This window comes from Flavobacterium ajazii, assembly GCF_010614725.1.
GTDB classification, from domain to species: Bacteria; Bacteroidota; Bacteroidia; order Flavobacteriales; family Flavobacteriaceae; genus Flavobacterium; species Flavobacterium ajazii.
Genome location: NZ_JAAEHL010000007.1, coordinates 115344 through 173014, shown reverse-complemented (window position 1 = coordinate 173014; position 57671 = coordinate 115344). Strand labels below are relative to the sequence as shown.

General features: G+C 33.8%; 49 protein-coding genes and 1 pseudogene (2 of these 50 cut by a window edge). 38 read left to right on the top strand and 12 right to left on the bottom strand.

Translation table 11 applies throughout. From position 1 onward, the window contains the following. Window positions 1-895, top strand: partial view of a dipeptide epimerase gene (locus GWR14_RS14210; RefSeq protein ID WP_163409744.1) — the 3' portion only. The gene continues 116 nt to the left of window position 1, outside the view; 895 of the gene's 1011 nt are visible here — the last part of the coding sequence; its start codon lies off the left edge, out of view; its stop codon occupies window positions 893-895. 94 nt (window positions 896-989) lie between these two features. Continuing rightward, window positions 990-1457, top strand: a complete 468-nt coding sequence (locus GWR14_RS14205; protein ID WP_163409743.1) for a DUF1456 family protein — start codon at window positions 990-992, stop codon at window positions 1455-1457. Window positions 1458-1678: 221 nt separating this feature from the next. On the opposite strand, the gene sucC is transcribed toward GWR14_RS14205, so the two are convergent. Then, entirely contained in the window at window positions 1679-2872 is a 1194-nt protein-coding gene (gene sucC / locus GWR14_RS14200; protein WP_163409742.1) for an ADP-forming succinate--CoA ligase subunit beta, read from the bottom strand. A gap of 417 nt (window positions 2873-3289) precedes the next feature. Between sucC and gltB the strand changes: the two genes are divergently transcribed. The 4 genes from gltB to GWR14_RS14180 all read left to right on the top strand — a co-directional run bounded on the left by gltB (window position 3290) and on the right by GWR14_RS14180 (window position 12015). Next, on the top strand, window positions 3290-7804 hold the full coding sequence (gene gltB, locus GWR14_RS14195; protein ID WP_163409741.1) for a glutamate synthase large subunit: 4515 nt from the start codon (window positions 3290-3292) through the stop codon (window positions 7802-7804). A 4-nt stretch (window positions 7805-7808) separates the two neighbouring features. Beyond that, on the top strand, window positions 7809-9263 hold the full coding sequence (locus tag GWR14_RS14190) for a glutamate synthase subunit beta (RefSeq protein ID WP_163409740.1): 1455 nt from the start codon (window positions 7809-7811) through the stop codon (window positions 9261-9263). Window positions 9264-9478: 215 nt separating this feature from the next. Then, the gene (gene lysA / locus GWR14_RS14185) at window positions 9479-10696 is read left to right on the top strand and encodes a diaminopimelate decarboxylase (RefSeq protein ID WP_163409739.1); all 1218 of its coding nucleotides are present in this window, start codon (window positions 9479-9481) and stop codon (window positions 10694-10696) included. A 368-nt stretch (window positions 10697-11064) separates the two neighbouring features. Next, the gene (locus tag GWR14_RS14180; RefSeq protein ID WP_163409738.1) at window positions 11065-12015 is read left to right on the top strand and encodes a phosphatase PAP2 family protein; all 951 of its coding nucleotides are present in this window, start codon (window positions 11065-11067) and stop codon (window positions 12013-12015) included. A 721-nt stretch (window positions 12016-12736) separates the two neighbouring features. On the opposite strand, the pseudogene GWR14_RS14175 reads toward GWR14_RS14180, so the two are convergent. Next, window positions 12737-13661: pseudogene (locus GWR14_RS14175) on the bottom strand (IS982 family transposase). A gap of 596 nt (window positions 13662-14257) precedes the next feature. Between GWR14_RS14175 and GWR14_RS14170 the strand changes: the two are divergent. From GWR14_RS14170 to GWR14_RS14060, 23 genes are all read left to right on the top strand, one after another. After that, window positions 14258-14707, top strand: coding sequence for a hypothetical protein (locus GWR14_RS14170; protein ID WP_163409737.1), 450 nt, complete (start codon window positions 14258-14260; stop codon window positions 14705-14707). Between the two features lie 96 nt (window positions 14708-14803). Further along, a complete protein-coding gene (locus GWR14_RS14165) occupies window positions 14804-15166 on the top strand; it encodes a hypothetical protein (RefSeq protein WP_163409736.1) in 363 nt (120 codons plus the stop codon). A 211-nt stretch (window positions 15167-15377) separates the two neighbouring features. Next, window positions 15378-15848 (top strand): DUF1572 domain-containing protein, encoded by a 471-nt coding sequence (locus GWR14_RS14160; protein ID WP_163409735.1) that lies wholly within the window; start codon window positions 15378-15380, stop codon window positions 15846-15848. 259 nt (window positions 15849-16107) lie between these two features. Further along, entirely contained in the window at window positions 16108-17343 is a 1236-nt protein-coding gene (locus GWR14_RS14155; protein WP_163409734.1) for a porin family protein, read from the top strand. Window positions 17344-17690: 347 nt separating this feature from the next. Further along, window positions 17691-17831, top strand: a complete 141-nt coding sequence (locus GWR14_RS14150) for a hypothetical protein (RefSeq protein ID WP_163409733.1) — start codon at window positions 17691-17693, stop codon at window positions 17829-17831. A gap of 160 nt (window positions 17832-17991) precedes the next feature. After that, on the top strand, window positions 17992-18318 hold the full coding sequence (locus GWR14_RS14145; protein WP_163409732.1) for an ArsR/SmtB family transcription factor: 327 nt from the start codon (window positions 17992-17994) through the stop codon (window positions 18316-18318). Further along, window positions 18308-18811: an SRPBCC family protein gene (locus GWR14_RS14140; RefSeq protein WP_163409731.1), complete on the top strand. Its 504-nt coding sequence runs from the start codon at window positions 18308-18310 to the stop codon at window positions 18809-18811. Before GWR14_RS14145 ends, GWR14_RS14140 begins: the two co-directional genes overlap by 11 nt. Before the next feature lie 17 nt (window positions 18812-18828). Further along, window positions 18829-19332, top strand: a complete 504-nt coding sequence (locus GWR14_RS14135) for an SRPBCC family protein (RefSeq protein WP_163409730.1) — start codon at window positions 18829-18831, stop codon at window positions 19330-19332. A 92-nt stretch (window positions 19333-19424) separates the two neighbouring features. Then, on the top strand, window positions 19425-20288 hold the full coding sequence (locus tag GWR14_RS14130; RefSeq protein ID WP_163409729.1) for an alpha/beta hydrolase: 864 nt from the start codon (window positions 19425-19427) through the stop codon (window positions 20286-20288). 139 nt (window positions 20289-20427) lie between these two features. Next, window positions 20428-20682: a hypothetical protein gene (locus tag GWR14_RS14125; RefSeq protein WP_163409728.1), complete on the top strand. Its 255-nt coding sequence runs from the start codon at window positions 20428-20430 to the stop codon at window positions 20680-20682. A gap of 189 nt (window positions 20683-20871) precedes the next feature. Further along, window positions 20872-22461, top strand: coding sequence for an ABC-F family ATP-binding cassette domain-containing protein (locus tag GWR14_RS14120; RefSeq protein WP_163409727.1), 1590 nt, complete (start codon window positions 20872-20874; stop codon window positions 22459-22461). 217 nt (window positions 22462-22678) lie between these two features. Continuing rightward, window positions 22679-23863, top strand: a complete 1185-nt coding sequence (locus GWR14_RS14115) for a hypothetical protein (RefSeq protein ID WP_163409726.1) — start codon at window positions 22679-22681, stop codon at window positions 23861-23863. A 137-nt stretch (window positions 23864-24000) separates the two neighbouring features. After that, window positions 24001-26382 (top strand): TonB-dependent receptor, encoded by a 2382-nt coding sequence (locus GWR14_RS14110; RefSeq protein WP_163409725.1) that lies wholly within the window; start codon window positions 24001-24003, stop codon window positions 26380-26382. 32 nt (window positions 26383-26414) lie between these two features. Beyond that, window positions 26415-27236: a DUF4249 domain-containing protein gene (locus tag GWR14_RS14105; protein ID WP_163409724.1), complete on the top strand. Its 822-nt coding sequence runs from the start codon at window positions 26415-26417 to the stop codon at window positions 27234-27236. A gap of 12 nt (window positions 27237-27248) precedes the next feature. Next, window positions 27249-27731 (top strand): GyrI-like domain-containing protein, encoded by a 483-nt coding sequence (locus tag GWR14_RS14100; protein ID WP_163409723.1) that lies wholly within the window; start codon window positions 27249-27251, stop codon window positions 27729-27731. A gap of 8 nt (window positions 27732-27739) precedes the next feature. After that, window positions 27740-28186 (top strand): DinB family protein, encoded by a 447-nt coding sequence (locus tag GWR14_RS14095; RefSeq protein ID WP_163409722.1) that lies wholly within the window; start codon window positions 27740-27742, stop codon window positions 28184-28186. An 81-nt stretch (window positions 28187-28267) separates the two neighbouring features. Next, complete coding sequence (locus GWR14_RS14090; protein WP_163409721.1) at window positions 28268-28930, top strand: thiamine diphosphokinase; 663 nt, start codon at window positions 28268-28270, stop codon at window positions 28928-28930. A gap of 142 nt (window positions 28931-29072) precedes the next feature. After that, window positions 29073-30023, top strand: coding sequence for a 23S rRNA (adenine(1618)-N(6))-methyltransferase RlmF (gene rlmF / locus GWR14_RS14085; RefSeq protein ID WP_163409720.1), 951 nt, complete (start codon window positions 29073-29075; stop codon window positions 30021-30023). 80 nt (window positions 30024-30103) lie between these two features. Further along, the gene (locus GWR14_RS14080) at window positions 30104-30334 is read left to right on the top strand and encodes a uroporphyrinogen decarboxylase (RefSeq protein ID WP_163409719.1); all 231 of its coding nucleotides are present in this window, start codon (window positions 30104-30106) and stop codon (window positions 30332-30334) included. An 87-nt stretch (window positions 30335-30421) separates the two neighbouring features. Further along, on the top strand, window positions 30422-31360 hold the full coding sequence (locus GWR14_RS14075) for an alpha/beta fold hydrolase (RefSeq protein ID WP_163409718.1): 939 nt from the start codon (window positions 30422-30424) through the stop codon (window positions 31358-31360). 67 nt (window positions 31361-31427) lie between these two features. Continuing rightward, a complete protein-coding gene (gene uvrB / locus GWR14_RS14070; RefSeq protein WP_163409717.1) occupies window positions 31428-33419 on the top strand; it encodes an excinuclease ABC subunit UvrB in 1992 nt (663 codons plus the stop codon). A gap of 69 nt (window positions 33420-33488) precedes the next feature. After that, on the top strand, window positions 33489-34799 hold the full coding sequence (tilS, locus tag GWR14_RS14065; protein ID WP_163409716.1) for a tRNA lysidine(34) synthetase TilS: 1311 nt from the start codon (window positions 33489-33491) through the stop codon (window positions 34797-34799). Beyond that, window positions 34799-36892: a protein-disulfide reductase DsbD family protein gene (locus tag GWR14_RS14060; RefSeq protein WP_163409715.1), complete on the top strand. Its 2094-nt coding sequence runs from the start codon at window positions 34799-34801 to the stop codon at window positions 36890-36892. Before tilS ends, GWR14_RS14060 begins: the two co-directional genes overlap by 1 nt. Window positions 36893-37447: 555 nt before the next feature. Here GWR14_RS14060 and GWR14_RS14055 read toward each other — a convergent pair. The 3 genes from GWR14_RS14055 to GWR14_RS14045 form a co-directional block, all read right to left on the bottom strand. Further along, window positions 37448-38773, bottom strand: coding sequence for an ammonium transporter (locus tag GWR14_RS14055; protein ID WP_163409714.1), 1326 nt, complete (start codon window positions 38771-38773; stop codon window positions 37448-37450). Window positions 38774-39109: 336 nt separating this feature from the next. Then, complete coding sequence (locus GWR14_RS14050; protein WP_163409713.1) at window positions 39110-40417, bottom strand: amidohydrolase family protein; 1308 nt, start codon at window positions 40415-40417, stop codon at window positions 39110-39112. Window positions 40418-40444: 27 nt separating this feature from the next. Then, entirely contained in the window at window positions 40445-43441 is a 2997-nt protein-coding gene (locus tag GWR14_RS14045; RefSeq protein WP_163409712.1) for an amidohydrolase family protein, read from the bottom strand. A gap of 147 nt (window positions 43442-43588) precedes the next feature. Here GWR14_RS14045 and GWR14_RS14040 point away from each other — a divergent pair, with 147 nt between their 5' ends. Beyond that, window positions 43589-44557 (top strand): Gfo/Idh/MocA family protein, encoded by a 969-nt coding sequence (locus GWR14_RS14040; protein WP_163409711.1) that lies wholly within the window; start codon window positions 43589-43591, stop codon window positions 44555-44557. A gap of 108 nt (window positions 44558-44665) precedes the next feature. Continuing rightward, window positions 44666-46201 (top strand): YifB family Mg chelatase-like AAA ATPase, encoded by a 1536-nt coding sequence (locus GWR14_RS14035; RefSeq protein WP_163409710.1) that lies wholly within the window; start codon window positions 44666-44668, stop codon window positions 46199-46201. Window positions 46202-46273: 72 nt separating this feature from the next. On the opposite strand, the gene GWR14_RS14030 is transcribed toward GWR14_RS14035, so the two are convergent. From GWR14_RS14030 to trmD, 6 genes are all read right to left on the bottom strand, one after another. Beyond that, on the bottom strand, window positions 46274-47542 hold the full coding sequence (locus GWR14_RS14030) for an MFS transporter (RefSeq protein ID WP_163409709.1): 1269 nt from the start codon (window positions 47540-47542) through the stop codon (window positions 46274-46276). A 7-nt stretch (window positions 47543-47549) separates the two neighbouring features. Continuing rightward, entirely contained in the window at window positions 47550-47777 is a 228-nt protein-coding gene (locus GWR14_RS14025; protein ID WP_163409708.1) for a hypothetical protein, read from the bottom strand. Window positions 47778-47801: 24 nt separating this feature from the next. Further along, complete coding sequence (locus GWR14_RS14020; protein ID WP_163409707.1) at window positions 47802-48392, bottom strand: TetR/AcrR family transcriptional regulator; 591 nt, start codon at window positions 48390-48392, stop codon at window positions 47802-47804. Between the two features lie 160 nt (window positions 48393-48552). Continuing rightward, window positions 48553-50775 carry an NADP-dependent isocitrate dehydrogenase gene (locus tag GWR14_RS14015; RefSeq protein ID WP_163409706.1) on the bottom strand — a complete coding sequence of 741 codons (2223 nt, stop codon included), beginning with the start codon at window positions 50773-50775 and terminating at the stop codon, window positions 48553-48555. A 282-nt stretch (window positions 50776-51057) separates the two neighbouring features. Next, entirely contained in the window at window positions 51058-51408 is a 351-nt protein-coding gene (rplS, locus tag GWR14_RS14010) for a 50S ribosomal protein L19 (RefSeq protein WP_163409705.1), read from the bottom strand. 175 nt (window positions 51409-51583) lie between these two features. Beyond that, on the bottom strand, window positions 51584-52258 hold the full coding sequence (gene trmD / locus GWR14_RS14005; protein ID WP_163409704.1) for a tRNA (guanosine(37)-N1)-methyltransferase TrmD: 675 nt from the start codon (window positions 52256-52258) through the stop codon (window positions 51584-51586). Window positions 52259-52439: 181 nt separating this feature from the next. Here trmD and GWR14_RS14000 point away from each other — a divergent pair, with 181 nt between their 5' ends. From GWR14_RS14000 to GWR14_RS13970, 7 genes are all read left to right on the top strand, one after another. After that, window positions 52440-52790, top strand: coding sequence for a hypothetical protein (locus tag GWR14_RS14000; protein WP_163409703.1), 351 nt, complete (start codon window positions 52440-52442; stop codon window positions 52788-52790). Between the two features lie 67 nt (window positions 52791-52857). Beyond that, window positions 52858-53394 (top strand): NADPH-dependent FMN reductase, encoded by a 537-nt coding sequence (locus GWR14_RS13995; protein WP_163409702.1) that lies wholly within the window; start codon window positions 52858-52860, stop codon window positions 53392-53394. 111 nt (window positions 53395-53505) lie between these two features. Next, window positions 53506-54405 carry an archaemetzincin gene (locus GWR14_RS13990; RefSeq protein ID WP_163409701.1) on the top strand — a complete coding sequence of 300 codons (900 nt, stop codon included), beginning with the start codon at window positions 53506-53508 and terminating at the stop codon, window positions 54403-54405. Between the two features lie 2 nt (window positions 54406-54407). Beyond that, a complete protein-coding gene (locus GWR14_RS13985) occupies window positions 54408-54749 on the top strand; it encodes a cupin domain-containing protein (RefSeq protein WP_163409700.1) in 342 nt (113 codons plus the stop codon). Between the two features lie 102 nt (window positions 54750-54851). Next, window positions 54852-56018 (top strand): MFS transporter, encoded by a 1167-nt coding sequence (locus GWR14_RS13980; protein ID WP_163409699.1) that lies wholly within the window; start codon window positions 54852-54854, stop codon window positions 56016-56018. A 60-nt stretch (window positions 56019-56078) separates the two neighbouring features. Further along, the gene (locus GWR14_RS13975; RefSeq protein ID WP_163409698.1) at window positions 56079-57011 is read left to right on the top strand and encodes a peptidylprolyl isomerase; all 933 of its coding nucleotides are present in this window, start codon (window positions 56079-56081) and stop codon (window positions 57009-57011) included. 100 nt (window positions 57012-57111) lie between these two features. After that, window positions 57112-57429, top strand: coding sequence for a c-type cytochrome (locus GWR14_RS13970; protein WP_163409697.1), 318 nt, complete (start codon window positions 57112-57114; stop codon window positions 57427-57429). Window positions 57430-57544: 115 nt separating this feature from the next. Here GWR14_RS13970 and GWR14_RS13965 read toward each other — a convergent pair whose 3' ends face one another. Next, window positions 57545-57671, bottom strand: partial view of a GreA/GreB family elongation factor gene (locus GWR14_RS13965; protein WP_163409696.1) — the final stretch only. 266 nt of this gene lie beyond the right edge of the window; only the last 127 of its 393 coding nucleotides appear in the window; the start codon falls outside the window, past its right edge — the gene reads right to left on this strand; the stop codon is at window positions 57545-57547.

Here is a 57671-nt window from a genome sequence, read left to right as displayed (position 1 = left end):
CGGATATGGTGAGGCAACTTCAAATCCGTATTATAATATTACTGTGGAAATTTTACGGGATGATATTGAAAAAATCCGTGAAATTATAGAAGAATCGTCTGGGGAAACTCCCGAAGAATTTTGGCAAAAAATAAATCCGTTTTTAAAAGAAAATCCTTTTGCTTTATGTGCTTTGGATAATGCGTATAATGATTTGTATGCACGTAAAAAAGGGAAAAAACTTTACGAATTATGGAATTATAGTATAACAAATAATCCGCTGACTAATTATACTATTGGAATTGATACTATAGAAAATATGATTGCCAAGATGAATGAGCTTCCGTGGCCCATTTATAAAATTAAACTTGGAACGCCGGAGGACATTGCTATTGTAACCGAGTTACGAAAACATACTGATGCAGTTTTTAGGGTGGATGCGAATTGCGCCTGGACTGTTGATGAAACCCTGAAAAATGCCATTATTTTAAAGAATTTAGATGTTGAATTCATTGAACAGCCTTTGAAAGCTAATGATTGGGAAGGGCATAAGAAAGTTTTTGAAAATGCTGTTTTGCCTGTTATAGCCGATGAAAGCTGTATCACAGAAGCAGATATTGCAAAATGTCACAATCATTTTCACGGTGTAAACATAAAATTGATGAAATGTGGCGGAATTACTCCGGGAAGAAGAATGATTGCTGAGGCAAAAAAACTAGGTTTAAAAACAATGGTAGGCTGTATGACAGAATCTACGGTCGGAATTTCCGCTATTGCACATTTACTCCCTGAATTAGATTATGTTGATATGGATGGCTCATTATTATTGGCGGAAGATATTGCGACTGGTGTAACCATAAAAAATGGTAAAACATATTATCCTGACACGAATGGAACGGGAGTGATTTTATTCTAATAATTCCTTTTAAAATAGTGTACCTTTGTAAAATAAACGATGCTGAGGAAGAACAGAAAAAACTTGAAACCTCAAACCTGAAACAAAACAAAAAATGACGAACAACGATATCTTAAAAAAACTTCGCGTGGCTTTAATGCTCCGTGATGATCAAATAGTTGAAATTTTAGAATTGGTAGATTTTAGAATTTCAAAATCAGAATTAGGGGCTTTTTTCAGAGCAGAAGATCATCCGAACTATATGGAATGCGGTGATCAGGTTTTGCGTAATTTTCTAAATGGATTGGTAATTCACTTGAGGGGAACGAAAGAAAACCCTAAAAATCCAAATGATGTTTTAGCAAAGCATAAAGCTGAGATTCCTAAAAGAGAATCCTCTAAAGACAGACCTGAATTTAGATCTACTCCAAAAGACTCAGAAAAATACAGAGGCGATCAAAGTCCGTCAAAGTCAGGTTCAGCAGCCGGAAAACCTAAGAAGAAATCATTCCCAAAAGGAAATGGAAAGCCATCGGTTGTGGAGAAAGTGGTTTATAAAAACGGTAAGAATAAGAAATCGTAATTTGTAAACTGTAAGGGGGGTAAGATGTAAGGTGTAAAATGAAGGTCTAACCGTAAGGTTCGCAAAGGATAAAATTAAAGTTCGCAAAGTTTTATTTAGAAAGCTTTGCGAACTTTGTGCTTATATTAGACATAGTAAAATAAAAAACTGTTTTTTCAAAACAAAAAAAAATCCACTCCGAAAAGGAATGGACTTTCTATATAAAATGATTTCTTGTTTAATTAAGAAAGAGCAGCTTTAACCTGGTCAGCAGCTTCCTGGAATTGAACTGCAGATAAAATCGGCATACCTGAGTTGTCAATTAATTCTTTTGCAATTTCAGCATTTGTTCCTTGCAAACGAACGATAATTGGCACATTGATAGCATCTCCCATGTTTTTGTAAGCATCAACAACACCCTGAGCAACACGGTCGCAACGAACGATACCTCCGAAGATGTTGATTAAGATAGCTTTTACGTTTGGATCTTTTAAGATAATGCGGAAAGCTGTTTCAACACGCTTAGCATCAGCAGTTCCTCCTACGTCAAGGAAGTTTGCAGGCTCAAAACCAGCGTATTTAATTAAGTCCATAGTTGCCATTGCAAGACCCGCTCCGTTTACCATACATCCTACAGTACCGTCAAGGTCAACATAGTTTAGACCAACTTCTTTAGCTTCAACTTCGATTGGATTTTCTTCAAGAATATCACGCATCTCTGCATAAGCTTTTTGTCTGTACAATGCGTTATCATCAATATTTACTTTAGCATCAACTGCTAATATTTTGTTGTCAGATGTTTTTAATACAGGGTTGATTTCGAACATAGAAGCATCAGATCCAATATAAGCATTGTATAGTGCATCAATGAATTTTATCATTTCTTTGAAAGCATTTCCGGAAAGACCTAAATTAAAAGCAATTCTTCTAGCCTGAAATCCTTGTAATCCAACAGTTGGATCAATTTCTTCTGTAAAAATTAAGTGAGGAGTGTGTTCTGCTACTTCTTCAATATCCATACCTCCTTCTGTAGAGTACATAATCATATTACGTCCTGTTGCTCTATTTAAAAGTACAGAAACATAAAACTCAGAAGTTTCGCTTTCGCCTGGGTAGTATACATCTTCAGCAATTAAAACTTTGTGTACTTTTTTACCTTCAGCAGAAGTTTGCGGTGTGATTAATTGCATTCCGATAATTTCGCTTGCAATTCCTTCTACTTTATCAATTCCTTTGGCAAGTTTTACTCCACCACCTTTTCCACGTCCACCTGCGTGAATTTGTGCTTTAACAACATACCAGCTTGTACCTGTTTCTGTTGTTAGTTGTTTTGCAGCAGCTACAGCTTCAACCGCATTGTTAGCCACAATTCCGCGTTGAACGCGTACTCCGTAACTTGCTAAAATTTCTTTCCCTTGATATTCGTGTATGTTCATAATATAGAATTTGTCTGGTTCTGAATTTATTTCAGAATAAAAGTGCGACAAAAGTAGCAAAATTGAACTAAAAAGTAAAATCTTTTTCAATTAAAAATAAACGAAGCCCGGTTTGTTAAATAAATCTGTTTCAAAGTTTAAAAAAGGTTAAACAAATATGTATTTATTGTTAATTTCAAGATGCTATAACGTTTTAGAATTATGCAAAAGCAGTGTATTTTCATCGTTGATTTGTTGATTTTTCTTAATATAATTTAAAACGGATTATCATTTTGTTAATTCATGATGCCTAATATAATATTATTATCATTTAAGAACCGTTTTTCTAATATTCCTATAAAAGTGTAAGCTAAAGTGTATTTTGGATGAATTATGTTTAATGAAATCTTTATTTTTGTAAAAAAAAAAATATCGAGAATGAAACTAAAAGAACAAGGCCTTTATTTGCCAGAATTCGAGCATGAAAATTGCGGAGCTGGTTTTATCTGCAATCTTAAAGGAGAAAAGACAAACCAAATTATTCATGACGCTCTTGAGATTCTGGTTAAGCTAGAACACAGGGGAGGTGTGAGTGCTGATGGTAAAACAGGAGACGGAGCTGGACTTTTAATTGATATTCCTCATGATTATTTCAAGAGGGTATGTGATTTTGAATTGCCGGCTGCACGTGAGTATGCTGTTGGAATGGTATTTTTACCAAAAATTAAAAATCAATATGATTTTTGTAAAGATATTTTTGAAAAAGAAATCAAAGCACAGGGACTTTCTATTTTAGGATGGAGAGAAGTACCGGTTGATTCTTCTCAATTAGGAGAAATTGCTTTGGCATCAGAACCAACTATTGAACAAATTTTTATTGGGAAAAACGAAGCTCTTGAAGACACTGTTTTTAAAGCAAAATTATATGCTGCCCGTAAAATTACGGAACATACAATCAGACATTCAAAAATTTCGCAGAGTTCTTATTTCTATCTTCCAAGTTTGTCTACTACGACTATAATATATAAAGGTATTATCATGCCTGAGGATATTGGTCCGTATTATACTGATTTACAGCAAACAGATTTAGTAACTCGTTTGGCGTTAGTACATCAGCGTTTTTCTACGAATACAATGCCAACATGGGAATTGGCTCAGCCGTTTAGATATATGTGTCAAAATGGGGAGATCAATACTTTGCGTGGTAACGTGAGCAGAATGCGTGTTCGAGAAGAAATTATGAAAAGTGAGGTTTTCGGACCACAAATCGATAAATTATTCCCAATTATTTTACCTGGTAAGTCAGATTCTGCTTCTATGGATATGGTTGTGGAGTTGTTAACGCACACAGGAAGATCATTGCCGGAAGTAATGATGATGATGATTCCTGAGGCATGGGAAAAACACAAAACAATGTCTCCTGAAAGAAAAGCATTCTATGAATATAATGCTTGTATCATGGAGCCATGGGATGGTCCTGCGTCTGTACCTTTTTCTGATGGGGATTACGTTGGAGCTTTATTAGACCGTAACGGACTAAGACCTTCGAGATATACGGTTACTAAAAGCGGTAAATTAATCATGGCCTCTGAAATTGGAGTTGTAGAGGTTTCTGCTGAGGATGTTGAAAGTCATGGTAGATTAGAGCCAGGTAAAATGTTCCTTGTGGACATGAATGAAGGACGTATCATTAATGACGAAGAAATTAAAAGCAAAATTGTTTCTGAAAGACCTTATCAGGAATGGTTAAACCAATACAGATTACACTTAAGAGATGTTCCTGAAACAGCAGATGTTTGTCCGGTTGAAACTAGTGATTTGCCTACAAGAGAGCGTCTTTTTAATTACACTTTAGAGGATATTCAGGATGTAATTACGCCAATGGCTCAAACAGGTAAAGAAGCTTTGGGTTCTATGGGGATTGATACACCTCTTGCTGTGTTGTCAGACAGACCTCAGTTAATTCCTAATTATTTCAAACAATTATTTGCTCAGGTAACTAATCCTCCGTTGGATGGAATCCGTGAAGAAATTGTGACTGATATTGCTTTGAATTTAGGTCAGGATCGTAATATTTTTGATATTACAAGCAAACAATGCCGTAAATTAAGAATTCAGAATCCGGTTATTTCTAACGGAGACTTAGAAAAAATCAGAACAATTTCTATAGATAACTTTAAAGCAGAAACCTTTAAAATTTTATATCCAAAAGCTGAGGGTATGAATGGTTTGGAAAATGCTTTAGATGCTATTATTGTACAAATTACAAAAGCTGTAGAAAGAGGAACAAATATTATTATTCTTTCTGACAGAGGAGTGAATAAAGAATTTGCACCAATTCCGGCTTTATTGGCTTGTTCATATGTAAATCATCAGATGAACCGTTTGCGTAAGCGTTCTTATTTTGATATTATCATGGAATCTGCAGAACCTCGTGAGCCACATCATTTTGCTACATTATTTGGATATGGAGCTAGTGCGATTAATCCTTATATGGTAAATGAAATTATTCGTGTTCAGGTTCAGGAAGGATTTATTACCGGAATTTCTGAGCAAAAAGCCGTTGATAATTTCAATAAAGCGATTGGTTCAGGATTATTGAAAATTATGAACAAAATTGGGATTTCAACATTACACTCTTACAGAGGTTCTCAAATTTTTGAAATCGTTGGATTCAATTCTAAATTCGTTGAAAAATACTTCCCATACACAACTTCAAGAATCGAAGGTATTGGGTTATATGAAATTGAAAAAGAAATTACAGAAAGATATAAATATGCTTATCCTGATAAACTAATTTCAAGCAGATTAGGTTTAAATATTGGAGGAGAATACAGATGGAGACGTAATGGAGAAAGACACTTGTTTAATCCTACTACGATTGCAAAATTACAACAGGCTGTTCGATTGAGTGATCAGAATAGTTATGATGTGTATTCTAATACAATCAACGATCAGGCTAAGAGTTTAATGACTATTCGTGGATTATTTGAATTTGATAATTTAAATCCGATTCCATTAGATGAAGTAGAGCCTTGGACAGAAATTGTTAAACGTTTTAAAACGGGAGCAATGTCTTACGGATCGATTTCAAGAGAAGCACACGAAAACTTAGCGATTGCGATGAACCGAATTGGTGGAAAATCCAATTCTGGTGAAGGTGGAGAAGACAGAAAACGTTTCCAGCCTGATGTAAATGGAGACAGTCGTAACTCGGCTATCAAACAAGTTGCTTCTGGACGTTTTGGAGTTACTTCTCACTATTTGTCAAGCGCAAAAGAAATTCAGATTAAAATGGCTCAGGGTGCTAAACCTGGAGAGGGTGGTCAGTTGCCTGGAGAAAAAGTATTGCCTTGGATTGCAGAAGCACGTAATTCAACTCCTTTCGTAGGATTGATTTCGCCTCCGCCACACCACGATATTTATTCAATTGAAGATTTGGCACAATTAATCTTTGACTTGAAAAATGCTAACAGAGAGGCTCGTATCAATGTGAAACTGGTTTCTGAAGTTGGTGTTGGAACAATTGCTGCCGGTGTTGCAAAAGCAAAAGCAGATGTTGTTTTAATTGCTGGTTATGACGGTGGAACCGGAGCTTCTCCTTTAACATCATTAAAACATGCAGGTCTTCCTTGGGAACTTGGATTGGCAGAAGCACAACAAACTTTGGTGTTAAACAACTTAAGAAGCAGAATTGTTGTAGAATGTGACGGTCAGTTAAAAACAGGTCGTGATGTAGCTATTGCTGCTTTATTAGGAGCTGAGGAATTTGGTTTTGCGACTGCACCTCTTGTAGCTTCGGGCTGTATCATGATGCGTAAATGTCACCTGAATACTTGTCCTGTCGGAATTGCTACTCAGGATAAAGATCTGCGTAAAAATTTCAAAGGAACTCCTGAGCACGTTATTAATTTCTTCTATTATGTTGCAGAAGAATTAAGGGGTATTATGGCGCAGTTAGGATTCAGAACTTTGGCTGAAATGGTAGGTCAGACGGATAAAATTAATTCTAATAAAGCTATTGAGCATTACAAAGCAAAAGGATTGGATTTGTCTTCAATTTTACACAGACCTGATGCTTACAAAAAGATGCCAATCCGTAATACTGAAAAGCAGGATCATGGATTAGAAGGTGTATTGGATTTCCAGATACTTAGAGATTCTCATCGTGCTTTGTACAGAAAAGAAAAAATGACTTTAGCTTATCCAATTAAAAATATTAATCGTTCTGTTGGGGCTATTGTAAGTAATGAAATTTCTAAAATATACGGTCACCTTGGATTGCCTGAGGATACTTTAAATATTAATTTTACAGGTTCTGCAGGTCAGAGTTTAGGAGCTTTTAGTGCTCATGGACTAACATTTACTGTAGAAGGGAATACGAATGATTATTTAGGGAAAGGTTTATCTGGAGCTAAATTAATTATTAAAAAGCCTGCAAATGCAACATTTGTAGCTGAGAAGAATATCATTGTTGGAAACGTTTGTTTATTTGGTGCAATTGAAGGAGAGGCTTATATCAATGGTATAGCCGGAGAGCGATTTGCGGTGCGTAATTCTGGAGCGATTGCTGTAGTGGAAGGTGTTGGAGATCACGGTTGTGAGTACATGACCGGAGGTAAAGTTGTAGTACTGGGTAATACCGGACGTAACTTTGCTGCAGGTATGAGCGGTGGTATCGCTTATGTCTATGATCCTGAACACAAGTTTAAAAACGGATTGTGTAATACGGAAACAATCGAATTTGAAACAGTTGAAGGTGCTGATGCTGAAGACTTAAGAAATTTGATCGAAAGACACGTTCTGTACACGAACAGTACGAAAGGAACAGAATTATTAAACGACTGGGCAGGAAGCTTGGACAATTTTGTAAAAGTGATGCCTACAGAGTACAAAAAAGCGTTGAAGCGTCTGGAGACAGAAGAACAAATGGTAGAAGAATTAACAGCATAATACAATGGGAAAAGTAACAGGTTTTAAAGAATTCGAAAGACAAGACGAATCATATATAGAAGTTAAAGAACGTGTAACGAATTATAATGAATTTACAATTCCTTTGAGTGAAGCTGAAATAACTACTCAGGGTTCTCGTTGCATGGATTGTGGTATTCCTTTTTGTCACAGTGGTTGCCCTCTTGGGAATTTAATTCCCGATTTCAATCACATGGTATACCAGGAAGAATGGCAAAAAGCCTCATGGATTTTGCATTCAACTAATAACTTTCCTGAATTTACAGGACGTTTATGTCCGGCTCCATGCGAAAAAGCATGTGTGTTGGGACTTATTGAAGAGCCAATTGCTATTGAAAATATAGAGAAAAATATTGTTGAACGTGCTTTTAAAGAAGGGTGGATTAAGCCACAGCCGCCAAAAGTAAGAACTGGTAAAACAGTTGCAGTGGTAGGATCAGGTCCTGCAGGTTTAGCGGCAGCTCAGCAATTAAACAGAGCAGGTCATACTGTTACTGTTTTTGAAAGAGATAATGCAATTGGTGGTTTATTACGTTACGGTATTCCAAATTTCAAATTAGAAAAAGGAATTATCGACAGACGTATTGCTATTTTAGAAGCAGAAGGAATTACCTTTAAAGTAAATACGAATGTTGGTGTAAATTATTCGGTTGAAGATTTAAAAGCATTTGATTCGATTGTACTTTGTGGCGGTGCTACAGAAAGAAGAGGTTTACCTACTCCCGGAGCTGATGCTGATGGTGTAGTTCAGGCAATGGATTTCTTAACACAGCAGACTAAAGTCGTTTTTGGAGAAAAAATCGAAAATCAGGTATTGGCTACCGGAAAAGATGTAATCGTAATTGGAGGTGGAGATACAGGTTCTGACTGTGTTGGAACATCAAACCGTCACGGTGCAAAATCGGTAACGAATTTTGAGATTATGCCAAAACCACCAGTTGGAAGAAGTGCATCTACTCCTTGGCCTTATTGGCCATTACAGTTAAAAACATCTACTTCACATAAAGAAGGTTGTGAAAGAGACTGGTTAATCAATACGAAAGAATTTATCAAAGATGAAAAAGGTAAATTAATAGCTTTGAAAACCGTAAAAGTAGAGTGGAAAATGGTTCCAGGGCAGCGTCCGGAATTAATAGAAGTAGAAGGTTCTGAACAAGTTTGGCCTTGTGACTTAGCTTTACTGGCACTTGGATTTACAGGTCCGGAAAAAACATTAAGCGAACAATTAGGACTTGAAATTGATTTTAGAAGCAACTATAAAGCAACTAATTATCAGACAAATGTCCCTAATATTTTTACTGCAGGAGATATGAGAAGAGGACAATCTTTAATTGTTTGGGCTATTTCTGAAGGTAGAGAAGCTGCTCGTCAGGTTGATATTTACTTAATGGGTAAATCAGATTTGCCAACGAAAGAAGGTGGAGATTTACCAGGAGTATAACAATAATGTTGTAAAATTTCTAAACGGCTGTCATTATTGACAGCCGTTTTGTTTTCTTTATATATATATTTTAATAAATTTTCGAATTGTTTAGAATTTAAATAAAATTTCCAAAAAGTTTAAAAAACAAACAATTTGTTACAATTTGTTATTTTTCTGTATTTAATTTGTTTACTTTCAAAAGAGTAATAAATTTGCTCAAAATAAGTTTAAAAATGCAAGCAAAAGATTTACTGCAGTTAGCAGACCAATTTGGAAGTCCATTGTATGTTTACGATGCCGAAAAAATCCAATCTCAGTACAACAGATTAACCAAAGCTTTTTCTAAAGTAGAAAACTTAAGAGTTAATTATGCCATGAAGGCATTGTCTAACGTTGCGATTCTTCAGTTATTAAAGAACATGGGGTCTGGCTTAGATACTGTATCAATTCAGGAAGTTCAGTTAGGACTTCACGCTGGCTATGATCCTGACAAAATTTTCTTTACACCAAACGGAGTTTCTCTAGAAGAAATTGAAGAAGTTGCCGCAATGGGTGTACAAATCAATATCGACAATTTATCTATTTTAGAGCAATTCGGAACAAAACATCCACATATTCCGGTATGTATTCGTATCAATCCACACGTAATGGCGGGTGGAAATGCTAATATTTCTGTTGGACATATCGATAGTAAATTCGGAATCTCTGTTCATCAAATTCCTCATATTTTGCGAATTGTGGAGAACACAAAAATGAGTATTGTGGGTATTCACATGCACACAGGATCTGATATTTTAGATATTGAAGTATTCTTGTATGCTGCTGAAATTTTATTCGATACAGCTAAGCATTTTAAAGATTTGAAATTCTTAGATTTCGGAAGCGGATTCAAAGTACCTTATAAAAAAGATGATATCGAAACAGATATTGAAGAATTAGGTAAAAAATTATCTAAAAGATTCAACGCTTTCTGTACAGAATACGGAAGAGATTTAACATTGATTTTCGAACCTGGAAAATTCCTGGTGAGTGAAGCAGGTCATTTCTTAGTAAAAGTAAACGTAGTAAAACAAACAACATCTACAGTTTTCGCCGGAGTTGACAGTGGTTTTAATCACTTAATTCGTCCGATGTTATACGGATCTTCGCACCATATCGAGAACATCTCAAACCCAAAAGGAAAAGAGCGTTTTTACTCTGTTGTAGGATACATTTGCGAGACTGATACATTTGCAAACAACCGTAGAATTCCGGAAATTACAGAAGGTGATATTTTAGCGTTCAGAAATGCAGGAGCATACTGCTTCTCAATGTCTTCGAACTACAATTCAAGATACAAACCGGCTGAAGTTTTATGGATGAATGGTCAGGGAATCCTGATTCGCCAACACGAAACATTCGAAGATTTGCTTAAAAATCAAATTCCGTTGCCAGTAGAAGCAACAGTTTAAAAATAAAAAAAAAGAGAATATCAATGATGAAGTCCCATTCCCGAAAGGTGAATGGGATTTTTTTGGGCATCTCCCTTCGGGTCGGCCTTTCAGCTATATTTTTTGTTTCGTTTTACTTCACAAAAGGATACAGCCTCTATCTCTGATACAGAATTACTCTTTAGATATAACTTGTTTTTAAATCAATTGTATTTTACCTTCTTCAAATATTCCTTTCTTCTAATTTATAATTTCAAAGAACTATAATTCCTATAAACTGTAAGATATTTTTCTTTATATTTATGTAAATGACTTTATGGTTTTTGAATTTTAATGTCTCGATCAAAATTTTTGGAAGTACATGTTGAATAAATTTAAAATTATTTACTATGAAATACCACACTATAATCCTTTTTAGCATATTTTCAATTCACTGCTTTTCTCAACATGATAGTCTAAACGTAAAACATGATAGTCTAAAAGTTAAAAAAGACAATCGATTTAAAGTTGCAGGTTCCGTATTTGCAGACAGTTTTCTTAGTATTCCTGGCGATTTTTCGGCCATGGGACATACCGTATCAAGTGACTGGAAAAGAACAGCTCTTTATACCGCAGGAATAATTGGTTTAATAGCTGTTGACAAACAAACTACGGACTTTCTGCATGATAAGATTGAACCCAATATAGATTATAGTTTACCGGAAATTAAAAGTACAATACCTCATGTAATCGGTGCCGACTCCTATATTGTTTATCCAATCATTGGGCTATATGCGGGCTCTTTAATTATTAACAACGAAAAAGGACAAGTTGCTGCTGTTAATGCTGCTAAATCTTTAGCTTACTCTTATGTTATAACTCAAATCGTTTTAAAAACGTTGTCATCAAGAAACAGGCCACAAAGAAAAATAAATGATGATAAACCTGTCGTAGAACCCTTTACAAAAAATCCTTGGGATTTTGGAAATTACGACAATGTTCACTTTGGACATGGAGGCACCGGTACATCATTTCCTTCTTTTCACGCGACTTCGTATTTTGCTGTTGCAAAAGTATTTCAAATGGAGTACAACAACTATTGGATACCTTATACATTTGTAACAGCAGTATTTCTTTCAGATATAAAAAGCCATGAACATTGGGTTTCAGACTTATTGGTAGGAGGCTTAGTAGGTACAATAATTGGGCGCTCTATAGTGATTAGCAGCCGTAAACAAAGGGCAAAAAGAAATAAATCTAGTGCTTTTAACTACGATCCTAAAAAACTGACAATGCACAAACAATTAATTCCTCAAATTTCAGGTTCTATGGTTGGATTTCATTTTATTGGGAGTTTTTAAATATTAAAAAACTCAATCCATCTGATTACGTAAATTATTGATTTTAAATTAGTAATAAAGCCAGGTTAAAATCAATAATTTTCAGTAAGGAGGTATACTAATACTTTAATAGCCTTTATCCGAGCTTTGGTATAGAAAACACATAGCTCAAAACTACAAATAGTAAACTAAATAAAAGAATAAGTGCGCTAATTGCGATAATATTCATTTTTTTGTTTACATCATAATCTGTCTCAGAATGATTTTTCTGCAAGTTAAATTCATGCTCGCTTTCAATTTTGGGATACTTGTTAGTCATAGTTATGGGGGGATGTTTTTGAAGTATAGTTGTTTAGATTAAAAATGATTTTTTTGGTTTTTCATTTTTTGATAATTTATTTTTTAATGCGGTTGATATACTATTTTAGCTTGATATAATTTCAAATTTTGTTAAAAAAATAATATTTTTTTTCACGGTTATTCAATGCTGAATTATCAGATTAAAACTGTATTATATTATTTTTTAATATTACTGATGATTTATTTTATTTATGATAAATGATAATTCATTTGATATAAATTATAAACCATAAACAATCAGAACATTGCTATATTGTTGATTTTTTTATTTAAGATCTAATACCCAAAAAATCAACAAAATTTTCATTAAAATTAATTTTGATTATTCGTAATGGGATTCTACGCAATCACTCATAATTAAATAAAAACCCGTTGGGTGAAATTAGATAAGTTGATTTTTAATATTATTTATAGGTCTGTCAAATATGAATTTATTGATATATTGAATTAAGGTCATTGCTAAAATTCTTGTTTTAAATCCTTCAAAAGATTTAGCATAATTTCTTCGAATTAAAAACTGGTCGCATAGTTGTGAAAATAATGTTTACTCATAAAATTTTATTGTTTTTTTAAAGGAATTCGAGATGTGCTTCGCAGTTCAATTCTTTTTCTGGATTTTCTAAAAATATATGGCTGTGGTTTAGAATCTTTTTGATTGATTCTTTTTGGGGTCTCCAATTTAATCTTAACCGATTGGAATAAATCTAATTGAAGGCTTTCTGAGAGATAGTCTCTATGTTTAAGGATAACACAATCAGATATTTGACTTTTAATATTCTTTAGAAATGAACATCGTGGACTGCTGCTTTTGTAATATCTAAAGAATGAAATATTCGAGATACAGAACAAATTCCGTGAAGCTTATATCCATAAAACCAGCTGTTTTGTGAAGTGCAAAAACCTTTGGAAGGAGCCGTTTCAAATTCGTCTTTACATATTTTTTATTCTATTATGACGTGAAAATTTACAGATTTCTAAAGGCATGCTGTCAAGGATGAAATAGTTTTCAAACTCCAAAAAACGGCTTGCTAATTTAATTCTGATTTCTTCAGAAAATAAAAACAATTTCCTTTTTCTTTTATTGAATTGACTACGTTCAATTTAGTCAGGAATCATAATGGAATTGATTTGTTTAAAAAGCAAATTTTCACTGTCAATAGACATAAATTCAGCCGTCAGACTAAGTGCTGCTATCTCTAAATCAGATATCTTGCCAATTTTGCAACCCTTGATTTAAAAACCCATTAATAATTCAAAGTACTTATAACTTCTAAAACCTTAAAATAATTTTTAACTATATTTGACATGTATATTGGTCAAGATACTGCTTTACAGTGTCTTGATCAATATTTAATCATTTTAATTTACTTCAAATAATTTCACCCAACGGATTAAAAATAACAAACTTATATAAAGTTATGTATCGAAAATACATAACTCCAAATTACAAATAGCAGACATAACGAAATACTAATTAAACCTATGGTTATAAGTATTATTTCTTTATTTTTTTTTCGGTCTGTTTCTTCATGATTTTGTAATAATTCAAATTCATGTCTTCTTCTAATTTGTTGATATTTATTAGTCATGATTCAAAAATATTAAGAGTTGTAGAGTTATTTACGAAAAAAACTATTACTTGGTTTTGTAGTTTTTTGTTTTAATGTTTTGATATATAGTGAATTAGTTTTTAAGGCTCTCTTTGCAGAGATTAAGTTTTACAGAACATTTGTAAAGCTATGTAATTACTCATCTCGTAAGTTTTTTTTACTCTTTCAAATCAAATCGAAATCAATTAACTCAAATAAAAAAGCTATTTTAGCTTGGTGCAAATTCAATTTCCGTTACAATAGTTTTCGGAGTTTTGTATTTGTCGTAATCCCAAATCTAAAACCTAAAATTCATGAAAATTAAGATTTCTCTGTCGGTTGTATTGCTTTTATTTACAGCTAATTTATTCAGTCAGACAATTGCTGATCTGAAACTAAAAGCTAAAGAAATTCCTAAATCTTATACTTTGAGCGACGGTAATAACTGTGTTTCTGTTCAGGCCTGTACTTTTTATAACGATATTGAAACGTACAGTAACATTGTTGGAACAGTAAAAAGTAAGGCAATGCAAAGTTTTAAAAGTAATGCCGATCGTGGTTCTATTATGTATTTTGAATTTGATCACGTTTTTAAAGGTGATCGATTCCTGCAAGGATTATTATGGGGGAAAAATGGACAGCCATCAGATGAACATCCTGAAGAGTATCTCGTAAAAGGAAAATTTCTAATTATCTGGAGCTTTCGTCCGGACAGCCCTGTTAAGGAAAAATCAGAAACTAAGATCGATGCGATTTTGCAGTAAATAAAATCCTTTGCTCTCCAATTTTGTAAGATTCGGAAAGCATTCTCTTTTAATATTTTTTCGTTATAAAAAATCATCACCAACAAAACATAAAAAATGAAAACACATATTCGAATTCTAATTTATTCGGTTCTATTTCTTTTATATCTCATTTTAACGCCCTTTTTACTTTCGCTCCAATCGAAATTAAAAACAGATTTTTTTATAACCTTAAGCTGTGGCTTTGCTGTTTTTAATATTATTTATGCTTTTTTGGTTTTTAGATGGAAGCCTTTATTAAACGTATTATCTGCTATTGCGATAGCTTGTCTCGCTTTATTTCTGGCTTTAAAAATTTCAGATTTACATCTGTTTTCGCAGTATGATCCTTACGATATTAAAACAGCAATATTCGCTAATGCTGTTTTGTCCATTGTTTTTTGGGAGATTGTTTATCAGGTGAAAAAGAAAAAAGGTTAATGAGATAAAAAATATACCTTAGATTCTTTTATTTCTACACAAATGGAGAAGATACTCTAAAACTATTTCCAGATCTAAAATAAATAACGGAATTTTTATTCATGCGGAAGAAAGCTGTGGGGGAGGGGTTATTTATCTGAGGGATGGTAAATACGAATGGATTCAGCAGGAGTAAGGTAATTTTAAAATTAACTTTTAAACTATTTTGATTATGAAAAATACATCAGAAATTGCAAATCGATTTAAGGAAGTTATTTTAAACGGAACCTGGGTTGCGAATACCAATTATAAAGATCAATTGGAAAATCTGGATTGGAAAATTGCGGTTGCACCAGTTCAAAACTTAAATACAATTGCCGTACTCGCACAGCATATTCATTATTATATAAAAGGCATAAACAACGTTTTTAAAGAAGGAACACTGGATATAAAAGATAAATTTAGTTTTGACTTTCCTCTGATTCAATCTCAGCAAGAATGGGAAACATTTCTAAACAAATTTTGGACTGATGTTGAAGAATTTGCTTCTTTGGTAGAACAAATGCAAGACGAAAAGCTGAATCAGGATTTTGTTGATGAAAAATACGGTACTTATAAAAGAAATATGGAATGCATGATTGAACATAATTATTACTATTTAGACCAGATTGTATTACTAAAGAAGCTATTAATAAATAGATGAAAGGAAATGTAGTTTTAGTCTTGTAAATAAAACTACGATTGTTTAAAATATTGATTTTTAATGGTTTGTTTTTTTGCATGCAGAAGAAGTTCTGATTGTTACTTTTAGAAGGATTTTTTATATAAAAAAGAATAAAATTTATGATACATTTGAGCATCCATATTTAAAAAACAAGTGACTTTTTACAGTTTCGACAAAAAAACATTAATTTTTAAATATTTAAAAGAACATAACCCAAAGATTGCTAAATTAATTTTTAATGAAAAAACTACTTTTATTTTTAACTTTTGCCTTCATTTCTAGTTTTAATTCTTATTCACAAATAGCTTTTGAAAAAGGATATTTTATTAATGATAATGATAAAAGAACAGATTGTTTAATTGAAAACGTGGATTGGAAGAATACTCCTGTTGAGTTTAAATATAAGTTGTCAACTGGGCATGATATTATGAGTGCTAATACCAAAACAGTAAAAGAGTTTGCAGTTTATGGGCAAAATAAATTTATAAGAGCTCTTGTCAAAATAGACAGATCAGATAAAAGAATAGAGCTTATGAGTAAAGAAAAGAATCCTGTTTTTAATGAAGAAACATTATTCTTGCAAGTTTTATTAGAAGGAAAAGCAATGTTATTTTTATTCGATGATGGTACTATAAGACGTTTTTTTTATAAAACTAATGATTCAGAAATTAAACAATTAGTTTGCAAACCTTATTTAGTTGATGATGATTATTCTATTGCTTATAATAATTATTTCAGAGAGCAACTTTATATAGATTTAAAATGCGAAACTATTGGGCAAAAAGAATACGAAAAGCTAAGTTATAGAAAAAGTGATTTAAAAAAAATCTTTTTAAAGTATAATCAATGTAATGGTTCTGATGAAGTTGTTGATTTTGAGAGCAAAGAAAAGAGAGATTTATTTAATTTGAATATAAGACCCAGATATAATAGCAGCTTAGCCTCTATTGATTATGCTCTCTCCGAGTCAGGTGATTTTGAGTTCGATTTTAGGTCTAATTATTTTGCATTAGGTGTTGAGGCTGAATTTATTATGCCTTTTAATAAAAACAGATGGTCACTAATTGTAGAACCTACTTATCAACATTTTAAAGATGAAAAATCTGTAGCAAATTCAGATTTTGTGGGAGGAAAGATATTTGGAAAAATAGATTATAAATCAATTGAATTACCAATAAGTGTTAGACGTTATTTTTTTGTAAATGATGCGTTTAAGATATTTACAAATGCTTCATTGGTTTTGGATTTTAGCTCAAATTCTAAAATTAATTTCACCAGAAATGATGGTTCAACAATAAATTCGTTGAAAATTTCATCAGGAACGAGTTTAGGAATAGGATTAGGTTGTAAGCTTAAAGACAGATACAGTATAGAGGTGAGGTATTTAACTCCCAGAGGTTTAGTCAATGAATATTCTAACTGGAATTCTTCATATAGTACAGTATCTTTAATAGCAGGATATTCATTTTTCTAAGAAGTTATAAAATGGAAAACAGAAATGTTTTCAGCTTTTGAGTTTTTTAAATAAAATATTAAAAGCAGTTTTTAAAGTTTTAAAAATTTGTAAACTTATTCTTTACTTTAAAAAAATAAAACATGAAGAAATTTATTTTAGTATTCGTTTTTTTAATTGGGTTATCAGTAACAGCATAGACTTCTAAAGAACTTATAGGTAAATGGCAATTGGTTAAGTGGACCAAAAAAGGAAAAGAAAAAAGTATTCAGGACAAATTCAAGACAGACCAGGTTTTTTAGGTTTTTAAAGGAAATGGAGATTTTGAAAGCGTTATTGGTGATGAATCACATAAAGCAAAATGGGAGTTGTCCAGTGACAATTCGCAACTGACGATTATTTCGGTTATATTGCCTGTTGTGTTTACAATAGATTATTTTGACAGCACTAAACGTACGATAACAAATCCGCAAGTAGGTACTTTTGAGTATAAAAAAGTTGCAGATTAATAATCTTGAATTTGCATATTGATATTATTATAAAAGGCGCATTATGCGTCTTTTTTTTTTATAAATAAATTTCATTCTTAAAAAAAATGTCAATTTTTTAATTACGCAACCAAAAAGTTGCGTATATTTGCAACTGATTGATTGCTTATTTGTTTAAAAAATGAAACGAGATATTTTTCAGGCCATTGCCGATCCTACGCGAAGAGCGATTTTAGTACTGGTTTCCTCCAGCGCTTTAACACCAAATGCGATTGCAGAACAGTTTAAAACTACAAGACAAGCTGTTTCAAAGCATATTAAAATTCTGAATGAATGTGATTTACTGGAAGAAAAAAAAATGGGGCGTGAAATTTATTATCAGTTAAAAATTGACAAAATGAAAGAAATTGATCATTGGCTTGAACAATTCAAGAAAATTTGGGAAAGTCGTTTTAGTCAGTTAGATCAAGTATTAATGAACTTAAAATCGAAAGAAAATGAAATCTGATCTTTTAATGAATTTTTCCGTAAATAAGGAAAATAAAATCGTAAATATAAACCGCGAATTCAGTGCTCCGGTTGCAAACGTTTGGGCTGCATGGACAGAGCCTGAAATTTTGGATCAATGGTGGGCGCCGGCTCCGTTTAAATCCAAAACAAAAAAGATGGAATTTAAAGAAGGCGGTCAAAGATTATACGCTATGATCAGTCCTGAAGGAGGAGAAAACTGGGCTGTTTTTGATTATACGTCTATTTCTCCAAAAACAAATTTTAAGCATTCTTCTACTTTTTGTGACGCCGAAGGGAATCCAAATTCAGCTTTCGGAAGTTCGTATTGGGATATCACTTTCTCAGAGAAGGGAACTTCCACAATTGTTGCTATTGTCATTAAGCGAGACAGTTTAGAAGAATTAGAAAAAATAATTGAAATGGGATTCAAAGAAGGATTTACAAGTGCGATGAAAGGTTTGGATAAAATCTTTGAAGAGAATGCTAAATGAATTTAAAATATAAGAACATGAAATCAAATCTTTTAATGAATTTTACAGTTAATAAAGAAGAAAATACTGTAAATGTAAAACGTGAATTTAGTGCCTCATTGGCGAATGTTTGGTCGGCATGGACAGAGGCAGAAATACTTGATCAATGGTGGGCTCCTTCTCCATGGAAGTCAAGAACAAAAAGCATGGAATTTAAAGTGGGCGGACGAAGATTATACGCTATGGTTGGACCAGAAGGGGAGGAGCATTGGGCAATAGCCGATTATACTTCGATTAGTCCGATAACAAATTTTAAATATCTGGATGCTTTTAGCGATAGCGAAGGAAATTTAAACAAAGATTTTCCGCGTTCTGACTGGAATGTGACTTTCTCAGAACAAGGTAATTCTACCTTTGTTGATGTTGTAATCAAACATGATAAACTCTCTGATTTGGAAATGATTATTGAAATGGGATTCAAAGAAGGTTTTACCATTGCAATGGAAGGTCTGGACGAAATTTTTGCCGGGAGAGCGAAATAATTTTAAAGGCGTGTTAAAGGTCAAAATAAAAGAAAATGGACTCATTTTAAAATTGTATTTTCGTTTTACAAATCACTTTTATTAAAAATTAAATGAATAAATTTTTTGCCTTAATCTTTTTACTTTTTTCTTCAGTTTTATTTAGTCAAAAAGAGAAATCAAAATCTGCTGAAACCAGCAAACCATTTATATTAGGTGTTATTGATGAAATTCAATCCAAAGAATTAAACGAAAAAAGAATTTTGAATATTTATCTGCCTGAAGGTTACAAGGCCGAAGATGCGACAAGATATCCTGTAATTTATTTGCTGGACGGTTCTGCTGATGAAGATTTTATTCATATTTCAGGATTGGTACAATTTAATAGTTTCGAATGGATCAATCAGGTTCCAAAATCAATTGTGGTGGGAATTGCAACTGTTGACAGAAGACGTGATTTTACATTTCCGACAACTATAGAAACAGATAAAAAGCGTTTTCCAACTGCCGGACATTCAGATAAATTTATTGCTTTTATCGAAAAAGAATTACAGCCATTTATCGCAAAAAAATATAAAACAACTGAATCCAAAACTATTATCGGCCAATCTTTAGGGGGATTGTTAGAAACGGAAATCCTGTTTAAAAAACCTTCACTTTTTGATAAATATGTAATTGTAAGTCCGAGTTTGTGGTGGAATAATGGTTCTTTACTCAATTTAGATTCAGAAATTTTAAAGGATAATTTTAAACAGCAAACTGAAATCTATATTGCAGTAGGAAAGGAAGGACTTACTCCAACTGAAATTCCGAGAGTTATGGAAGTTGATGCGAATGTATTAGCAGAAAAAATAAAAGCATCAAAAAGCAAAAATATCAAAGTCTATTTTGATTATCTGCCTGCAGAAAATCACGCAACAATTTTACATCCGGCAGTTTCAAACTCTTTTAAGTTTTTTTATTTTCAAGGCCAATAATAAAATGAAGTTTCCCACAACGGCAGAAGATTTTAAAGAAGAGTTTTTTAAATCAGTTGATATGACAGATAAAGTCGGAGACTTAAGAAAATTCGACAATTAATTCAAATTCTGTCCAAAATAGAGGATCAAATAATTATTGAAGGGATTCTTCAGATTTTTTGAAAATGAAGAAAGAGTTGATTCGATTTATATTGACCAAAAATATGCAGGTTTGATTCTACAGAAAATAAATCCCAAAACAGAGCAAAGTGTTGATTTAATACTTGACCGAACTTTAAAAAACTGGAATAAAAGTCTTGAAGAATTACCCTTTTGGCTTAAAAATAATTATGGAATTGAAAACATTAAAAAGCATTTAGTAAAATCGAAAAAACAGATTTATCAAGTTTAGAATTTGATAAATTGAATACTATGAAATGGATGTTGCAAATAGTTTTCAAATCATAAAGTAATATTTTTATATCTTTGCCACACTAAATAAAGCACACAATTTCTATGTGAATAAAAATTTCTTTCGGACAATTATAAGGTAAGCTGTAAAACGGTTTACTCATTTGTTTATTCCTTAAAGAAAGAAATTATGATTACTTTACAGCATATTTCATACCTGCATGCGAACAAAAATGTTTTGTTTGATGCGATAACTTTTACAGTTAACAATCATGATAAAATTGCCTTAATTGGTAATAATGGAGTTGGAAAATCGACTTTACTGAAAATTATTTCCAGAGAATTACAAGCTTCTGAAGGTTTGGTAAAAATTGATTCAGATCCGTATTATGTGCCCCAGATTTTTGGGCAGTTTAATCATCTTACTATTTCGCAGGCATTGCGTATAGAAGACAAACTGAATGCGTTTCAGGAAATCCTGGACGGAAATGTTTCTGAAAAAAATCTAAACACATTAAACGACGACTGGACAATCGAAGAACGCTGTAATGAAGCGTTGCAATATTGGGGACTGAATGATTTAAAATTCAACCAGAAACTGGAAACACTTAGCGGTGGGCAAAAAACAAAAGTTTTTCTGGCCGGAATTTCGATTCATCAGCCAGAGCTTGTTTTGCTTGATGAACCCAGTAATCATCTGGATGTTTCGGGAAGAACATTGTTATATGATTTTATAAAAAATACGTCAGTAACTTTGATTGTTGTAAGCCACGACCGAAAATTACTGAATTTATTAAATTCTGTTTACGAATTAAATAAACACGGAATTACCGTTTACGGTGGAAATTACGATTTTTATGCTGCTCAGAAACAAATTGAAAATAATGCTTTGCATCAGGATATTCAGAGCAAAGAGAAGGCTTTGCGCAAAGCGAAAGAAAAAGAACGTGAAACATTAGAACGTCAGAATAAACTGGATTCCAGAGGAGAAAAAAAGCAAAAAAAGGCAGGAGTTTCCCGAATCATGATGAATACTTTACGCAATAATGCCGAAAACAGCACGGCAAAAACGAAAGGCATTCATGCGGAAAAAATTGGAGGTATTTCAAAAGATTTACAGGATTTGCGTTTAGGGTTGCCAGAAATTGATAAAATGAAATTTGGATTTGATAAAACAGATCTTCACAAAGGGAAAATACTTTTTACAGCAACAAATGTCAATCATGGTTACGAAGATCAATTGTTGTGGAAAGAATCCTTGAATTTTCAAATTACCAGTGGTGAACGAATTGCGATAAAAGGTTTTAACGGTTCGGGAAAAACCACTTTGATTAAAATGATAACCGGAGAACTACATCCCAAAATAGGGACCGTTTACAATGCCGATGCCAAAATAATTTATATAGATCAGGATTATTCTTTAATTGAAAATCAGCTGACGGTTTATGACCAGGTTCAGAAATTTAATGATTCGGGTTTGGAGGAACATACTGTAAAAATGAAACTGAATAAGTTTTTGTTTTTGCAAAATGATTGGGACAAATCCTGTAGTGCTTTGAGCGGCGGTGAAAAAATGCGTTTAATGCTTTGTTGTTTAACCATAAATACTAAAACGCCGGACATTATTATTCTTGATGAACCCACAAACAATCTGGATATTCAAAATATAGAAATAATTACTGCAGCAATCAATGAATATCAGGGAACATTGATTGTGGTTTCGCATGATATTGTTTTTTTGGAGGAAATTAAGGTTCAGGATTTTATTCAGCTTGATTGAAAATGTTTTTTTAGATCTTATGAAAATAAAATTTCTTATTTAGCCCCGATCGAGCCGATATCCTTTTGCAGCGGGGTTCGCTGCAAAAGATTTAGGCGAGGGCGGGACAGAGAGCAGTGATGAAAAAGATTGTTACTGCTCTTAAAAATAAATTTTAAAAAGGCATGGTTGTTGAAAACTAAAAAAGATATATTTACACCTTCAAATGCGATAATTTATGCAAAAAATTACTTTATCTTTTTTATTTGTTTTTTTAGCTTTTTCCTGTGGGGTAAAAACTACACAATCTATGTTAACCGGAGGTGATTACGATGGAGCAATAAACCGTTCTGTTGAGTCATTGAGGAGTAATAAAGATGCTAAAGGAAAGCAGGATTATGTGTATTTGCTGGAAGAAGCATTTGCAAAAGCGAAAGAAAGAGATTTGCGAGACATCGAAATGATGATAAAAGAATCAAATCCTTCCAATTTGGAACGCATTTTTAATACTTACCTTAATTTAGAAGAGCGACAGGAAAAAATTCGTCCTTTACTGCCTCTTAGATTAATAAAACAAGGCAAAAATGCTTCTTTTGCATTTGATAATTATACAGACAGAATTATTGAAAGTAAGAATGCTTTGTCAAAATATTTGTATGATAATGCGTCTGCACTTTTAAAATCGAAAGTAAAAACAGATTACAGAAAGGCTTATGATGACTTGGCTTATCTGGAAAAAATAAATCCCGGATATAAAAATGTAAAAAAACTGATGGAAGATGCTCAGTTTAAAGGAACTGATTTTGTAAATGTTTACAGCCAAAACCAAACGAATTTGGTAATTCCGAAACAGCTTCAGGATGATTTACTGGATATTAGCACTTACGGCCTAAACGATAAATGGACGGTTTATCATAATGTCAAACAAAAAAACATCTCTTACGATTATAGTCTGATTGTGAATTTCAGGGAAATAGTTATTTCGCCGGAGCAAATTAAGGAGAAAGAATTCATTAAGGAAAAACAAATCAAAGACGGTGTTAAAACTTTATTGGATTCCAGAGGGAACCCCGTAAAAGACAGTTTGGGACGTCCTATTAAGGTGGATAAATTTAAAAACATCAGAATCAATATATTTGAATTCAGACAATTTAAATCCTGCCAGATTGTGGCAAAAATTGATTACGTTAATGCAAAAAGTAATCAGCTGCTACAGACTTTTCCGGTAGCGAGCGAATTTATTTTTGAGTCGATGTATGCAACTTACAAAGGAGATAAAAATGCCTGCGAAGAGAGTTATCTGCCTAATTTTAATAAAAAAGCGGTTCCGTTTCCTAATAACGAGCAGATGATTTATGATACGGGAGAGGATTTAAAAGTGAAATTAAAAAATATAATTGTTCAGAATAAATTTAAAAGCTAGCATAAAAACTGTGTAATTGTTGATAGGATAGAATCTCGTTTAATTAAAACAATTCCAGATTCTTAACTCATTTTTAACAAATGTAATGCAACAAAATTTAGCTGTAATTGTTAATTATGTAAAACAAAATACAGACCATGATTACAAAAAAAATTGGCGCATTTGTTATTCTTTTTTTAATTACCCTAACTTCATTTTCTCAGGAAAAATTTACTTTAAGTGGTACTATTACCGATTTTAAAAATAACGAAACTTTAATAGGTGTCAATATTTATGTTCCGGTTCTCAAAATTGGAACTAGAACCAACGAATACGGATTTTATTCGCTCACACTTCCTGCGGGAGAACATCAGATTGAACTTAGTTATGTTGGTTACACTACTGTTGAACATACAATCATTTTAGATAAAAACATCAAAAATAATTTTGCTTTAAATGGAGAAGGAGAAGAGCTTCAGGAGGTTGTAATTAAGGAAAATAAAGGCAAGATTAATATTAAATCGCCCGAAATGAGTGTCAATAAACTTTCTATTGCTACCATAAAAAAAATGCCGGTGGTTTTAGGTGAAGTTGATGTTATAAAATCGATTTTATTGCTTCCGGGAGTTACCAATGCGGGGGAAGGAGCTTCGGGGTTTAATGTCCGCGGAGGTGGTGCAGATCAGAATTTAATTTTACTGGATGAAGCCAACATTTTTAACTCATCTCACGTTTTCGGATTTTTCTCGGTTTTTAATCCGGATGCGATTAAAGATTTGAAACTGTACAAAGGAGGAATTCCGGCAAGGTTCGGCGGACGTGCTTCGTCAGTTTTAGAAATTTTTCAGAAAGACGGAAACAGCAAGGAATTTCATGCCAATGGAGGAATCGGACTGATTTCGAGCAGGCTTCTTTTGGAAGGACCAATTGTAAAAGACAAAGGCTCTTTTTTGATTGGGGGAAGAGCTTCGTACGCACATTTGTTTTTAAAACTTTCAGAAGACCAGAAAAACAATTCGGCTTATTTTTATGATTTAAATGCTAAATTCAGTTATAAATTAAACGGTAGCAACAGTCTTTATTTATCAGGTTATTTTGGACGTGATGTTTTTAGTCTGAACAAAAGCTTTACCAATATTTACGGGAACTCAATTTTAAACCTGCGCTGGAATCATTTGTTTTCTGAAAAACTGTTTTCAAATTTATCTTTGATTTACAGTGATTATTATTACGGACTGGAATTGGATTTTGTAGGATTTCAATGGGATTCGGGAATCAGAAATTACAATTTAAAATACGATTTCAAGCATTATATTTCGGATAAGTTCAAATTGAATTACGGTTTAAACGGGATTTATTATGAATTTAATCCGGGAACTATCAAACCAAGTACAAGTGATTCAGGAATTAATCCGAATCAGATGGACAAAAAATATGCTTTTGAACCTTCGGTTTATATTGATGGTGAGAATCAGATCTCGAAAAGAATAACGTTGGGTTATGGTCTGCGTTACAGTTTGTTTTATCGTTTAGGGGCTTCAACAATTAATTATTATGAAAACAATAATCCGGTAGTTTTTAATCCGGATTTACAGATTTACGAAAAAGGAACCCCAACTTCTACAAAATATTTTAGTCAAAATGAGATCATTCAAAGTTACAATAATCTCGAACCACGTTTGTCTGTTTCTTATCAGTTGAATGATGATGAATCTGTTAAGGCAAGTTATAACAGAATGTCTCAATATCTTCAGTTAATTTCGAATACATCTTCACCTACACCACTGGATGTCTGGATGCCAAGTGATAATTACATTAAACCGCAAATTGGAGATCAGGTTGCGTTGGGATATTTTAGAAATATAAAAAACGGAGCCTATTCACTTGAAGTAGAAACCTATTACAAGAAAACTAAAAACAGGCTGGATTATATTGATGGTGCTGATTTAATTGCAAACGAAGCTATCGAACAGGTTATTTTAAACGGTCATATGCGTGCTTATGGTATGGAACTAATGATTAAGAAAAACGAAGGACGATTTAATGGATGGATTTCTTATACAATATCAAAATCAGAACAGCAGACACCGGGAAGAACTCCGGAAGAAACAGGAATAAATAATGGGCAATGGTACAATTCGGCTTATGATAAAACACATAATCTGGCGGTTACTTCTGCTTATAATTTAAACGATAAATGGTCATTTGGAGCCAACTTTGCTTTACAGACAGGACAGCCGGTTACCTATCCAAATGCACAATATGAATATTTAGGGATTGTGGTTCCAAGCTACGGATTGCGAAATGAAAATCGTCTTCCTGCTTATCATCATTTGGATGTTTCGGCAACTTTAACTCCCCGAAATAATAAAGACAGAAAATGGAAAGCCGAGTGGGTTTTCAGTATTTATAATTTATATAACCGAAGTAATGCGGCATCGATTAATTTTAGACAGAATGTGGATACCGGAATAAATGAAGCGGTGAGAATATCTATTTTCGGAGTTGTGCCTGCGGTGAGTTATAATTTTAAATTTTAAATCTTTCGTCTAAGGGAATAAAAAGATATATCATGAAAAAAGTAATCTTATTATTTATTGTTTTTATCTCAGGATTCTTTACAGGCTGTGAAGAAGTTGTAGATGTCGATTTGGAAACAGCTGCTCCAAAGCTAGTAATCGAAGCAGATATTAACTGGAAAAAAGGAACGACAGGAGCACAGCAAACGATAAACCTGTCAACGACAACAGGATATTTTGAGAGTGAAATACCGGTTGTTAACGGAGCGACGATTTTTATAAAAAACAGCGCCAATCAACAGTTTAACTTTGTTGAAATTGCAAAAACGGGTCGATATGTCTGCAATAACTTTAAGCCGGTGATAGATGCGACCTATTATCTGACAGTGATTAGTAATGGCAATACGTATACGGCAAGTGAAACCCTGAAATCTGTTGCGCCAATTACCCGAATTGAACAAAATAACGAAGGAGGTTTTACAGGAAAAGATATTGAAATCAAGGCTTATTATAACGATCCTGCCGATGTTGATAATTTTTATTTGTATAAATATGTGTATTCAGATAAAGTAGCGTCAAATTATTATGTTGATGATGATAAATTTTTTCAGGGCAATGAGTTTTTTAGTTTATCTGATGATGAGGATTTAAAACCTGGGGATGAAATAGAATTAACTCACATTGGAATTTCTAAGCAATACTATAACTATATGAATATTTTGATCAGTATTGCAGGAACCAATGTAGGTGGGCCTTTTCAGTCCCCTCCGGCAACTGTAAGAGGAAATATTATCAATACAACGAATAAAGATAATTATCCGTTGGGTTATTTTTCTTTAAGTGAAGTTGATACAAAAAAATATAAAATACAATAAATCCGGTTTAAAATGGAAGCCAGAATTGAAAACTTAGTCGAAAAAAAGCTGATAGGGAAACATATTACAATGTCGTTTACCGAAAATAGAACATTTCAGTTATGGAGCAGTTTTATGCCGAAACGAAAAGAAATTCAAAAAACAATCGATTCTAATTTGTATTCACTTGAAGTTTTTCCTGTCGGGCATTTTAATGATTTTGATCCTCAAAATACTTTTGAAAAATGGGCCGCAGTTGAGGTTTCTGATTTCAGCGAAACTCCTTCAGGTATGGAACCTTTGATAATTCCGAATGGTTTGTATGCCGTTTTTATTCACAAAGGTCCGGCAACAGAAGCTGAGAAATCTTATCGTTTTATTTTTACAGAATGGCTTCCAAATTCAGAATACAACGTTGATGACCGCCCTCATTTTGCTGTAATGACTGAGAATTATAAAAAAGATGATCCTGATTCAGAAGAAGAAATCTGGATTCCCATAAAAAATAAAGCCTAAATAAAAACATGGTAATAGAAAGTCTGAAATCACTCTTTAACCGGGACCTGAACAAATTAAAAGATGAAATCGAAGCGTACCAAAACGAAGGACAGCTTTGGGTAATTGATAAAAGTATTTCTAATTCGGCAGGAAATCTTTGTCTGCATTTAATTGGCAATCTCAATACTTATATTGGAGCCGAACTTGGAAAAACAGGTTATATTCGCAATCGTCCTTTGGAATTTTCGGAAAAAGATATTCCGAAAGACCAATTAATCAGTAAAATTGATGAAACTATCCTGGTGATAAATAGAGTACTTGATTCGTTAAGTGAAACGGATTTAGAAGTTATTTATCCGCAAATTGTATTCGAAAAGGAGATGACAACAGGATTCTTTTTAATTCATCTTTCCACACATTTGGCTTACCATCTCGGACAAATCAATTATCATAGACGATTGCTGGATTTTTAATTCGATACAAACTAAAAAAGTCTGTAATTTGAAATCTAAAATAGTAGCCGTACCTTTGCAAAGCATTCAAAAAAACTCAGCATGTCATCACATCATATAGTCCGCGACGATCAGGAACCAGCATTAATTATTGCCAACGGAGCTGCCTGTAGTCCCGAATTATTGGGGCAGCTGCTCGAATGGTCTCCGCTCGTAATTGTACTTGATTCGGCAATTGAGCGTGTAATTGAATTAGGGATAAAAGTTGACGTGCTTTTAGGTGATTTTGATCGTGGTTTCGACCCGGAAATCTATAAAGCAAAGCAATATCCAATAGAAATTGTGCATACAGAAGATCAGGAAAAAACAGATCTCGAAAAAGCATTTGATTATCTTATCGAAAGAAAAATTCCGGCCGTTAATGTAGTTTGGGCTACCGGAAAACGTGCCGATCATACCATAACAAACCTTACACAAATTGTTCGTTATCGGGATTTACTTAAAATCGTTATTCTTGACGATCATTCTAAAATATTTTTGCTGCCCAATAAATTCGAAAAATGGTACACTGCGCAAACACCGGTTTCGCTTATTCCAATTGGTGTTGTAAACGGTATTTTTTCGAACAATTTAAAATATGAATTGCAGGATGACACGCTTACAATGGGGTACAGAACAGGAAGTAGTAACTCGGTTGAAAAAGACGGAATTGTAACAATAACACATCGTGAAGGCGATTTGCTCTTAATGGAGTGTTTTGATTAGGAGCTAATACCTGCTGTTCGCTGTATCTTTTGTGGTGAACCCCACCACAAAAGGATGCCGCTTCCATCAGGGCTAGGACTGCAGTTTTTATATGAACTTTTTCTAAAAAAGGAATGACTATCTTTGTCCTCAAATCCACAAAATGAAAGCAGCAGACAATTCTGATAAAAACAATTTGAATCCACGAAATCTACACCGTTCCCGTTATGATTTCGAATTTCTTATTTCAAATTGTCCGGAGTTAAAGCCTTTTGTTTCCATAAACAAACACGGAATCGAAACCATTGAGTTCAGTAATCCAATTGCTGTAAAAACGCTCAATAAAGCTTTGCTGCAAACCTATTACGATATCCAAAATTGGGATATTCCTAAAAATTACCTTTGTCCTCCCATTCCGGGAAGAGCAGACTATATTCATTATTTAGCAGATTTACTAGCTGAAACCAACAACGGAAATATTTCTTTAGGTTCTTCAGTTCTAGGACTGGATATAGGAACCGGAGCTAATTGCATTTACCCAATTTTAGGGAATGCAATTTACGACTGGAGTTTTGTCGCAACAGATATTGATAAAAAGGCAATCGAAAATTGTAGTAAAATTATCGAAGCCAATCCAAAATTGATTGAAGCAATCAGTTTACAGCAACAAACAGAATCCCGTTTTATTTTCAAAAACATTATTATACCAGAAGACCGTTTTACATTTACCATGTGTAATCCGCCCTTTCATGCATCGGCAGAAGAAGCGAATAAAAGTACTTCCCGAAAAATCTCTAACCTAAATCCGAAAGAAAAGAAAAACACCAATCCTGTTTTAAATTTCGGAGGACAAAATGCCGAATTGTGGTGCAATGGTGGTGAAATTGGTTTTATAACCCAAATGATTTACGAAAGTGTAAAATATGCTTCACAATGTTTATGGTTTACAACCCTGGTTTCTAAAAAAGAGAATCTCTCATCTATTTACAAAACCTTAAAAAAAGTAAACGCTGCCGAAGTTAAAACAATCGATATGGCGCAAGGTCAAAAAATAAGCCGGATTGTTGCGTGGACTTTTTTGAATAAACCTGAGCAAAATAAGTGGTTTGTTTAAATGATTGATTTTCAGGGTCAAATCTTGATTTTGTAATTAGCTTTTTCTATATTTAGTGTAAACTATTTAATATCAGAACTATGGCAGAATATATAGGTTATCTCGCATCAGTTTTTATAGTAGGAGGTTTTTTGCTCAAAGATCTCAGAACAATTCGGTTTATCAATCTTTTTGGCTGTATCTGTTTTGTAGTTTATGGCATCTTTTTAAAAGATTTCAGGGATATCAATCAATGGCTATTACCAGTCATTATTCCGAATGCCATTTTAGCCTTTGTGCAAATTTATCATCTTACTATAAGAAAATCATAAAATTAAAATTATGATATTTTGAACTAAAATTCTGGAACTCTTTTGAGAAGGGATTGTTGTAACTTTAAAGTAAATTAATAAACGATTATGACAAGAAAAGTTCTTAATCTGGTGCTTTTGTTTTTGCTTTTTGGGTGCGCTTCTTCTAAAAAAGCAAAATTTGACGACTATGTTTTTCATACCAAAAAAGAAAAACAAAATTATCTGAGTTCATACGATAAAGCCTTAAAACTTTGGGACGTTCCGTATACCGAAGAAAACGTTAAAACCAGCTTTGGAACAGCACATGTGATTATTGCAGGTCCAAAAAACGGAAAAGATCTGGTATTGCTGCACGGAATGGATGCCAGCTCAACCATGTGGTATCCGAACATTAAGGTTTTGGCAAAAAATCATCGAATATATGCGATTGATTTCATAATGGAACCCGGAAAATCTAATCTCACTGCCAAACCGCTCTCGAAAGAAGAAATTGTAATCTGGTACAATGAAATTTTCGCATATTACAAATTAAAGAAGTTTGACATTGTGGGGGCTTCCCGTGGTGGATGGATTACAATGTTATTGGCGGTTCAGAAAGAAAATTCAATTGATAAAATAGTGCTGTTAAGCCCGGCACAGACCTTTAAATTCATTGATAAAGTGGGTAAAACATCCTCTGCATTAATGCTGAAACTTTTTCCAAGTGAAAAGAAATTCGGAAAAACACTGGAAACTTTTTCAACTCATCCGGAAAAAATTAGTCCTGTTTACAAAAGACAATTCTATCTGGCTAATAAGTACGCAAAATCAAATTCAAGCATGTTGAAGATGATGCCTTTTTCTAATGATGAATTAAAATTTATAAAAAATCCGGTTTTAGTGCTTATTGGAGACAAAGATGTTATTAATTCTGAAGAGAGTCTGGAAAAAGCAAAAGAATTTCTACCAAACAGCAAGACTAAAATAATCAAAGATGCAGGTCATTTTTTGAGTATTGATCAGACAAAAATTGTGAATGATGCCATGATTGACTTTTTAGAATAAGAAGAACTTAACACTTAATAGCATTCAAACTTTGTATCTTTACAAACTAATCTTTTCATAGTTCGAAATGAATTTTCAGGTATCCTCAGAATATAGTCCAAAAGGAGATCAGCCTCAGGCAATCCAAAAACTCTCACAAGGTATTGTTGATGGCGAAAAATATCAAACTTTATTAGGTGTAACGGGGTCAGGTAAAACATTTACAATGGCCAACGTGATTCAGGAAGTACAGAAGCCTACTTTGGTTTTGGCACATAATAAAACTTTGGCTGCTCAGTTATACTCAGAATTCAAACAGTTTTTCCCTAACAATGCGGTAGAATATTTTGTATCCTATTATGACTATTATCAGCCGGAAGCTTTTATGCCGGTAACAGGGGTTTTTATTGAAAAAGATTTATCTATCAATGAAGAATTGGAAAAAATGCGTTTGAGCACAACTTCTTCATTGCTTTCCGGACGAAGGGATATTTTAGTAGTTGCTTCGGTTTCTTGTTTGTACGGTATTGGAAACCCTGTGGAATTTCAAAAAAACGTAATTGAAATCACAAGAGATCAGGTTATTTCCAGAACTAAATTATTGCACAGTCTGGTACAAAGTTTATATGCCAGAACAGAAGCAGATTTTAACCCCGGAACTTTCAGAATAAAAGGTGATATTGTAGAAGTATACCCAAGTTATGCCGATGATGCGTATCGAATTCATTTTTTTGGAGATGAAATCGAAGAAATTGAATCCTTTGATGTAAAAACTTCTCAGGTAATAGAAAAATTTAAAAGACTGACTATTTATCCTGCCAATATGTTTGTGACTTCACCGGAAGTATTACAGGGTGCCATTTGGGAAATTCAACAGGATTTGGTAAAACAAGTTGACTATTTTAAGGAAATAGGAAAACATCTTGAAGCCAAACGTCTGGAAGAAAGAACCAATTTTGATCTGGAAATGATTCGCGAATTGGGATATTGTTCCGGAATTGAGAATTATTCCCGCTACCTCGACGGAAGAGAAGCCGGAACAAGACCTTTCTGTTTACTGGATTATTTTCCAAGTGATTATTTAATGGTTATTGACGAGAGTCACGTAACAGTTTCGCAGGTACACGCCATGTATGGAGGAGACCGAAGCAGAAAAGAAAATCTGGTAGAATATGGTTTTCGTTTACCTGCAGCAATGGACAACCGCCCATTGAAATTTGAAGAATTCGAAGCCATGCAAAATCAGGTTGTTTATGTGTCTGCAACTCCCGCCGATTACGAATTGCAAAAATCAGATGGTATTTATGTAGAACAGATTATCCGTCCAACCGGATTATTAGATCCAACTATCGAAGTTCGTCCAAGTTTGAATCAGATTGATGATTTAATTGAAGAAATTCAGGTTCGTTGCGAATTAGATGAAAGGGTTCTGGTAACTACCCTGACCAAAAGAATGGCAGAGGAATTAGCTAAATATTTGACTAAAGTTAATATTCGTTGTCGTTATATTCATTCTGAAGTGGATACTTTGGAGCGTATCGAAATTATGCAGGATTTACGAAAAGGTCTTTTTGATGTGTTGATTGGAGTCAATTTGCTTCGTGAAGGACTGGATTTACCGGAAGTTTCACTGGTTGCAATCCTTGATGCCGATAAGGAAGGTTTTCTTCGTAATCACAGATCTTTAACCCAGACTATTGGTCGTGCAGCCAGAAATATAAACGGAAAAGCGATTATGTATGCTGATAAAATTACAGCGAGTATGCAGAAAACTATAGATGAAACCAATTATCGTAGAACCAAACAAATTAATTTTAATACAGCAAACGGTATAACACCACAGGCATTAAACAAAAAAATCGAAAGTGCTTTTACCAAAAATCCATTAGTTGAATATGAATTGGGGCATACTTTACCTGCTGCTGCCGAACCAGAGACAGCCTATTTATCGAAACCTGAATTAGAAAAATTAATTCGAGAAAAGCGTAAATCAATGGAAAAAGCAGCAAAAGAACTGGACTTTTTGCAGGCTGCCAAATTGCGTGACGATATTAAAAAATTACAGGATCAGCTTTCTTAGAATTCTTCAGTTTCTTTTAAAAAACTTAATTTTAAAGTCCTTAAAAATATTCATCTTTTAATTTTACAGATGCTTTCAAATTTTAAAAATCATATTTCGGCAAGATTTCCGTTTCTGGAAAATAAAAAACTGTTTCTTGCTGTTAGTGGGGGACTGGACAGTATGGTTTTGCTGCATTTATTTCAGCAATTAGAATATGAAATTGCGGTTTTGCATTGTAATTTTCAGCTTCGCGGATTAGAAAGTTTTGGCGATGAAGATTTTATTCGAAATTATTGCGAAGGAAATAATGTTTCCATTTTTACAACCCGGTTTGACACCGAAGCTTTTGCAAAAGACTACAAACTTTCTACCCAGATAGCAGCCCGTGAATTGCGATACAATTGGTTTTATGAACTATTAGAAATTCATAAATTCGATTATATTCTGACTGCTCATCATGCTGATGATAATCTGGAAACGTTTATTATTAATCTAAGCCGTGGGACGGGATTGGACGGCCTTGTTGGGATTCCCGAACAGAATGATAGAATTATCCGGCCGCTTTTGCCTTTTTCAAGGCAAGAAATCCTGAATTATGCCAAAGATAATAGTATTGAATGGCGCGAAGACAGCAGCAATTCTTCAAATAAATACCTGCGAAACAAGATTCGTCATGATTTGGTTCCTGTTTTAAAGGAAATCAATCCTAATTTCCTGAATGCTTTTCAAAAAACGCAATCTTATTTGCAGGAATCTAATGAAATGGCCGAAGATGCTTCAATCATGATTTACCAGCAGGTAGCAAAAGAAAAAGGTGAAGAGATACATTTTGATTTAAATCAGCTTAAAAAATTACCGAATTATCGATCGTATTTGTATCAATGGCTGAAGGAATTTGGATTTCTGGCATGGAATGATATTTATGATTTAGTAGACGGACAATCAGGAAAACAGGTGTTTTCAGCAGAGTTTCGATTGTTGAAAAACAGAGATACACTGATATTGAGTCCGATTGCTGAAACACCAGAAAAAGAGGAGTTTGAAATTAATGAAAACGATCAGGACGTTAATTTTCCCTTAAAGTTGAAGCTGTGTAACGTTAGTCACATAAGTTTAGATTCAAATAAAGTTATATTTGTGGATGCTGAAAAAATTCAGTACCCGCTGGTTTTGCGAAAATGGAAAGAAGGCGATTCGTTTCAGCCTTTTGGAATGAATGGAAAGAAGAAAAAAATAAGCAAGCTTTTTAAGGATGAGAAGTTGTCTCTGATAGAAAAAGAAAACAGTTGGTTATTATGTTCAGGCGATCAAATTGTTTGGATCGTTGGGATTAGGCAGGATGAGCGATTTAAAATAGAAAAGACCACAAATAACATACTTAAAATAGAACTGCAATAATGAACTTTAATCAATTCCATCAGGCTATAACGCCAAGAAGTTTCTGGAGTAAATCCATTTTATTTTTACTGTTTTTCTTTTTTGCTTTTGCAAAAAGTAATACTCAGGTTTTAGAACCCGTTAAATGGATTGCTAAAATTGAGAAAAAAGAAGGAAGCAATGCTGTCCTAATTTTTGATGCCGTAATTGAAAAAGACTGGCACATGTATTCGCAATTCACTCCCGAAGGAGGTCCTTTGGCATTGGAAATTTCTTTTAAAAACCAAAAAGGGAATTACGATTTAGTTGGTAAAGCTAAAGAAGGTAAAACTAAAACATCTTACAACGATATTTTTGAAGTAAATGAAACTTATTTTGAAGGAAAAGCTCATATTGAGCAGGAAATCAAGGTCATCAATCCAAACTTAAAAACAGTTGAGGTTGAGTTTGATTTTCAGACTTGTAAAGAAGTTTGTATCAATTCAAATAAAAAATTCTCAATAGCTGTTCCGTCAACGTTTAAAACGGAGGCTATTCCAGCTGTAACGGAATCTAAATTAGATGAAACTAAACGAGAAGGGTTGTCTATTGATACAGTAGAAAAAGTAGCAGATTCTAAAGTAATTAAGTTAGAAAAAATAGATAATGTAACGGCAAAAGTTATAGACGATTTACAAAAGCCCACTCCGGCAAGAAGTTTATGGTCTATCTTTTTTATTGCGTTTTTATCGGGTTTTGCGGCATTATTGACACCTTGTGTTTTTCCAATGATTCCAATGACTGTGAGTTTTTTTACAAAACAAAGTAAAAGCAGGGCAAAAGGTATTCGTAATGCCATTATCTACGGATTGTCAATTATTGCTATTTATGTGATTTTAGGATTAATAGTGACAAAAATATTTGGCGCTGATGCCTTGAATGCGCTGTCAACAGATGTTTGGTTTAACCTGATTTTCTTTGTGATACTGATTGTTTTTGCGACGTCATTTTTAGGGGCATTTGAAATTATGCTTCCGAATTCATGGGCAAACAAAGCAGATCAACAAGCAGACAGAGGCGGGATTATCGGAATATTATTTATGGCTTTGGCTTTGGCAATTGTATCTTTTTCATGTACAGGGCCAATTGTTGGAACTTTATTGGTTGAAGCAGCTTCAAATGGAGGAATTGCTCCAATTGTTGGAATGTTAGGATTTTCATCTGCATTGGCACTTCCGTTTATGTTATTTGCAATGTTTCCTGGGTGGTTAAACTCTTTGCCAAAATCAGGAGGATGGTTAAATACAGTAAAAGTGGTCTTAGGATTTTTAGAGTTGGCTTTGGCTTTTAAATTTTTATCAAATGCTGATTTGGTTTTGCAGTTGCATTTCTTAGAAAGAGAAGTTTTTATCGCCATTTGGATTGCTATTTTTGCAGCTCTGTCACTTTATTTATTTGGAAAAATTACATTACCGCACGATAGTCCGCTACAGCATATTTCAGTAGGAAGATTATATTTAGGATTGCTTACGCTTGTATTTACATTTTATTTAATTCCGGGACTTTGGGGTGCGCCATTAAAATTAATCAGTGCTTTTCCGCCTCCGCCAACATATAGCGAAAGTCCGTTTGGAGTAGGGGGATCAGGTAAGGGAAATGCTGCTTCAGAAAGCGGTTTGCCAAAAGGAGCCGAATTAGGTCCACACGGAATTGTAGTTTTCCATGATTATGAGGACGGTCTGGCATATGCAAAATCAATCAATAAGCCAATTATGCTTGATTTTACGGGATATGCCTGTGTGAATTGCAGAAAGATGGAAAATAATGTCTGGTCTGACGAAAGTGTATTGCCAATCTTAAAAAATGAAGTTGTAGTTATTTCGCTTTATGTTGATGATAAAAGAGAATTACCGGAAAGCGAGAAATTTAAAACTGCCGCTGGAGATGAAATTGAAACTTTTGGTGATAAATGGACCGATTTTATGATTTCGAAATATAAAACCAATACACAGCCTTTATACGTTATAACAGATTTAGAAGGAAATAATCTGAACAGATCAAAACCGACAATTAGTTATGTTCCAACTGAAGAATATTTACAATGGCTGAAAGAAGGAATTTCGAATTTTAAATAAAACATTTTTTGCCACAGATTAAAAGATACAAATGGATTTTTTATATGAATGATATTTGTAAAAGCTTTAATCTGTGGCTTATTTTTTTAATAAAAAATCGACACTTTGCTGTTGTTGATGCTATTTTTACTTTATTAAAGTGTTTAGGACGCTTCAGAATATATAGTCTTTTATATTATTCTATTTAGAATAGAATGTAATGTAATTAACTTTTTAGTATCAGCATTTACCCCAATTTATACATTCTTATTTATTTGTTTTTACATGAATAAATTTAATTGTTGTGCTGTTTAATAATCTCCAATCCTGGTTTCTTTAACTAATCTGATGTGTAAAATTGATCTTAAAATGATAGATTTTATATTGACAGCTGATTGAAAAATCATTTAGAGGAAATATTTACAGATTGACTATCTTGGAAAGTAAGAATTTAGTGTATGGCTTTAGATTGTAAAATAATAAGTATCTTTTAAGGTTGAAATTAATTCAAACAAAAATCCCTCTAAGCTAAAACTTAGAGGGATTTTCTATTTTGGTTTTGGTTGTTTTAATATCTTATAAGAATTCTCCGTGTTGAGAAATATCTAATCCTAATTCTTCTTTTTCTTCAGTAACTCTTAGAGGAGTAATTTTGTTAACGATGAAGAACAAAATATAAGAACTTACAAAAGCAAATATAGAAACGATTACCAAAGCTTTTAATTGAGTAAGGAATAGAGTAGCATCACCAAAGATTAAACCTTCGTTGTCACCCACAACTGAGTTTACACTTTTAGAAGCAAATACTCCTGTTAACAACATTCCTACCATTCCACCAACACCGTGGCATGCAAAAACGTCAAGAGCATCGTCAATTTTTCCTTTAGGGAATTTACTAACAACAATATTACTAATTACAGCAGCGATGATACCAATTGCTAATGCGTGAGGGATAGATACAAAACCAGCAGCAGGCGTAATAGCTACCAATCCTACAACAGCACCGATACAAGCACCCATAGCAGATAATTTGTGACCTAAGATTTTATCAAGGAATACCCAAGCCATTGCCGCAGAAGCAGCTGCAACAGTTGTAGTTCCTAAAGCCTGAGCAGCAAGGCTTCCAGCTCCAACTGCAGAACCTGCATTGAAACCAAACCATCCGAACCATAATAAACCTGTTCCTAATAATACATAAGTAATTCTTGCAGGATTTACTTTTTGAACTTTACGTTTTCCTAAGAAGATAGCTCCTGCTAATGCAGCCCAACCAGCACTCATGTGTACTACTGTTCCACCAGCGAAATCTAAAACTCCCCATTTGAAGAACATTCCATCAGGATGCCATGTCATATGACATAATGGAGCGTAAATTAATAATATGAATAAAACCATGAATAATAAGTAAGCCCAGAAACGTACACGTTCAGCAAAGGCTCCTGTTATTAATGCAGGCGTAATGATAGCAAATTTTGCCTGAAACAATGCAAAAAGGATAAAAGGGATTGTAGGAGCTAATTCCCATGCGGTATTGGCACTAACACCCTGGAAGAAAATATTTGAAGTAGGATCTCCTATGAATCCGCCTATTGATGGACCAAAACACAATCCAAATGCAATAACTACCCATAGAATAGTAACGATTACCATTGCCATAAAACTTTGCAGCATGGTACTAATTACGTTTTTCTTACCAACCATACCTCCGTAGAAGAAACCTAAACCTGGAGTCATTAATAATACAAAAGCAGTTGCAACAACCATCCATGCAGTATCTCCTGTGTCCATTTTCAATTCGACAACATGAGCACCTAATGTTTTGGATTCAGCAACAAATGAGATAGAGAAAATGGATAGTAACAAAATTGTGATGAGGATCACACTTAAAATAATTTTTCGCATAGTTATTTAGTTTTAAAAATTTTGATAAAAGTATAAAATCATTTAATACCCCCAATAAAAATAGTGTTCAATGTTTAATTTTTGTTAATTTTTCATTTTACACCCCCTTAGTTTTACACCTATTGGTTAAAAATGACTTAAAATTTGTAATTTATCAATCCGAATTATTGTGAAAATCTATTTTATTTTTGTTTTATAGGAAAAAACATGAAAATAATTTTGGTTTTAAAGCTGATTACGATATTATTTGTTGTGTTTTTTGAAAAACATTAAATAATTAATGAAAAAAGGCATCGAATGATGATTCCAATGATGCCTTTTTGTGAAAATGTTTTGCTATTTCTGACCGTATTTTTCTTTGTATTTTTTATTCAGTTTAGTCTGATGTGTTTCAAGACTTATAGCTCTTCCCTGGATAAAAGCATGCGTAAGCTGATTAGTTCTCATATCTAAGGCATCTCCTTCAGAAATAAATAAAGTGGCATCTTTTCCCGTTTCTAAAGAGCCACAGAATGTATCGATACCTAATAATTGTGCTGTATTTAAAGTTATTAATTGTAATGCTTTTTCTTTATCAAGTCCGTAAGCAGCACAGGTTCCTGCTAAAAATGGTAAATTGCGGGTATTCATGCGTTCGTTGTCTCCGCTATTTTCAAGTCCCACCAAAATTCCTTTGTCGGTTAGAATCTTAGCCATTTTAAAAGGAGCTCTTACATCCTGATCATCACTTGTTGGCATATCATGGACACGTCTTAAAAGAACTCCAATATTATTTTTTTGTAATAAATCAGCAGTTTTATAAGCTTCAAAGCCTCCTACAATAACGATTTTTTTTATTCCGTTGCTTTGCGCTAACTGGATTGCATCCGTAATTTGTTTTTCTTCATCAGCATGGATGAACAAGATTTGTGAGCCATCAAAAAGGCCTTTTGTGGATTCGAAAATCAGGTTCCTTTCTTTTGAAGCATCTCCTAAATAAGCTTTAGAATTAATTAAAAAAGTATTTATTTCGTTAACCTGTGCTGCATAATCTTTGTTTGGTTCAATTATTCCGGGTTCAAACCAGTTACCGGTTCTTCTAAACCCTGATGGGAAATTTAAATGGATTCCGTCATTTTCTTTTATCGTAGCATCTTCCCATGTCCAGGCATCCAGCTGGACAATTGAGGATGTTCCGGAAATTCTGCCTCCACGAGGAACTATTTGGGCTATTAAAATTCCGTTTGGACGAACAGTCTCCGTAACTTTTGAAGTTGAATTATAAGCGATAATACTTCTCACATTAGGATTAATATTTCCAATTTCCTCCTGATCGTCAGATGATTTTACAGCATCAATTTCAACAAGTCCTAAAGTAGAATTTGGAGCGATAAAACCAGGATAAACATGTTTTCCTGTAGCATCAATAGTACTGTCATAAGCATTATCTGCAAGTCTTATTGTTGAAGCATCAGCTACTAATGTGAGTTTACCTTCTTTAAAGCCTATGGCGCTTTTTTCGATTACTTTTCCGTTTCCTAAATGTGCCGTAGCATTTAATATCAGTATCGATTTTGTTTGTTTTGGCGCGGGAGTCTGCTGTGCTTTGATCTGTATTGTAGAACAGAAAGCCAACAGGACTATATATATGTTTTTAGCTATCATAATGTTGTCTTATTATTTGAAATCTCTTTAGTATTGTTCTAAAGTGTCACAATGATATTCTTTTTTCTCTTTTTTTGTTGGTTCCTGTGTGCTCATTCCTTTGTTTTTTTCCTGAAGCATTTGACCGATTAACTGATTTCTTTCTTTTGTGATGGCTTCCTGTTTTTCAAGCTCTTTTTCTATGTCAAAATAAACAACGCCTTCAATAATTGTTTTTTCTGCTTTAGCATAAACGGATAAAGGATTGTCGTTCCAAAGTACTACATCTGCATCTTTACCAATTTTAATACTTCCAACTTTATCATCAATGTGTAATAGTTTGGCAGGGTTAAGGGTTACAAATTTCCAGGCTTCTTCTTCTGAAATGTTGCCGTACTTTACAGCTTTTGCAGCTTCCTGATTTAACCTTCGGGACATTTCTGCGTCATCTGAGTTATAGGCAACAACTAATCCTTCATTATGCATGATAGGCCCATTGAAAGGAATGGCATCATTTACTTCAAATTTATATGCCCACCAGTCTGAAAAGGTTGAAGCTCCAACGCCATGCTCTTTCATCTTGTCTGCAACTTTATATCCTTCCAGGATATGTGTAAAAGTGTTCACATTAAAATTGAATTTATCTGCAACTCTCATTAGCATCAATATTTCTGATTCAACATAAGAGTGACAGGTAATGAAGCGTTTTTTGTTTAGGATTTCGGCCAGTGTTTGTAATTCAAGGTCAATTCTTGGCGCTTTTTCTTTTTTAGGATTAGCATTGAATTTTTTCCAGTTTTCATCATATTCTTTGGCACGCTGAAAATAGTCTGTAAAAACCTGTTCGACTCCCATTCTGGTCTGAGGATAACGGGTTGGGTTAATAAGTCCCCAATTGGACTGCTTTACATTTTCTCCCAAAGCAAATTTGATAAATTTAGGCTGATTTTTATACAGCATTTCGTCAGGAGAAAGCCCCCATTTCCATTTTACGATAGCGGAGCGCCCACCGATTGGGTTTGCAGAACCATGTAATAATTGCGAAATAGTCACACCTCCCGCTAAGTCTCTGTATATGTTGATATCTTCTGAGTTGACTACATCTTCAATGGTGACTTCGGCAGTTGAATTATGCCCCATTTCATTTACCCCTTTTGAGATGGCGATATGCGAATGTTCATCAATAATTCCACTGGTAAGATGTTTTCCTTTAGCATCAATAATTGTTGCAGATGCATCTGAAAGATTTTTACCAATAGACACGATTTTTCCGTTTTTTATCAAAACATCAGTTTCTGTTAAAATTCCGTCTTTTTCATTGGTCCAAACCGTTGTATTTTTAAAGAGTAAAGTTTGTGCTGTTAACTTTTTTGAATTTCCAAAAGCAATATTAGGAAAAGTCGTAGATATGATTGGATTTGGTTTTTCTGGTTTTACAGTATCTTTTATAGCTACAAATGGAGATGTTTTTACAGCTGTCCAGTTTACCTGAGTTCCATTGTATAATTCACCTTTTCCTGAAAGATTATTAGCATTTTCTACAAATCCGGTTAAACGGGTAAAATTAGATTTTATAGTATCATTGGATTTTATCAAAAGTGAAATCCAGTTTTTAGAAACAGAAAAAGTGTTTTTTACTTTTTTATCACCCACAGTAGTTATTTCGGATTTTGGAGCTTCTGCTGTTCCGTCGATTTTCCATTTTAAGGTTTCATTTCCAATGGTCAGATTGTAATTGCCACGAATGTCTTTTGCATTGATATCGTTTATAACGTATTTATTTCCCTGAACCCAGTTCTCGTATAAAATTGTTTTTTCGTCAAATATTTCACCCGAGGTAATTATAAAATTGGCAAAACTTCCGGTTTTCAAGCTTCCGATTTCGTTGCTTTTTCCTAAAATTGCAGCAGGAACAGTAGTCAGTGCTTCCAGAGCTTTTGTTTTATCAAAACCATATTTTATTGATTTTAAAAGATTAATTCTAAAATCTTCTGTTTTTTTTAATTTGTCAGTTGTCAGGGCAAAAGCGACTCCGTTATCAGAAAGTACTTTAGGATTGGTAGGGGCCTGATTCCAGAAACGCATATCAGCGAGTTCTATCTGATTGGATAAATACGGATTAGAAACATCATAAGCTTCAGGAAAACTGATTGGAATAATGAATTTTGAATTGGTGTTTTTAATTTCTTCAATTCTTTCAAACTCATTTCCGCTTCCTTTCAGAATGTAATTTAGACCAAATTCTTTAGCTATTTTAGAAGCTCTAAGACTATTTAGTTTATCTTCTGAAGCGAAAATTTGGATTAGTTTTTCATTTGCAGCCAAAGCTTCTAATGATAAATCTTTCGTATCTGAATTTCCTTTTTTATACCAATCCAAATCAAAATACATTTGACGAAGCAGTGCCATCGACCCCATTAAAGAACTCGGGTACGCCTGATTTGTTAAGGCACTTCTGCTGAAAGAAAAATGATTAGTTATTTTGTTCGAAATAATTTGATTTTTACCATCTGTATTATTCAAAGCAACCAAAAGTCCTGTCCCTTGTGCAACTCCGTCATGAATATGGGTTCCTACAACTCCAAAACCTGCTTTTAAAAATTCCTCAGCTTTTGGCTGATCATATTTGAATGTCTCATATCCGTTTAATTCAGTTAATATGCTTTCATTCCAATAACGGCCAGTTTTTTTTGTGTCATAAATATTATCTTCTCTTCCCGGTGTTAAGTTGCGTTTAGGCTTTTCAATTCCAAAACTGGTATAAATGTCAATAAAAGAGGGATAGATTGTTTTGCCTTCAAGGCTAATAACAATTGCATTTTTTGGAATTGAGATATTGTTACCAACATTAATAACTTTACCATTCTGTACAATTAAAGTTCCCTTTTCAATTTTTTGTTTTGGTGTGATGTAGATCACAGCGTTTGTGAAAACCGTATAATTGTTGTTTTTGTTATGTATACTTTCGTTAACCGGAAAGTAATCCTGAGCTTGTATTTTTGTTATAAAAAAGCTTAGGAAGAGTAGTAATATTGTTTTTTTCATATGTGTGTATGGATTTTGTTATAAAAATATAAAATATATGTAATCCTACAAGTTTTAATTTTTCCTATTTTATCCATAAAATCTTATCTTTAGTTTCGAATAACTTTTGGGCTCTTTATAAATAAGCCTGTTTATATAGATGGAAATATGAATAAAATAAAATGGGGAATAATTGGTTTGGGTAACATTGCTCATCAGTTTGCGACTGATTTAGAATTGATAAATGAAGCCGAGTTGGCTGCTGTAGCTTCCAGAGATATCGAAAAGGCAAGTGAATTTGCAGCAAAGTACAATTGCAGTAAATTTTATGGTTCTTATAATGTGCTTTTTGAAGATGAAGAAATTGATATTGTTTATATAGCAACGCCACACAATTCACATGCTGAATTATCCATCAAAGCGATGCAGAATGGTAAACATGTTTTATGTGAAAAACCTGTTGCACTGTCATATGAAGATGCTGTTCGTATGACGGAAGCTTCCAAAAAGTATAATAAATTTTTCATGGAAGCATTCTGGACACGCTTCATTCCGTCAATTAAGGAAGTATTATCAAAAGTAAAAAATGGTGAAATAGGAGATGTAAAGTATCTTAATGCCGATTTTGCTTTTTATGTAAATGAACTGGAAGGAAATCGAATGACAGATAAAAAATTAGGAGGCGGAGCGCTTTTTGATATTGGAGTTTATCCGTTGTTTCTTTCCTATCTAATGCTTGGTGTTCCAATGGAGATTATGGCAAAATCTATTTATCATGAAACCGGAGTTGATTTGCAGACTAGTATGATGCTGCAATATCAGTCGGCACAGGCAATTTTGCATGTGAGTTTTGTTTCTGATTCAGATATGAAAGCTACGATTAGCGGTTCTCTGGGAAGAATGGAAATTAATTCTCCGTGGTTTATGGCAGATGGTTATTCGATTATAAAAAATGAAGAGAAGGAAAAATTCAATATTCCTAATATTGGAAAAGGTTATGCGCATGAAGCAATCGAATGCCATGAATGTATCAGAAATAATCAAATTGAGAGTAAACTTTGGTCTCATCAAAATAGCTTAGAATTAAGTAGTATGGTCGAAAATGTAAAAATTCAGATTGAATTAGAATTTGATTAAAATTTTTTAATCAGAAAAAATAATTCTTAATTGTAATACTTTTTTTATTAAAATATTTATTTATTTTGTCAGCGTTAAAAAAAATATTTACAAATAAGATATTAAAGTATGCTGGTTAAAGTTTTTGGAAGTGCAGTTTTTGGAGTGGAAGCTACTACCATAACGGTAGAGGTGAATATGGATAAAGGAATTGGTTATCATTTAGTTGGTTTGCCTGATAATGCCATAAAAGAAAGTAGTTACAGGATAGCTGCGGCTCTTAAAAATAACGGTTATACTTTGCCGGGCAAAAAAATAACCATAAACATGGCTCCCGCTGATTTGCGAAAAGAAGGTTCTGCTTACGATTTGACTTTGGCAATCGGAATTCTGGTAGCTTCAGATCAGATAAAAGCAGCAGAAATTGACCGCTATATTATTATGGGTGAACTTTCGTTAGACGGGAGCTTACAATCAATAAACGGAGCGCTTTCTATTGCAATCAAAGCTAAGGAAGAGGGATACAAAGGCTTTTTTCTTCCAAAGCAAAACGTAAAAGAAGCTGCTATCGTTGCTGGATTAGATGTTTACGGAGTTGAAAATGTTCAGGAAGTTATTGATTTTTTTGAGGGAAAAGGAACTTTAGAACCTACTGTTATTGATACCCGTGCAGAATTTTATAAAACCTTAGATTTTCCTGAATTTGATTTTTCTGATGTAAGAGGTCAGGAAAGTATTAAGCGTTGTATGGAAATTGCGGCTGCTGGGGGACATAACATCATTCTTATTGGTCCGCCAGGAGCAGGAAAAACAATGTTAGCGAAACGTTTGCCAAGTATTTTGCCTCCAATGACGTTGAGAGAGGCATTAGAAACTACAAAAATTCATAGTGTTGCCGGTAAATTAAAAGAAGTTGGATTAATGAATCAAAGACCATTTCGCAGTCCGCATCATACTATTTCGAATGTTGCTCTTGTAGGTGGAGGAAGTTATCCTCAGCCGGGAGAAATTTCAATGGCACATAATGGTGTTTTATTTTTGGATGAACTGCCGGAATTTAAAAGAGATGTTTTGGAAGTTATGCGCCAGCCTTTGGAAGATAGAGAAGTAACGATTTCAAGAGCGAAATTTACAGTAACTTATCCTTCCTCTTTTATGCTGGTGGCAAGTATGAATCCAAGCCCAAGCGGATTTTTTAATGATCCTTCAATGCCAAATACTTCTTCTCCACATGAAATGCAACGCTATATGAGTAAAATTTCCGGTCCTTTATTAGATCGAATAGATATTCATATAGAAGTAACACCGGTACCTTTCGAGAAACTATCAGATGATAATAAAGCAGAGAGCAGTGCTTCTATCAGACAAAGGGTAACTTCGGCCCGTGAAGTTCAGTCTGCCCGGTTTGAAGAATTAGCCAACATTCATTACAATGCTCAAATGAGCAGTAAATTAATTCGGGAGTATTGTGTTCTTGACGAACAATCTAAAGAATTGCTAAAAACTGCCATGGAACGCTTGAATCTTTCAGCCAGAGCTTATGACCGAATTTTAAAAGTTGCCAGAACCATTGCAGATTTAGATGCCGCTCCAAAAATAGTTTCATCACATATTGCCGAGGCAATTCAATATCGAAGTTTGGACCGTGATGGTTGGTTGGGATAAAGAGGGTCGTAATTATACAAAAAAGACAGCCTTAAAAAGCTGTCTTAAATCTAAAATGATATTTTTTCTGAATTAAATCTCCTGAATTACCGCAACGTTTGGAGGAGTTTCTTTAGCATTCTTTTTTATGAGTTTACTCACACGGTACAAAAGAAATATCGTGATAAATGAGATTCCGATAATGATATACCCTAATGTGTCATAATGCTCAAGCGGACTAAATTTGTTTTTTTGAACTACAATCGTTCCTGCAAAAGCAGCAGCTATACCACCGGCAATTTGCTGTAAAGATGAATTGATACTCATAAAAGCACCTCTGTCCTGCATATCAGGAATAGAAGTTACCAGTGCTGTCGAAGGAACCATACGGCTCATTACTCCCATCATCATCAGTACGTTAAAAATAGCAACCAGCCAAAGAGGGGTTTCGCCAAGATTTGTATAAACACCAACCATTACAATTGTCCATACAGAAGCGTAAACAAATATTCTGAATTTGTCTATTTTGTCGCTTAATTTTCCAACTACAGGCATTATGACTAAGGTTGATAAACCTGCAATCATAAATATAATTGGCAATTCTTCCTGTGTGATTTTTAAGTTGTTAATGGCAAAAGCGCTTCCAAAAGGCATCATCATAAATCCACCTATTGAAAGCAAAGCGGTAGCTGTAAATCCAATTCGGTATTCTTTTTTACGAATGGTATGTATTAAATGTGTAAAAGCAGATTTATCTTGTTGTACGGCAAGGTGCTCATTGATTGGTTTTAATTTAACTGCAATTAATGCTGCTACTCCTGCAGCCATTCCCGCTACCCATAAAAAAGGAGCGTGCCAGCCCCAGGCATTGGCAAGGTATAAACCGATTGGGATACCCAGAATTTGACTTGCTCCAAAACCCATTTGTATAAAGCCCATTACGCGTCCACGTTGCTGAAGTGTAAATAAATCTGCTACAATTGCCATAGAAATTGAGCCAATCACACCACCAAATAAACCTGTAACAATTCTGGCAGCTACAAGTAAAGGGTAGGAGTTAACTAAACCGCATAAAATGGTACCTCCAATAAAACCAATATAAAAGAATAATAATAATTTTTTTCGGTCGAATTTATCGGCAAAACCTGCTGTGAGAAGCCCTGAAATTCCTGCACTGAAAGCATAGGCAGAAACAACTAGTCCAAATGGAGCGGGTTTTAAGTTTAAGGATTTCATGAGTATATCGCCCAAGGGAGACATTACCATAAAATCCAGAATTACAGTAAATTGAGTAATAGCAAGTATAAAAACTGCAAATTTTTGATAACCTGTAAAAGGTATTGCCTGATTTTGATTTTTCATTTTTGATTTATTCTAATGGTGTGCAATTAAAATTATGTTTGTTAAGGATATTGATTATCTGTTCTTCAGATATTGTTTCGCTTACAATTCGCAAAACACAATCAATATCTTCCTGATCGATATTCCACTGAATGATTTCAGGATTTTCATTTAATTCAGTACTTATTTTTTCTTTGTCGTTTTTGGTTTTTATATTGGTTGCAAAAATCAATATGTTATTTATAATATTTTCCATGGTAGGGTTAATTTAAAAATTGATTTATGGTGTTAATGCTTTTATGACCAGTTCAAATGCTTCATCTGTGGCTTTTTGGGTAAGTTTGAAAGGAGCTCCGCTAAAGTTTTTTCCTTCATTTTCAAAACGTAATAAGGAATAAAGAGGTCCGTAGGCAATACTCCAGAATACTTCTTTGGAAATAGGGATAAGCTCTTTTTTTTCTATAGCGTTGTTAAAAAAGTTGGTCATTATAACTTTAAATTCGGATAAGCTTTCATTTAAAATATTTTCCCTGTAACTGGAATGGCTTAGGAGCTCCCAACAGGCAACTTTTAATGGATGTTTTAATGCAAATCTGGCTCTGTTTTCCCATTGTTTACGCAATCCTTCCTTGAAAGACATCGTAGGTAAAAAACCTTTGGTCATTTCGCTAAAGAAATTTTGTCCAATTTCTATTCCTGTCTTTTTTATGAGATCATCTTTGTCATTGTAATAAATATAAAGGGTTGCAACGGAGACGCCACATTCTTTTGCCAGTCTGTTCATTCCAAAACCTTCAATTCCCAGCTTTACCAGTATTTCAATGGCTTTTTGTTTAACGAGGTCTTCTTTGTTTGTGTCTCTTGTTCGCATAAATTGTATTTTAATAATGCGAAAGTATTAAATATAAATGAATGTTCGCTTATTTATAAAGTGTTTTTTTTATACTATTTGACTGAAAAAAATAAGCATAAAAAAAAGACAATCAGAAATGATTGTCTTTTCTCAATATATAAATAAGATTGCTTTTTAATTATGCAATTTTAGCAATAATAGCATTGAAAGTTTCGCTAGGACGCATTGCTTTACTCACTAATTCAGGAGTTGGCTGGTAGTAACCACCAATATTCTGAGCTTTACCTTGTGCACCAATTAATTCAGCGTCAATTTTAGCTTCGTTAGCTTCAAACTCAGCAGCAATTGGAGTGAATATCGCTTTTAATTCAGCATCTTTTGTCTGAGAAGCCAAAGCCTGAGCCCAGTAGAATGCTAAATAGAAGTGAGAACCACGGTTGTCAATTTGTCCTACTTTACGAGCAGGAGATTTATCGTTTGCTAAGAATTTATCGTTTGCCTGATCTAAAGTTTCAGATAAAACAATCGCTTTAGAATTATCTAAAGTTTGACCTAAATGCTCTAAAGATGCACCAAGAGCTAAAAATTCTCCTAATGAATCCCAACGTAAGTATCCTTCTTCTGTAAATTGCTCAACGTGTTTTGGAGCAGAACCTCCTGCACCAGTTTCAAACAATCCTCCACCGTTCATTAAAGGAACAATAGAAAGCATTTTAGCAGAAGTTCCTAATTCTAAGATTGGGAATAAATCTGTTAAGTAGTCACGTAAAACGTTTCCTGTTACAGAGATAGTATCTTCACCTTTGATGATTCTGTCTAAAGTGAATTCTGTAGCAGCAATTGGGTTTAAAATACGGATATCTAGGTTTGTAGTATCGTAGTCTTTAAGATATTTTTGAACTTTTACGATTAATTCTCTATCATGCGCTCTGTTTTCGTCTAACCAGAAAACAGCAGGAGTATTAGATAAACGAGCTCTGTTTACAGCCAATTTAACCCAGTCCTGAATAGGAGCGTCTTTTGCCTGACACATTCTGAAGATATCGTTTGCTTCAACGTTTTGTTCCATTAAAACATTTCCGTTAGTATCAACAACACGAACAACCCCGTCAGCTTTCATTTGGAAAGTTTTGTCGTGTGATCCGTATTCTTCTGCTTTTTGAGCCATTAATCCAACGTTTGGAACACTTCCCATTGTTTTTGGATCAAAAGCACCGTGTTTTTTACAGAAGTCGATAGTTGCAGTATAAACTCCAGCGTAAGAACGGTCAGGAATAACAGCAAATGTATCTTGAGATTTTCCTTCTTTATTCCACATTTGACCAGAAGTACGGATCATTGCCGGCATAGAAGCATCAACAATTACATCAGAAGGAACGTGTAAGTTTGTAATTCCTTTATCAGAATTAACCATTGCCAAAGCTGGTCCGTTAGCTATAGCCTGATCGATAGCGGCTTCAACTTCTGCCTGCTCAGGTCTTCCGGCAATTTTAGCGTAGATATCACCTAAACCATTTTTAGTGTCAACGTTTAATTCAGCAAATAAAGAAGCGTATTTTTTGAAAACATCTGCGAAATATACTTCAACGATAGCGCCAAAGATAATTGGGTCAGAAACTTTCATCATGGTAGCTTTTAAGTGTACAGAAAGTAAAACTCCTGCAGCTTTAGCTTCAGCGATTACATCAGCAGCAAAAGCTTTTAATTTACTAACACTTAAAACAGAGCTGTCAATAATTTCACCTGCTTTAAGTGGAGTACTTGCTTTAAGAACAGTTGTAGTTCCGTCTTTAGCAACAAATTCGATTTTTACATCGTTTGCTTCGTTTACAGTTAATGATTTTTCACTTCCGTAAAAATCACCGCCTGACATAGAAGCTACTTTAGTTTTTGAGTCAGCAGACCAGGCGCCCATTGAGTGTGGATTTGCTTTTGCAAAGTTTTTAACTGCTCTTGGTGCTCTACGGTCAGAGTTTCCTTCACGTAAAACTGGGTTTACAGCAGAACCTAAAACTTTTGCATATTTTGCTTTAATTTCCTTTTCAGCATCGTTTTGCGGATCTTCCGGGAAATTTGGTACGTTGTATCCGTGCGATTGTAATTCAGCAATAGCCGCTTTTAATTGCGGTACAGATGCTGAAACGTTTGGTAATTTAATGATGTTTGCTTCTGGTTGAGTTGCTAATTGTCCAAGTTCTGCCAATGCATCTCCAGTTTTTTGAGCATCTGTTAATGATTCAGGAAAATTAGATAAAATTCTTCCTGCTAAAGAGATGTCTCTGGTTTCGATTGCGATACCGGCTGTAGAAGTAAAAGCCTGAACAATAGGTAATAAAGAGTAAGTCGCTAATAATGGCGCTTCATCAGTCAGGGTGTAAAAAATTTTTGAATTCTGTGTCATTTTTTTTTTTTTTTTTATAATCGTATCGCCATATAGTGACAATGTGAAAGGTATAGTCGGCTCAAAATGAGCGGAGCAAATATAGTAAAAACAGTGCGAAAACGGTTTAGTTTTAAGGATAAATCCAGAATTTAACAGATTGTTATTTCGGGGTCTTTAAATTATCAAATCAATGATTTTAATAGTGAAAAATTACGGTTTTGGTATTTCAAAAATTAGCCATAAAAAAAAACTCGTTTCAAATTATCTGAAACGAGTTTTTTATAACAAAGAGATAAATGATTATCTTCTTTTATCTTTAATCTTAGCTTTTTTACCAGTAAGTTGTCTGAAGTAGAAAATTCTAGCTCTACGTACAGCACCTTTCTTGTTGATTTCAATTTTTTGTAAAGCTGGCAAGTTTACCGGGAAGATACGCTCAACTCCGATAGCACCAGACATTTTACGAATAGTAAAAGTTTCTGTAACTCCAGAACCTCTTCTTTGAATAACAACTCCTTTAAAAAACTGAGTTCTTGTTTTTTCACCCTCTTTAATTTCGTAGAAAACTGTAATAGTATCTCCAGCTCCGAAGTCAGGGAAATCTTTTTTAGCAACGAATTCGTTTTGGACGAATTTTAATAAATCTGCCATGATAATTTAAATTATGGTTTTTATATTAGAACAACATTCACGGATCTCGCCAGAGGTTGGTCAAATTCGGGTGCAAATTTAGACAAAAAAAATAAATTCCAATAAAAATAAATTCCAAATTTCAATTTTTTAACTGGTTGATTAATTGGGATTTGGAATTTTTAAAATTTGGAATTTACTCAAGCAAATCCGGGCGCCTGTTCTTTGTATGCTCATACGCCATATCCTCGCGCCATTTATCAATTTTGGCAGCATGACCGCTGGTTAAAACTTCAGGGACTTTCCAGCCTTTATAATCTGCAGGCCGTGTATATATAGGTCCTGATAATAAATCATCCTGAAAACTATCTGTCAGTGCTGAGGTTTCATCGCTCAAAACACCTGGAATTAGTCGAATTAGGGCATCTGATAAAACTAAAGCGCCTAATTCTCCTCCCGATAATACATAATCGCCAATAGATATTTCTTTTGTAATAAAATGATCTCGAACTCTTTGGTCAACACCTTTATAATGTCCGCATAAAATGATAATGTTTTTATACATAGACATCTTATTTGCCATTTTCTGATTTAAAGTTTCACCATCAGGCGACATGTAAATCACTTCATCATATTCGCGCTGACTTTTTAAATGTGTAATACAATCATCAATTGGCTGAATTGTCATTACCATTCCTGCACCACCGCCAAACGGATAATCGTCCACACTTTTTTGTCTGTTAGTGCTATAATCACGGAGATTGTGAAAATGTACTTCGACTAAACCTTTGTCAATGGCGCGTTTCATAATCGAAGCCTCAAAAGGGCTTCTTAATAATTCAGGTAAAAGAGTAATAATGTCAATTCGCATCTTTATTCGATAATTTTCTTGTGGTGCAAAGATACAAATAATGCTATTGAGTCTTTTGGCAATAATTATTTAACATATCTATTAAATTATGTAAACATAATAAGTTAACTTTATTTGTTTTTAATATTCTGATTATCAGTGAGTAATTTTAAAAGCAATACATAATTTCAAATATCTGATTATGAAAAAGACAATATTAATTTTTGCAGTATTTGCGTTATTTATATCCTGTGCAAGTACCAATTCTGCTAGCGTAGCAGTGGGAGAATCTAAACTTAAAGTGATTAAAATTTTGGGGAACCCAATTAGGACTTTAGATAATAAGCAAGATGGAGAAATTCTTGTTTATGCAGATCAGGAAATTATCGGAGATGGTTCTAAAATGGTAGCTACAAATTACTGGCGTTACAATTATGTGTACATCAGCAAAGAAGGAAAAGTAACATCAACGCGACAGGAAAAACAAAATTATCCTCCGCAAGCAATTGATTCGATAAAAATGGAAGGGCTACATCTCCTGACTTCTAAATAATTTTTAGAGATATTTTTAAACAATTCGTATTTTTAGATCCAATTTAAAAATACGAACAGTTCATTTAATGACTTCACCAAAAATAAAAATCCTGGCCATATCCGGAAGTACGAGAAGTAATTCTAGTAACTTCAAAATTCTTAAATACATTTCAAATTGCTTAGAATCTAAATTTGAAATAGAAATTTTTGAAAATTTAGAAAGTCTTCCTCATTTCAATCCGGATTTGGATACAGAAAATCCTCCGAAAGAAATTTCCATTTTTAGAAATAAAATAATAAATGCCGATGGCGTTATTATTTGTACTCCCGAATATGTATTCAGTCTTCCCGGGAGTTTAAAAAATGCACTTGAATGGTGTGTTTCAACTACCGTTTTCTCAAATAAAAATACAGGACTGATAACGGCATCTGCATCAGGTGAAATGGGACATGAACAGCTTTTGTTGATAATGAAAACCCTCGAGGCAAAATTTGATGAACAGACTCAGCTTTTAATTCAGGGCGTACGCGGAAAAGTAAATGATGAAGGAAAAATTGTCTCTGAAGGGACAGCCTCAGCTCTTCAAAATTTTATAAAAAACTTTGAAAGTCGTTTTTTATAATATATTTACTTTTGCAGAGCAGGAAAATAATTTTGCTTTAAATTCTTTCGCATCCGTCAAAATATGCTGCGATTTTATTTCAAAAATCTAATTTAATTCATTTGCTACTTTATGAAGAAACTTCTTTTTCTGTTATTTGTGATTCTGTGTTCATGTCAATCCAATAAAAAAGAAAATCCGGAGTCGGATTCAATTTTACAGCTTCCACCAGATCCTTATTTTGCCGATATCAAAGCAAATGATGTAAAACTAAGGGAACCGGTTTATGGTGACTGGCTGGATTCTCATAAAGAAAAAGGACAAAGTTTCGAACAGTTTATAAAAACAAAACATGTTGTTCCAACCAAAGAGAAGAATATCATTTATTTACAGCCTATTGGAAAGTTTGACTCTTTGCAGACCAGGCAAATTGAATTAGTTCGTCAGTATCTGCAACTATTTTTTCAGTTGGAAACTAAAGTTTTGGATAATGTTTCGAACGATATTATTCCGCAAAAAGCAAGACGAATTGGAGGTATGGGGCAAGAACAATTTTTGGCAGGTTATATCTTAAATGATGTTTTAAAAGAAGAAGAACCTGATAAAGGAGTTGCTTTAATGGCAATAACAGAAATGGATTTATATCCCAAACCCGAATGGAATTATGTTTTTGGGCTGGCATCTTACAGGGACCGAATTGCGGTAAGCTCTATTCACAGAATGCAAAAAGATGCAGATTTTAATTTAAGTTTAGAGCGATTGTTAAAAATTTGCTCGCACGAAATAGGGCATATGTTCGGTCTGCATCATTGTATTGAAGCCAATTGTGTTATGAATGGTACCAATAGTATGACAGAAACTGATAGTCATTTTATTAGATTATGTTCTCTTTGTCAGAGAAAGTTACATTCGGGATTCAAATACGATAATGTAAAAAGGTTGAAAGAATTAGAACAATATTTTAAAGAGAATAATCTGGAAGAAGGATTGGTTTTAATGAAAAAAGATTTAGAAAAATTAAATAATAAATAAGCATGGAAACAAGCAAAGAGTTCCTTTTTGGGGAAGAAATTCAGTGGGAAGTAGTTGGAGAAGGTGTAAAACGCAAAATTTTGGCTTTTGACAGCCGTGTCATGCTGGTTAATGTATATTTTGAAACTGGAGCTATAGGAGCTTTACATGAACATTATCATACACAGGTAACTTATGTAGCAAAAGGAAAATTTGACGTTACCATAAACGGAGTAACTAAATTATTAAAAGAAGGCGATAGCTTTTATATTCCGCCACATGCAATTCATGGCGTTTTATGTGTTGAAGAAGGAATGCTGACAGATGTTTTTAGTCCGATGCGTGAAGATTTCATGAAATATTAAATCGGCAGAATCGACAAAATGTAACACAGATTTGATTGTAGCTTTGAAAATTTTATACATTTTTTAAAGTTTTACTAAAGATTAGATTGGTATTTTTGCAAAATGAATTTATCTAAAACAAATGTCCTGTTTATGGCAGTTTGCACTGGTCTTATAGTTGCAAATCTTTATTACTGCCAGCCTTTGATTGTTTTAATCGCCAACGAATTTAAAATTCCCGAAGCCAGCGCCGGAACCATAACGTATCTTACCCAGGCGGGTTATGCCATAGGATTGTTTTTTATGGTACCGCTTGGTGATAAAATCGAACGAAAAAGACAGATTTTAATAACCACTTTTGCTTCTGTAATTGCGTTAATCATTGCAGCTACTGCAAAAAGCTTTTTGATTTTACAAATTGCTTCTCTGCTTATCGGAATCACTTCGATAGTGCCACAGCTTATTTTGCCTCTGGCAGCCTCATTAAGCAGTCACGAACAAAGAGGGAAAGTTATAGGAACTATCATGAGCGGTTTATTGGTTGGAATTTTGCTTTCGCGAACTTTAAGCGGTTTCATTGGCGAAGTCTTGGGCTGGAGATCGATGTTTTATATCGCTGCCGGAATTTGCCTTTTGATCTTTTTTGTCATTCAAAGTAAATTCCCAATTAATAAACCACAGTTTCAGGGAACTTATGGACAATTAATTCAGTCCTTATTTACACTGATAAAAACACAGCCGGTTTTGCGTGAAGCAACTGCAATTAATGTATTCAGTTTTGCTCAGTTTGGTGCTTTCTGGACCACAATGGTTTTACTGCTTTCAGGAGAACCGTTCAATTTTAACAGTGCAACAATCGGTTTGTTTGGAATTGTTGGTGCTTCCGGAGCTTTGGCAGCGCCTTTGGTTGGGAAAATGGGTGATAAGGGAAATTCAAGAGTTGCAGTTGGTTACGGCTGTCTGTTGATCTTGATCAGCTTTTTGGTATTCTATTTTTCAATCGAAAGTGTCGTTGGAGTAGCAATCGGAATTGTATTTATTGATATTGGAATTCAGGGCGTACATATTTCAAATCAGACCCGTGTTTACGCATTATTGCCTGAGGCCAGAAACCGATTAAATACTGTTTTTATGTCTTTTAGTTTCTTAGGTACTGCTGCAGGTTCTGCCTATGGATTATTATTATGGAAACTAGGAGGATGGCATGCAGTAACAATTGGCTGTGTGGTTTTGTCACTTTTATCTTTAGCGGTTTACGGGCTTACTTATAAATCAAAATCTAAAAAATAGAAAGCACAAATTGATAAAAAATTAATTTGTAAATTTGCGTTCAATTAAAAAATAACAACAATGGAAAACGGAATATATGCTAAATTCAACACAAGCAAAGGTTCGATTTTAGTAAAACTTACACACGATTTGACACCGGGAACCGTAGGGAATTTTGTAGCTCTTGCAGAAGGAAATATGGAGAATAAAGTAAAGCCTCAGGGGAATAAATTTTATGACGGATTAACTTTTCACAGAGTAATTCCTGATTTTATGATTCAGGGTGGTTGTCCAAAAGGAACCGGAACAGGAGATCCAGGTTATAAATTTGATGACGAATTTGTATCAAGTTTAAAACACGATCGTCCGGGAGTTTTATCTATGGCTAATTCTGGTCCTGGAAGTAATGGTTCTCAGTTTTTTATCACACACGTTCCAACTCCATGGTTAGACGGAAAGCACAGTGTTTTTGGTCATGTTGTAGAAGGACAGGAAGTAGTTGACGCAGTTGCTCAGGGTGATGCTCTTGAAACTTTAGAAATTATCAGAGTTGGGGAAGAAGCTCAAAAATGGAATGCTATCGAAGCTTTTATTGGTTTAAAAGGTGCTCGTTTAAAAAGAGAAGCTGCTTTAAAAGCAGAATCTGAAGCAAAAATGGAACAATTAGCTGCCGGTTTTGATAAAACAGAAAGTGGTTTACGTTACAAAATGATTCAGAAAGGTGAAGGTAAAAGAGCTGAAGCAGGAAAAACAGTTTCTGTTCACTACGAAGGGTCTTTAGAAAACGGAAAAGTTTTTGATTCTTCTTATCCACGTAAAAAACCAATCGAGTTCAAATTAGGAATTGGTCAGGTGATCGAAGGATGGGACGAAGGTATTGCTTTATTGCAGGTTGGAGACAAAGCACGTTTTGTAATTCCTTCTGATTTAGCTTACGGACCATCAGGTGCAGGAGGAGTTATTCCGCCACACGCAACTTTGATTTTTGACGTTGAATTAATGGACGTTAAGTAAGATTTACAAAGCAATTTAGTTTTGTTTTAAATAATAATCCCATTCGATAGCCGAATGGGATTTTTTTTATATTTACTCAAAAATAAAACAAAACCTAAGGATGAAATCAACAATTTTAACTCTAACAGCGGCAATGTTACTTTTAGTTTCATGTGGTACAAAAAAAGCACCTGCTGCTCCGGCAACACCAGTTGTAGAAGCAACCGCAACAGAAGCCGGACCACCTGAATCAACTTCTGAACTGGCTGAAGGTAAAAGCTTATATGAAAACAGCTGTGCAAGATGTCACAAGTTATACGAACCGAAAAAATTTACTCAGGAGGAGTGGAAACCAATTTTGGTAAGCATGCAGAAAAAAGCGAAATTGGATGATGTTAAAATGGCTTCGATAACAAATTACATTCATTCGCAATTGTAGTAATTTGTACTTTAAAAAAAGAGAAAGAAACTATTCAGTAATTTTTATTGGATAGTTTTTTTGTTTTCAGAAGGATATAAAAAAAACACCATCACAGAATGAGGTGTTTAAGAAATTAAGAATTAGAAACAGCAGTATTGTCAACGGCAATTATTTTTAAGGTTTTTAAACCTGCAGGCAATTCCCAGTCTACCTGATCATTTTCTTTAAAACCAATAATAGCAACGCTTAGAGGTGCCAGA

What these genes read in the sequence shown, in the direction of transcription:
- GWR14_RS14205 (WP_163409743.1), top strand. Translation starts at nt 990, where the DNA reads ATGACGAACAACGATATCTTAAAAAAACTTCGCGTGGCTTTAATGCTC.
- sucC (WP_163409742.1), bottom strand. Translation starts at nt 2,872, where the DNA reads ATGAACATACACGAATATCAAGGGAAAGAAATTTTAGCAAGTTACGGA.
- gltB (WP_163409741.1), top strand. Translation starts at nt 3,290, where the DNA reads ATGAAACTAAAAGAACAAGGCCTTTATTTGCCAGAATTCGAGCATGAA.
- GWR14_RS14190 (WP_163409740.1), top strand. Translation starts at nt 7,809, where the DNA reads ATGGGAAAAGTAACAGGTTTTAAAGAATTCGAAAGACAAGACGAATCA.
- lysA (WP_163409739.1), top strand. Translation starts at nt 9,479, where the DNA reads ATGCAAGCAAAAGATTTACTGCAGTTAGCAGACCAATTTGGAAGTCCA.
- GWR14_RS14180 (WP_163409738.1), top strand. Translation starts at nt 11,065, where the DNA reads ATGAAATACCACACTATAATCCTTTTTAGCATATTTTCAATTCACTGC.
- GWR14_RS14170 (WP_163409737.1), top strand. Translation starts at nt 14,258, where the DNA reads ATGAAAATTAAGATTTCTCTGTCGGTTGTATTGCTTTTATTTACAGCT.
- GWR14_RS14165 (WP_163409736.1), top strand. Translation starts at nt 14,804, where the DNA reads ATGAAAACACATATTCGAATTCTAATTTATTCGGTTCTATTTCTTTTA.
- GWR14_RS14160 (WP_163409735.1), top strand. Translation starts at nt 15,378, where the DNA reads ATGAAAAATACATCAGAAATTGCAAATCGATTTAAGGAAGTTATTTTA.
- GWR14_RS14155 (WP_163409734.1), top strand. Translation starts at nt 16,108, where the DNA reads ATGAAAAAACTACTTTTATTTTTAACTTTTGCCTTCATTTCTAGTTTT.
- GWR14_RS14145 (WP_163409732.1), top strand. Translation starts at nt 17,992, where the DNA reads ATGAAACGAGATATTTTTCAGGCCATTGCCGATCCTACGCGAAGAGCG.
- GWR14_RS14140 (WP_163409731.1), top strand. Translation starts at nt 18,308, where the DNA reads ATGAAATCTGATCTTTTAATGAATTTTTCCGTAAATAAGGAAAATAAA.
- GWR14_RS14135 (WP_163409730.1), top strand. Translation starts at nt 18,829, where the DNA reads ATGAAATCAAATCTTTTAATGAATTTTACAGTTAATAAAGAAGAAAAT.
- GWR14_RS14130 (WP_163409729.1), top strand. Translation starts at nt 19,425, where the DNA reads ATGAATAAATTTTTTGCCTTAATCTTTTTACTTTTTTCTTCAGTTTTA.
- GWR14_RS14120 (WP_163409727.1), top strand. Translation starts at nt 20,872, where the DNA reads ATGATTACTTTACAGCATATTTCATACCTGCATGCGAACAAAAATGTT.
- GWR14_RS14115 (WP_163409726.1), top strand. Translation starts at nt 22,679, where the DNA reads ATGCAAAAAATTACTTTATCTTTTTTATTTGTTTTTTTAGCTTTTTCC.
- GWR14_RS14110 (WP_163409725.1), top strand. Translation starts at nt 24,001, where the DNA reads ATGATTACAAAAAAAATTGGCGCATTTGTTATTCTTTTTTTAATTACC.
- GWR14_RS14105 (WP_163409724.1), top strand. Translation starts at nt 26,415, where the DNA reads ATGAAAAAAGTAATCTTATTATTTATTGTTTTTATCTCAGGATTCTTT.
- GWR14_RS14100 (WP_163409723.1), top strand. Translation starts at nt 27,249, where the DNA reads ATGGAAGCCAGAATTGAAAACTTAGTCGAAAAAAAGCTGATAGGGAAA.
- GWR14_RS14095 (WP_163409722.1), top strand. Translation starts at nt 27,740, where the DNA reads ATGGTAATAGAAAGTCTGAAATCACTCTTTAACCGGGACCTGAACAAA.
- GWR14_RS14090 (WP_163409721.1), top strand. Translation starts at nt 28,268, where the DNA reads ATGTCATCACATCATATAGTCCGCGACGATCAGGAACCAGCATTAATT.
- rlmF (WP_163409720.1), top strand. Translation starts at nt 29,073, where the DNA reads ATGAAAGCAGCAGACAATTCTGATAAAAACAATTTGAATCCACGAAAT.
- GWR14_RS14080 (WP_163409719.1), top strand. Translation starts at nt 30,104, where the DNA reads ATGGCAGAATATATAGGTTATCTCGCATCAGTTTTTATAGTAGGAGGT.
- GWR14_RS14075 (WP_163409718.1), top strand. Translation starts at nt 30,422, where the DNA reads ATGACAAGAAAAGTTCTTAATCTGGTGCTTTTGTTTTTGCTTTTTGGG.
- uvrB (WP_163409717.1), top strand. Translation starts at nt 31,428, where the DNA reads ATGAATTTTCAGGTATCCTCAGAATATAGTCCAAAAGGAGATCAGCCT.
- tilS (WP_163409716.1), top strand. Translation starts at nt 33,489, where the DNA reads ATGCTTTCAAATTTTAAAAATCATATTTCGGCAAGATTTCCGTTTCTG.
- GWR14_RS14060 (WP_163409715.1), top strand. Translation starts at nt 34,799, where the DNA reads ATGAACTTTAATCAATTCCATCAGGCTATAACGCCAAGAAGTTTCTGG.
- GWR14_RS14055 (WP_163409714.1), bottom strand. Translation starts at nt 38,773, where the DNA reads ATGCGAAAAATTATTTTAAGTGTGATCCTCATCACAATTTTGTTACTA.
- GWR14_RS14050 (WP_163409713.1), bottom strand. Translation starts at nt 40,417, where the DNA reads ATGATAGCTAAAAACATATATATAGTCCTGTTGGCTTTCTGTTCTACA.
- GWR14_RS14045 (WP_163409712.1), bottom strand. Translation starts at nt 43,441, where the DNA reads ATGAAAAAAACAATATTACTACTCTTCCTAAGCTTTTTTATAACAAAA.
- GWR14_RS14040 (WP_163409711.1), top strand. Translation starts at nt 43,589, where the DNA reads ATGAATAAAATAAAATGGGGAATAATTGGTTTGGGTAACATTGCTCAT.
- GWR14_RS14035 (WP_163409710.1), top strand. Translation starts at nt 44,666, where the DNA reads ATGCTGGTTAAAGTTTTTGGAAGTGCAGTTTTTGGAGTGGAAGCTACT.
- GWR14_RS14030 (WP_163409709.1), bottom strand. Translation starts at nt 47,542, where the DNA reads ATGAAAAATCAAAATCAGGCAATACCTTTTACAGGTTATCAAAAATTT.
- GWR14_RS14025 (WP_163409708.1), bottom strand. Translation starts at nt 47,777, where the DNA reads ATGGAAAATATTATAAATAACATATTGATTTTTGCAACCAATATAAAA.
- GWR14_RS14020 (WP_163409707.1), bottom strand. Translation starts at nt 48,392, where the DNA reads ATGCGAACAAGAGACACAAACAAAGAAGACCTCGTTAAACAAAAAGCC.
- GWR14_RS14015 (WP_163409706.1), bottom strand. Translation starts at nt 50,775, where the DNA reads ATGACACAGAATTCAAAAATTTTTTACACCCTGACTGATGAAGCGCCA.
- rplS (WP_163409705.1), bottom strand. Translation starts at nt 51,408, where the DNA reads ATGGCAGATTTATTAAAATTCGTCCAAAACGAATTCGTTGCTAAAAAA.
- trmD (WP_163409704.1), bottom strand. Translation starts at nt 52,258, where the DNA reads ATGCGAATTGACATTATTACTCTTTTACCTGAATTATTAAGAAGCCCT.
- GWR14_RS14000 (WP_163409703.1), top strand. Translation starts at nt 52,440, where the DNA reads ATGAAAAAGACAATATTAATTTTTGCAGTATTTGCGTTATTTATATCC.
- GWR14_RS13995 (WP_163409702.1), top strand. Translation starts at nt 52,858, where the DNA reads ATGACTTCACCAAAAATAAAAATCCTGGCCATATCCGGAAGTACGAGA.
- GWR14_RS13990 (WP_163409701.1), top strand. Translation starts at nt 53,506, where the DNA reads ATGAAGAAACTTCTTTTTCTGTTATTTGTGATTCTGTGTTCATGTCAA.
- GWR14_RS13985 (WP_163409700.1), top strand. Translation starts at nt 54,408, where the DNA reads ATGGAAACAAGCAAAGAGTTCCTTTTTGGGGAAGAAATTCAGTGGGAA.
- GWR14_RS13980 (WP_163409699.1), top strand. Translation starts at nt 54,852, where the DNA reads ATGAATTTATCTAAAACAAATGTCCTGTTTATGGCAGTTTGCACTGGT.
- GWR14_RS13975 (WP_163409698.1), top strand. Translation starts at nt 56,079, where the DNA reads ATGGAAAACGGAATATATGCTAAATTCAACACAAGCAAAGGTTCGATT.
- GWR14_RS13970 (WP_163409697.1), top strand. Translation starts at nt 57,112, where the DNA reads ATGAAATCAACAATTTTAACTCTAACAGCGGCAATGTTACTTTTAGTT.